General features: G+C 40.0%; 57 protein-coding genes, 3 tRNA genes and 1 other RNA gene. 37 read left to right on the top strand and 24 right to left on the bottom strand.

The window, feature by feature from the left end; all coding sequences use genetic code 11:
* From ABNR88_RS01985 to ABNR88_RS01975, 3 genes are all read left to right on the top strand, one after another.
* Positions 1-617 (top strand): MBL fold metallo-hydrolase (locus ABNR88_RS01985; protein ID WP_348669893.1); only part of this gene is annotated, 617 nt, incomplete at its 5' end.
* 9 nt (positions 618-626) lie between these two features.
* Positions 627-2,756 (top strand): PhnD/SsuA/transferrin family substrate-binding protein, encoded by a 2,130-nt coding sequence (locus ABNR88_RS01980; RefSeq protein ID WP_291928402.1) that lies wholly within the window; start codon positions 627-629, stop codon positions 2,754-2,756.
* On the top strand, positions 2,749-3,363 hold the full coding sequence (locus ABNR88_RS01975) for a response regulator (protein WP_291928407.1): 615 nt from the start codon (positions 2,749-2,751) through the stop codon (positions 3,361-3,363). Before ABNR88_RS01980 ends, ABNR88_RS01975 begins: the two co-directional genes overlap by 8 nt.
* Before the next feature lie 22 nt (positions 3,364-3,385).
* Here the strand turns inward: ABNR88_RS01975 and ABNR88_RS01970 are convergent, their stop codons facing one another.
* From ABNR88_RS01970 to priA, 5 genes are all read right to left on the bottom strand, one after another.
* Positions 3,386-4,093 carry a DUF4395 domain-containing protein gene (locus ABNR88_RS01970; protein WP_291928410.1) on the bottom strand — a complete coding sequence of 236 codons (708 nt, stop codon included), beginning with the start codon at positions 4,091-4,093 and terminating at the stop codon, positions 3,386-3,388.
* Positions 4,094-4,180: 87 nt separating this feature from the next.
* Positions 4,181-4,486, bottom strand: coding sequence for a thiosulfate oxidation carrier complex protein SoxZ (gene soxZ / locus ABNR88_RS01965; RefSeq protein WP_291928414.1), 306 nt, complete (start codon positions 4,484-4,486; stop codon positions 4,181-4,183).
* Positions 4,487-4,507: 21 nt separating this feature from the next.
* A complete protein-coding gene (soxY, locus tag ABNR88_RS01960) occupies positions 4,508-4,951 on the bottom strand; it encodes a thiosulfate oxidation carrier protein SoxY (RefSeq protein WP_291928417.1) in 444 nt (147 codons plus the stop codon).
* A gap of 55 nt (positions 4,952-5,006) precedes the next feature.
* A complete protein-coding gene (locus tag ABNR88_RS01955) occupies positions 5,007-5,489 on the bottom strand; it encodes a DsrE family protein (protein ID WP_291928420.1) in 483 nt (160 codons plus the stop codon).
* A gap of 137 nt (positions 5,490-5,626) precedes the next feature.
* The gene (priA, locus tag ABNR88_RS01950) at positions 5,627-7,588 is read right to left on the bottom strand and encodes a primosomal protein N' (protein WP_291928422.1); all 1,962 of its coding nucleotides are present in this window, start codon (positions 7,586-7,588) and stop codon (positions 5,627-5,629) included.
* A gap of 56 nt (positions 7,589-7,644) precedes the next feature.
* Between priA and ybeY the strand changes: the two genes are divergently transcribed.
* Positions 7,645-8,085 (top strand): rRNA maturation RNase YbeY, encoded by a 441-nt coding sequence (ybeY, locus tag ABNR88_RS01945; protein WP_291928425.1) that lies wholly within the window; start codon positions 7,645-7,647, stop codon positions 8,083-8,085.
* Between the two features lie 7 nt (positions 8,086-8,092).
* Here ybeY and tilS read toward each other — a convergent pair whose 3' ends face one another.
* Both tilS and ABNR88_RS01935 read right to left on the bottom strand, forming a co-directional pair.
* Complete coding sequence (gene tilS / locus ABNR88_RS01940) at positions 8,093-9,268, bottom strand: tRNA lysidine(34) synthetase TilS (RefSeq protein ID WP_348669889.1); 1,176 nt, start codon at positions 9,266-9,268, stop codon at positions 8,093-8,095.
* On the bottom strand, positions 9,249-10,199 hold the full coding sequence (locus tag ABNR88_RS01935) for an acetyl-CoA carboxylase carboxyltransferase subunit alpha (protein WP_291929306.1): 951 nt from the start codon (positions 10,197-10,199) through the stop codon (positions 9,249-9,251). The genes tilS and ABNR88_RS01935 overlap by 20 nt, the downstream gene beginning before the upstream one ends.
* A 44-nt stretch (positions 10,200-10,243) precedes the next feature.
* On the opposite strand from ABNR88_RS01935, the gene ABNR88_RS01930 reads away from it, so the two are divergent.
* The 7 genes from ABNR88_RS01930 (at position 10,244) to ABNR88_RS01900 (ending at position 14,974) form a co-directional block, all read left to right on the top strand.
* Entirely contained in the window at positions 10,244-10,852 is a 609-nt protein-coding gene (locus ABNR88_RS01930; protein ID WP_348669887.1) for a LysE family translocator, read from the top strand.
* Between the two features lie 3 nt (positions 10,853-10,855).
* Complete coding sequence (locus ABNR88_RS01925; RefSeq protein WP_291929177.1) at positions 10,856-11,464, top strand: LysE family translocator; 609 nt, start codon at positions 10,856-10,858, stop codon at positions 11,462-11,464.
* On the top strand, positions 11,461-12,351 hold the full coding sequence (locus ABNR88_RS01920; RefSeq protein ID WP_291929173.1) for a DMT family transporter: 891 nt from the start codon (positions 11,461-11,463) through the stop codon (positions 12,349-12,351). Before ABNR88_RS01925 ends, ABNR88_RS01920 begins: the two co-directional genes overlap by 4 nt.
* Before the next feature lie 180 nt (positions 12,352-12,531).
* Positions 12,532-12,705 (top strand): cbb3-type cytochrome oxidase assembly protein CcoS, encoded by a 174-nt coding sequence (gene ccoS, locus ABNR88_RS01915; RefSeq protein ID WP_291929170.1) that lies wholly within the window; start codon positions 12,532-12,534, stop codon positions 12,703-12,705.
* Positions 12,706-12,776: 71 nt separating this feature from the next.
* A complete protein-coding gene (locus ABNR88_RS01910) occupies positions 12,777-13,454 on the top strand; it encodes a TIGR00153 family protein (protein WP_291929167.1) in 678 nt (225 codons plus the stop codon).
* Positions 13,455-13,472: 18 nt separating this feature from the next.
* Positions 13,473-14,741: an inorganic phosphate transporter gene (locus tag ABNR88_RS01905; RefSeq protein WP_291929165.1), complete on the top strand. Its 1,269-nt coding sequence runs from the start codon at positions 13,473-13,475 to the stop codon at positions 14,739-14,741.
* Between the two features lie 2 nt (positions 14,742-14,743).
* Positions 14,744-14,974: a BolA/IbaG family iron-sulfur metabolism protein gene (locus tag ABNR88_RS01900; RefSeq protein ID WP_291929162.1), complete on the top strand. Its 231-nt coding sequence runs from the start codon at positions 14,744-14,746 to the stop codon at positions 14,972-14,974.
* Positions 14,975-14,977: 3 nt separating this feature from the next.
* Here the strand turns inward: ABNR88_RS01900 and ABNR88_RS01895 are convergent, their stop codons facing one another.
* Both ABNR88_RS01895 and ABNR88_RS01890 read right to left on the bottom strand, forming a co-directional pair.
* On the bottom strand, positions 14,978-15,169 hold the full coding sequence (locus ABNR88_RS01895; protein WP_291929186.1) for a CPXCG motif-containing cysteine-rich protein: 192 nt from the start codon (positions 15,167-15,169) through the stop codon (positions 14,978-14,980).
* Complete coding sequence (locus ABNR88_RS01890) at positions 15,162-15,338, bottom strand: DUF1289 domain-containing protein (RefSeq protein ID WP_291929159.1); 177 nt, start codon at positions 15,336-15,338, stop codon at positions 15,162-15,164. Before ABNR88_RS01890 ends, ABNR88_RS01895 begins: the two co-directional genes overlap by 8 nt.
* Positions 15,339-15,408: 70 nt before the next feature.
* Between ABNR88_RS01890 and ABNR88_RS01885 the strand changes: the two genes are divergently transcribed.
* The 4 genes from ABNR88_RS01885 to ABNR88_RS01870 all read left to right on the top strand — a co-directional run bounded on the left by ABNR88_RS01885 (position 15,409) and on the right by ABNR88_RS01870 (position 18,368).
* A complete protein-coding gene (locus ABNR88_RS01885; RefSeq protein WP_291929156.1) occupies positions 15,409-16,737 on the top strand; it encodes a DEAD/DEAH box helicase in 1,329 nt (442 codons plus the stop codon).
* Between the two features lie 105 nt (positions 16,738-16,842).
* Complete coding sequence (gene djlA, locus ABNR88_RS01880) at positions 16,843-17,622, top strand: co-chaperone DjlA (protein ID WP_291929153.1); 780 nt, start codon at positions 16,843-16,845, stop codon at positions 17,620-17,622.
* A gap of 26 nt (positions 17,623-17,648) precedes the next feature.
* A complete protein-coding gene (locus ABNR88_RS01875) occupies positions 17,649-17,897 on the top strand; it encodes a hypothetical protein (protein WP_291929150.1) in 249 nt (82 codons plus the stop codon).
* 81 nt (positions 17,898-17,978) lie between these two features.
* The gene (locus ABNR88_RS01870; protein ID WP_291929147.1) at positions 17,979-18,368 is read left to right on the top strand and encodes a hypothetical protein; all 390 of its coding nucleotides are present in this window, start codon (positions 17,979-17,981) and stop codon (positions 18,366-18,368) included.
* A 34-nt stretch (positions 18,369-18,402) separates the two neighbouring features.
* On the opposite strand, the gene ssrA is transcribed toward ABNR88_RS01870, so the two are convergent.
* The 5 genes from ssrA to lptE all read right to left on the bottom strand — a co-directional run bounded on the left by ssrA (position 18,403) and on the right by lptE (position 22,680).
* Positions 18,403-18,748, bottom strand: a transfer-messenger RNA (tmRNA) gene (gene ssrA, locus ABNR88_RS01865).
* Between the two features lie 24 nt (positions 18,749-18,772).
* Positions 18,773-19,957, bottom strand: coding sequence for a tyrosine--tRNA ligase (gene tyrS / locus ABNR88_RS01860; protein WP_291928750.1), 1,185 nt, complete (start codon positions 19,955-19,957; stop codon positions 18,773-18,775).
* Between the two features lie 14 nt (positions 19,958-19,971).
* Positions 19,972-21,231: a glutamate-5-semialdehyde dehydrogenase gene (locus ABNR88_RS01855; protein ID WP_291928754.1), complete on the bottom strand. Its 1,260-nt coding sequence runs from the start codon at positions 21,229-21,231 to the stop codon at positions 19,972-19,974.
* The gene (gene holA, locus ABNR88_RS01850) at positions 21,219-22,238 is read right to left on the bottom strand and encodes a DNA polymerase III subunit delta (RefSeq protein ID WP_291928757.1); all 1,020 of its coding nucleotides are present in this window, start codon (positions 22,236-22,238) and stop codon (positions 21,219-21,221) included. The genes ABNR88_RS01855 and holA overlap by 13 nt, the downstream gene beginning before the upstream one ends.
* Positions 22,228-22,680 (bottom strand): LPS assembly lipoprotein LptE, encoded by a 453-nt coding sequence (gene lptE, locus ABNR88_RS01845; protein ID WP_291928760.1) that lies wholly within the window; start codon positions 22,678-22,680, stop codon positions 22,228-22,230. Before lptE ends, holA begins: the two co-directional genes overlap by 11 nt.
* Before the next feature lie 152 nt (positions 22,681-22,832).
* Between lptE and ftsH the strand changes: the two genes are divergently transcribed.
* From ftsH to ABNR88_RS01825, 4 genes are read left to right on the top strand one after another with little or no spacing between them, the layout of a single operon-like run.
* Complete coding sequence (gene ftsH / locus ABNR88_RS01840; protein WP_291928762.1) at positions 22,833-24,746, top strand: ATP-dependent zinc metalloprotease FtsH; 1,914 nt, start codon at positions 22,833-22,835, stop codon at positions 24,744-24,746.
* A gap of 18 nt (positions 24,747-24,764) precedes the next feature.
* Entirely contained in the window at positions 24,765-25,574 is an 810-nt protein-coding gene (gene folP, locus ABNR88_RS01835; protein WP_291928765.1) for a dihydropteroate synthase, read from the top strand.
* Position 25,575: 1 nt separating this feature from the next.
* Positions 25,576-26,901: a phosphoglucosamine mutase gene (glmM, locus tag ABNR88_RS01830; protein ID WP_291928768.1), complete on the top strand. Its 1,326-nt coding sequence runs from the start codon at positions 25,576-25,578 to the stop codon at positions 26,899-26,901.
* Entirely contained in the window at positions 26,901-27,635 is a 735-nt protein-coding gene (locus ABNR88_RS01825) for a sulfite exporter TauE/SafE family protein (RefSeq protein WP_291928771.1), read from the top strand. The genes glmM and ABNR88_RS01825 overlap by 1 nt, the downstream gene beginning before the upstream one ends.
* Here the strand turns inward: ABNR88_RS01825 and ABNR88_RS01820 are convergent.
* Positions 27,628-28,098 carry an Lrp/AsnC family transcriptional regulator gene (locus ABNR88_RS01820; protein ID WP_291928773.1) on the bottom strand — a complete coding sequence of 157 codons (471 nt, stop codon included), beginning with the start codon at positions 28,096-28,098 and terminating at the stop codon, positions 27,628-27,630. The two genes, ABNR88_RS01825 and ABNR88_RS01820, sit on opposite strands and share 8 nt — an antisense overlap.
* A 154-nt stretch (positions 28,099-28,252) precedes the next feature.
* Between ABNR88_RS01820 and ABNR88_RS01815 the strand changes: the two genes are divergently transcribed.
* The 9 genes from ABNR88_RS01815 (at position 28,253) to ABNR88_RS01775 (ending at position 34,686) form a co-directional block, all read left to right on the top strand.
* The gene (locus tag ABNR88_RS01815; RefSeq protein WP_291928776.1) at positions 28,253-28,690 is read left to right on the top strand and encodes a DUF934 domain-containing protein; all 438 of its coding nucleotides are present in this window, start codon (positions 28,253-28,255) and stop codon (positions 28,688-28,690) included.
* 95 nt (positions 28,691-28,785) lie between these two features.
* The gene (gene rsxA / locus ABNR88_RS01810; protein WP_291928779.1) at positions 28,786-29,361 is read left to right on the top strand and encodes an electron transport complex subunit RsxA; all 576 of its coding nucleotides are present in this window, start codon (positions 28,786-28,788) and stop codon (positions 29,359-29,361) included.
* Entirely contained in the window at positions 29,361-29,903 is a 543-nt protein-coding gene (rsxB, locus tag ABNR88_RS01805) for an electron transport complex subunit RsxB (RefSeq protein ID WP_291928782.1), read from the top strand. The genes rsxA and rsxB overlap by 1 nt, the downstream gene beginning before the upstream one ends.
* The gene (rsxC, locus tag ABNR88_RS01800; RefSeq protein ID WP_291928784.1) at positions 29,896-31,404 is read left to right on the top strand and encodes an electron transport complex subunit RsxC; all 1,509 of its coding nucleotides are present in this window, start codon (positions 29,896-29,898) and stop codon (positions 31,402-31,404) included. The genes rsxB and rsxC overlap by 8 nt, the downstream gene beginning before the upstream one ends.
* Positions 31,397-32,344, top strand: a complete 948-nt coding sequence (locus ABNR88_RS01795; protein WP_291928787.1) for an RnfABCDGE type electron transport complex subunit D — start codon at positions 31,397-31,399, stop codon at positions 32,342-32,344. The genes rsxC and ABNR88_RS01795 overlap by 8 nt, the downstream gene beginning before the upstream one ends.
* Positions 32,341-32,946, top strand: a complete 606-nt coding sequence (rsxG, locus tag ABNR88_RS01790; RefSeq protein WP_291928790.1) for an electron transport complex subunit RsxG — start codon at positions 32,341-32,343, stop codon at positions 32,944-32,946. The genes ABNR88_RS01795 and rsxG overlap by 4 nt, the downstream gene beginning before the upstream one ends.
* Before the next feature lie 3 nt (positions 32,947-32,949).
* Positions 32,950-33,981 (top strand): tRNA preQ1(34) S-adenosylmethionine ribosyltransferase-isomerase QueA, encoded by a 1,032-nt coding sequence (gene queA, locus ABNR88_RS01785; RefSeq protein WP_291928792.1) that lies wholly within the window; start codon positions 32,950-32,952, stop codon positions 33,979-33,981.
* 22 nt (positions 33,982-34,003) lie between these two features.
* A complete protein-coding gene (locus tag ABNR88_RS01780) occupies positions 34,004-34,360 on the top strand; it encodes an HIT family protein (protein ID WP_291928795.1) in 357 nt (118 codons plus the stop codon).
* The gene (locus ABNR88_RS01775) at positions 34,357-34,686 is read left to right on the top strand and encodes a thioredoxin family protein (RefSeq protein ID WP_291928798.1); all 330 of its coding nucleotides are present in this window, start codon (positions 34,357-34,359) and stop codon (positions 34,684-34,686) included. Before ABNR88_RS01780 ends, ABNR88_RS01775 begins: the two co-directional genes overlap by 4 nt.
* Here ABNR88_RS01775 and ABNR88_RS01770 read toward each other — a convergent pair.
* From ABNR88_RS01770 to sucC, 3 genes are read right to left on the bottom strand one after another with little or no spacing between them, the layout of a single operon-like run.
* Positions 34,683-35,450 carry a hypothetical protein gene (locus ABNR88_RS01770; protein WP_291928801.1) on the bottom strand — a complete coding sequence of 256 codons (768 nt, stop codon included), beginning with the start codon at positions 35,448-35,450 and terminating at the stop codon, positions 34,683-34,685. The two genes, ABNR88_RS01775 and ABNR88_RS01770, sit on opposite strands and share 4 nt — an antisense overlap.
* Positions 35,451-35,490: 40 nt before the next feature.
* A complete protein-coding gene (gene sucD / locus ABNR88_RS01765; RefSeq protein ID WP_291928803.1) occupies positions 35,491-36,360 on the bottom strand; it encodes a succinate--CoA ligase subunit alpha in 870 nt (289 codons plus the stop codon).
* Positions 36,357-37,529, bottom strand: coding sequence for an ADP-forming succinate--CoA ligase subunit beta (sucC, locus tag ABNR88_RS01760; RefSeq protein ID WP_348669878.1), 1,173 nt, complete (start codon positions 37,527-37,529; stop codon positions 36,357-36,359). Before sucC ends, sucD begins: the two co-directional genes overlap by 4 nt.
* A 52-nt stretch (positions 37,530-37,581) precedes the next feature.
* On the opposite strand from sucC, the gene efp reads away from it, so the two are divergent.
* The 8 genes from efp (at position 37,582) to rbr (ending at position 44,118) form a co-directional block, all read left to right on the top strand.
* On the top strand, positions 37,582-38,145 hold the full coding sequence (gene efp / locus ABNR88_RS01755) for an elongation factor P (RefSeq protein WP_291928808.1): 564 nt from the start codon (positions 37,582-37,584) through the stop codon (positions 38,143-38,145).
* A gap of 53 nt (positions 38,146-38,198) precedes the next feature.
* The gene (epmA, locus tag ABNR88_RS01750; RefSeq protein WP_291928811.1) at positions 38,199-39,077 is read left to right on the top strand and encodes an EF-P lysine aminoacylase EpmA; all 879 of its coding nucleotides are present in this window, start codon (positions 38,199-38,201) and stop codon (positions 39,075-39,077) included.
* 15 nt (positions 39,078-39,092) lie between these two features.
* Positions 39,093-40,562, top strand: a complete 1,470-nt coding sequence (locus ABNR88_RS01745; protein ID WP_348669875.1) for an SEL1-like repeat protein — start codon at positions 39,093-39,095, stop codon at positions 40,560-40,562.
* A gap of 4 nt (positions 40,563-40,566) precedes the next feature.
* On the top strand, positions 40,567-41,016 hold the full coding sequence (locus ABNR88_RS01740; protein ID WP_291928816.1) for a YcgN family cysteine cluster protein: 450 nt from the start codon (positions 40,567-40,569) through the stop codon (positions 41,014-41,016).
* Complete coding sequence (locus ABNR88_RS01735; RefSeq protein ID WP_291928818.1) at positions 41,016-41,435, top strand: DUF2914 domain-containing protein; 420 nt, start codon at positions 41,016-41,018, stop codon at positions 41,433-41,435. The genes ABNR88_RS01740 and ABNR88_RS01735 overlap by 1 nt, the downstream gene beginning before the upstream one ends.
* Complete coding sequence (locus ABNR88_RS01730) at positions 41,428-42,624, top strand: argininosuccinate synthase (RefSeq protein WP_291928820.1); 1,197 nt, start codon at positions 41,428-41,430, stop codon at positions 42,622-42,624. The genes ABNR88_RS01735 and ABNR88_RS01730 overlap by 8 nt, the downstream gene beginning before the upstream one ends.
* A gap of 235 nt (positions 42,625-42,859) precedes the next feature.
* Complete coding sequence (locus ABNR88_RS01725) at positions 42,860-43,471, top strand: fumarylacetoacetate hydrolase family protein (RefSeq protein ID WP_348669872.1); 612 nt, start codon at positions 42,860-42,862, stop codon at positions 43,469-43,471.
* A gap of 68 nt (positions 43,472-43,539) precedes the next feature.
* Positions 43,540-44,118, top strand: coding sequence for a rubrerythrin (gene rbr, locus ABNR88_RS01720; RefSeq protein WP_348669870.1), 579 nt, complete (start codon positions 43,540-43,542; stop codon positions 44,116-44,118).
* Between the two features lie 58 nt (positions 44,119-44,176).
* Here rbr and ABNR88_RS01715 read toward each other — a convergent pair.
* The 6 genes from ABNR88_RS01715 to ABNR88_RS01690 all read right to left on the bottom strand — a co-directional run bounded on the left by ABNR88_RS01715 (position 44,177) and on the right by ABNR88_RS01690 (position 47,952).
* Positions 44,177-44,250 (bottom strand) — tRNA-Cys (locus tag ABNR88_RS01715).
* 59 nt (positions 44,251-44,309) lie between these two features.
* A tRNA-Gly gene (locus ABNR88_RS01710) sits at positions 44,310-44,385 on the bottom strand.
* A 54-nt stretch (positions 44,386-44,439) separates the two neighbouring features.
* Positions 44,440-45,024, bottom strand: coding sequence for a CDP-diacylglycerol--glycerol-3-phosphate 3-phosphatidyltransferase (gene pgsA, locus ABNR88_RS01705; protein ID WP_291929117.1), 585 nt, complete (start codon positions 45,022-45,024; stop codon positions 44,440-44,442).
* A gap of 52 nt (positions 45,025-45,076) precedes the next feature.
* Positions 45,077-45,153, bottom strand: a tRNA-Arg gene (locus tag ABNR88_RS01700).
* A 53-nt stretch (positions 45,154-45,206) separates the two neighbouring features.
* Positions 45,207-46,460 (bottom strand): UDP-N-acetylmuramoyl-tripeptide--D-alanyl-D-alanine ligase, encoded by a 1,254-nt coding sequence (murF, locus tag ABNR88_RS01695; RefSeq protein WP_348669868.1) that lies wholly within the window; start codon positions 46,458-46,460, stop codon positions 45,207-45,209.
* A 64-nt stretch (positions 46,461-46,524) separates the two neighbouring features.
* Positions 46,525-47,952 (bottom strand): UDP-N-acetylmuramoyl-L-alanyl-D-glutamate--2,6-diaminopimelate ligase, encoded by a 1,428-nt coding sequence (locus tag ABNR88_RS01690; protein WP_348669866.1) that lies wholly within the window; start codon positions 47,950-47,952, stop codon positions 46,525-46,527.
* A 209-nt stretch (positions 47,953-48,161) separates the two neighbouring features.
* On the opposite strand from ABNR88_RS01690, the gene ABNR88_RS01685 reads away from it, so the two are divergent.
* On the top strand, positions 48,162-49,051 hold an 890-nt coding region (locus ABNR88_RS01685), incomplete at its 3' end, for a twin-arginine translocation signal domain-containing protein (RefSeq protein WP_348669865.1).

Raw genomic sequence — 49,051 nt, 5'->3', positions numbered from 1 at the left:
TGCAAGTATTTAAAGAGCAGGGTGCACAGATTTGGGCGCCCAAAGGTACTTGGGACTATCTTGATTCTGAAACCGCTTCCAACTTGCTAGAATCTAGACGTACGTCACTTTACCCATGGGTTAATGACGAAACTTATCTGGTTAAGCCCGATCGAATTATTGATCAAGATACAAAGTTTAATTTAGGTAATCATCAATTTCTACTGACTTATTTTGGCAAAGTGCATTCAGAAGGCGATATGTCTTTATTGAGTTTGAATGATCAAACACTCTATAGTGGCGATATTATTTTTGAAGGGCGCATCCCCTTTGTGGGCGACGCCGATATTATAAAATGGTCAAAAACGCTCGATCGAGTGCGTAATATTGAGATGGAATATTTTGTTCCTGGACATGGCTCTGCTTCAGATCAGCCACAAGAAACTATGGATCTCACCTACCGATACCTAAATTTCCTGCTTAAGCAATTAACCACTGTTGTTGATGAGATGACACCTTTTGATGAAGCTTATCAAGCCATTGATTGGTCAGAATTTGAAGACGAGCCAGCTTTTGATGCAGCTAATCGTAAAAATGCCTATGCCGTTTATTTGTATTTAGAACGCGTCATGGAATAGCTATTGTTTGTGTGTAGATTTAAGTTTTTATTAGCCGCTCTATTTTTTGGATTATCTTTATCCGCTGTTGCTAAAAATATTTCAATTGCTGTTTTAGCCTTTTCAGGTGAGGAATATGCACGCACTTCCTGGCAACCGACAGTTGACTATTTGAATGCTCATATATTAAAGCATCGATTTAGACTTATCCCTATAGAGCCAAGCAACATAGAATATTTAGATCAATTGGTGCAGCAGCAGAAAGTTGATTTTATTATTACCCAGCCCGTTACTTTTGTTGAGCTACAAGTAAAATATGGTGCCACCAGCATCCTCACCTTGGTAGATGCATCCAAATCATCTGAATTTGGTTCGGTTATTTTTTCCAGGTCTGATAGCGATATTGTTAATTTTCCTCATATAAGAGGCAAGTCTATTGCTGGCGCCAACCCAAAAGGATTGGGAGGCTGGCTTATCGGGTACAACGAATTAAAGCAGCATAATGTTGACGTCATTAATCAATCCAAAGTATCTTTTTTAGGCGTGCAAGAGAATATCGTTCGTCGTGTTTTGGATGGTTCGGTTGATGTTGGCATTGTGCGTACTGGTGTACTTGAAAGACTCGCTAATAGCAAAAACTTAGATTTGGCAAAGCTAAGAGTACTTAATCAGAAAAAAGTCAAAGATTTTCCTTATTTGTTGAGTACGTCGTTATATCCAGAATGGGCCTTTGTTAAAGCAAGCCATACCTCTAAGCTTATTGCTAAGCAGGTGGCTTCTACGCTTTTATTGATGACACCTGGCTCCAAAGAGGCGACCGCTAGAGGCTATTGGGAGTGGGTAACACCGATTAATTATCAGCCTATTCACGATCTCATGAAAAGCCTACGTGTAGGTGTTTATCAGGATTTTGGCAAGGTTAGTTTTGTTCAATATATTAAAGATAATCTCGTTTTATCATCCATGTTTTTTATCGTATTGATTGTATTGGTAATGACAGGGTTATGGGTATTAAGACTAAACAATCGACTAAAAATCATTAATTATTTTATAGAGCAGCAAAATAATATGATTCTTGACTCAGTATCTGAGGGGATTTATGGTGTTGATTTAGCTGGAAAATGCACCTTTATTAATCAGGCGTTAACCGACATATTGGGCTGGGACAAGCAAGATATGTTAGGAAAATTGCAGCATGAAATTCTTCATCATACGCATGCAGATGGCACGCCCCACCCTAGTAATGAATGTCCAGTTTATGAGACATTTATGGATGGAGAAGCCCGGTTTATTGATAAAGATACTTTTTGGAAAAAGAATGGGCAGAGTATTTCTGTTGAATATAGTGCCACCCCTATTAAAGATAAATTGGGAAATATTGTTGGTAGTGTTGTTGTTTTTAAAGATATCACCCAACAAATTGAACATCAAAAATTACAAAAAAAATATGAGCAGGATCTCGAGCATGTAAGCAGACTCAATACCATGGGTGAAATTGTAACGGGCATAGCGCATGAGTTAAATCAGCCGTTAACAGTTATATCAACCATGGCTTTTACAGGAGCGGGGCTCATTAAATCCAAGCAGTATGATGCGGATAAGTTTCTAGATATTTTTAGCATGTTATCAAAGCAGGCTGAACATGCGGCCAATGTGATTAAACACATGCGCAAAATGAGCAATAAGGATCAGTCTGATTATGCATTGATCGATATTAACGCAAGAATTAAAGGTGTGATTACATTGTTGCAAGCGCTTATTAAAGATAATAACATTCAGCTTAGGCTCGATTTAAGTCAAACACTACCTTTGGTATTTGCGCAAGCAGTGCAAATTGATCAAGTAGTCTTAAATCTATGTAAAAATGCAATTGATGCCATGGATGGCAGCGACAAACATAAAGTCCTGGGTATCAAGACAAGATGTCTAGATAAAACGATAGAAGTTGCTATTATGGATACTGGTAACGGTATTGATGCTGATATTGTTGAGCATTTATTCGACCCCTTCTCAACGCTCAAGAAAAATGGCATGGGCATGGGTTTATCGATTAGCAGAAGTATTATTGAGCGACATTATGGCAATCTATATGTGGCAAAATCGACACACAATATGACTACTTTTAAATTTACACTACCCATTAAAGCGCCCCATGAATAAAGCTACTGTTTTTATTATTGACGATGATCAACAAGTTAGAGCGGCCTTGTCTTTATTAATGGAGTCTGTGGGCTGGAAAGTGAAATTGTTTGCAACAGCTGTCAGTTTTTTAGAGCAGTTTGATAGCGACATTCCTGGCTGTATTATTACCGATATTAGAATGCCTATGATGAGCGGCTTGGATTTGCAAATAAAGCTAAAAGAGTACCGTATTTCACCTCCGGTTTTAATGATTACAGGCCATGGAGATATAACTATGGCGGTGCGTGCGATTAAAGAAGGCGCATTAGATTTTATTGAAAAGCCATTTAATAATCAGTATCTTTTAGATCGAGTACACCAAGCTATTGAAGTTGACAGTGATAATAGGAAGGCAGTATTGCGCGTCCTAAAAGTTAACGAAAAATATAATCAGTTGACCGATAAGGAAAAGCAAGTATTTGGGTGGATTATCAAAGGCGCTCTAAGTAAACAAATTGCTGAAGAAGTGTTTGTTACTCAATCGGCAGTTGAGGCTAGACGGTCAAAAATTATGGAAAAAATGAATGCCGATAATATTTCTGATTTAATGAAAATGGCCATGGTTATGGGCATGGTAAATACTTAGTCAAAAACTAGCTTTATCGAATTTATTTTTTATCCCAGTTTAGATTGTTGCATGCATGGCATGTTTCTTTAAGCAGGCCAATCTTCACCAGTAAGGCATGAATTTTACAACCTACACAGTATCCCAATATCGCCTCTAACCACATAAATAGCAAGCAAACTGAAACGAGAATAATGCCTAATCCTGCAGGCATATATCGTTCTGTAGTCGGCAGTAGATTCAGTTGAAAAACTGAGTTCAATCCATGTGCAAACACCACGGGATTAAAAAATATAATACAGGTGATTACTATACCAATGCCAACACTCCAGGCAAATCGCTTGGGAGCTATGGGCACCCAAACAGGCGGCTGGTTTTTAGCAAGATAACTACTAATAAGAATACTGGGCGAAAATCTGGAGGTAGATACAAATAGACTAACGATCATCTCAAATAAGACATAAAACAAAATTAAAGTTTGTGTTGAGTACTCATAAGTCCTCTTGACCGCCTCGACTGCGTAGATAATTTGATCATCCCAATTGGTGTCATAGGTGTCAGTAGCGGTATTAACATCAACCACCCACTTTGAAGTGTAAGCCGCATCATATAACATCAAACCCATATACACAGGTACAAGTAAAAGTATTCCTGCACGAATACGAACAGCAACTTCATTAATATAAATAACAGAAGCATCTAGATCTTGAAACCAGAGATTTTTCACTATTTTAGATAATTGACTTTTCATGATTTTTTAATAAGTTTGTGCAATCATCTCTTGTCTTGAGAAGAAAGTTAAAGGCATTGAAGTAAATTGACGCTAATGCCGGATTGTTTATTTTGATACTTTGGATATTTGCAGTGTCTTTCCCAGATTATCAATAGATTCGAAACGAATCTCATCGCCTTTTACACCTGGAATCTTAAACTGAAAAAATGGATTTTCAGAAATACTTCCACCAATCGCTGCTTTGGCGGCCAAACGATTATTCTTCTTTAAGATTAGGTTAGTGATGTGATTCTCTGGAACGATTTTCCCACTCTTATCTTTTCGATTGCCACTTTCCATTGGATGCTTAATTAGCACCCTAACAGTAATAAATCCCGCTCTTGACTTAGCTTTTAGTTTGATTTTTGCCATAATTCTTTCTGGAGTATTGTCCTAACCTCCGCATCCTCCTAAGGTGACCTTGACAGTCTTGTTTCTAATAAAGCTTCCTGATGCTGTGCCCACAACAGCTGTTACAACTGATGTTTCTGCCATTTTGATGCGCGTTGTAATAAAAGCAGACGCCTCTAAGATTTCAAAATATGCAGATAATGGCACTTTGTTGTTATGCACATAAATCGCAATATTTTTAACGGCGGGCATATGGCTAGCATCGATTGTAATAGGTACCATGGCGCCATTTTCGGCAATCTCTGGTGCCTTTAATACAAACTCACCCTCTTGAGCGTTAGACAATTGTCGTTGAGTTTTTTTGGACAGTTCTTTAAACTCTGATGTATTGGCAAAGGCTTTAATAGGTGTCAGCAATCCAAAACTAACCGCAGTCGCGACTGAAGTAATGGCGATAGATTGCTTTAGAAATAATCTTCTATTCATTGTGCACTCTCTTTAAGTGTCAACACACAGGTAAAACCCCTGTGTGTTGATGTTATTAAGGTCTTAAGTAGGCAAAACCTTTGGCTTGAAGATGTGCAATCTCTGCAACACCACTGGGAACGATATCGGTTTTTTCAGCATCGTAAAGTTGGTCTGTATCAATCTTCTTGCCTTTTAGCGTATTTGCACACACTTTAAAGGTAACACCTTGTTTTTTTAGATTGGCAATAGAAGCTTGCTGCTTGTTTGTGGCATTTCCAACTGGAAGCTTAGTGCTACTAGCCTCTTCTGGTAATAGCAACATTGACAAGCCTTTGCCGTGCATAATAACTCGAAGATCTAGGTTTTTTGCGCCGACAGCATTGATATGGTTTTGAATATTTCTAAGTGCGCCTGTTTGTCGCTTAGCACCGTCATAGTTAACATGGTAGGCAATTCTCTGCGTGCCATAATCTCCAGCATTCGCTATCGATGATAAGCCAAATGCCATGCTAAGTGCTATAAGCCCTGTTACCATTTTATTTATTGTTGTTTTCATTTTCTCTCCCTATTTATATTAAATGTCTTTTTTAAGTCAAGCATATGGCTCGACCGATTTCAATTGTATAGAACTGGGAAAATAATAGAATTAGGGCTTATACCAATAATGTTGGTAGTTATTTGAACGGATGTCGTTTAATCAATCGGATCTACATCTAAATACCAGCGAACTTTATTTTTAAGCTTGATGGTATCAATGTGCTGGCTAAAAGTGGCGAGCATTTGATGAAGTGCTTTTCTGTCATTTGATTGCAAGTACAAATTGAAGTAATAATAATCTGCCTTTTTTTCAATTGAATTGGCCACAGGCCCCCAAATTTCTACCGTATCAAGCTTAACACTTTTTAAGAGCCCGGCCACCTCGCGCAAAAAATCCTCAGCATTTTGTTTATTTTTAGCATTCGCACACAATAGTGCTTGATGGGAAAATGGCGGCATCATTGCGCTCATGCGCTGTTTAAGGATGCTACTGGCAAATTGTGTATAGCGATTTGAAAGGACATAATGAAACATTGGGTGATCTGGGTAGCGTGTTTGAATCGCCACCTCGCCTTGATCGCCACTGCGACCAGCACGCCCTGAAACTTGAATCAGAAGCTGCGCTAAGTATTCAGTAGCGCGGAAATTGGTGGATAAAAATCCACCGTCAATATCTAATATACCCACCATGGCTAAATTAGAAAAGTCATGGCCTTTGGCCAACATTTGCGTGCCAACAATAATGCATGGCTCACCAGAATTAATTTTTTCTAAGTGCTCAGCTAGGGCTTTTTTGCGTCGTGTGGTGTCGCGATCGATACGGATAATAGGCGTATCGGCAAAGTGTGAACCTAGGGTTTCTTCGAGTCGTTCTGTGCCGTAACCATAAACCTCTAAGCTTTGTTCGCCACACTCAGGACAGGCTTGTTCTGGCATTTGTTCATCGCCACAGTGGTGACACTTGAGTCGATTGATGTGGCGGTGATAAATCATGGAAGCATGGCAATGATTACACTCAGATTTCCAACTACACTGCGTGCAAAAGTAAACCGGCGCATAGCCACGTCTGTTAATAAACAACATCACTTGTTTGCCTTTAGACAAGTACTGCTGCATTTTTTCAACGAGCAGTTTAGACAAAGCGCCATCAGTATGCGAGCGCATGTCAATTAGGCTGACTTTTGGCATCACCACGCCACCAGCTCGATTGGCCAAAGTTAAGCGCGTGAGCTTATTATCCATAGCATTTTTTAAAGTTTCCAAGCTTGGCGTAGCTGTGCCCAATATCAGCGGAATTCCAACTTGCTTGGCACGAATAAAGCTAAGATCTCGCGCTGAATAACGAAAGCTTGATTGTTGCTTAAATGAGCCGTCATGCTCTTCATCAATAATAATCATGCCAAGATTTGGCATGGGCGCAAAGATGGCGCTTCGTGTGCCTAAAACCACACCAGCGTCTCCACTTTTGGCCATAAGATAAGCATCAAGCTTTTGGGTTTCATTTAGTTGTGAGTGAATGGCTACTACACGGGTTTTTAGGCGCTGTTCAAAGCGCGCTATCATTTGTGGCGTTAGGCCGATTTCCGGTACTAATACTAATACTTGTTGGTCTTGATTAAGCACCTCTTGGGTGATACGCAGGTAAACTTCAGTTTTTCCACTGCCGGTAACACCGTGAAGCAGAAAGCCGTGATACTTATGTTGTTCAGCCAAAATGGCTTCAATAGCTAGTGTTTGCTCCTGGGTAATTTCAAAGTCAGGCTGGCTGGTTTTAAGCGGCAAGCCAATAATTTTTTTGATTTTTGCTTCTTTGCCAAGACGCAAATTTTTGGGCATGGCTGCCAACAACACCTCGCCAATAGGATGGTGATAATATTTAGCTGCCCAAAAAAGAAAATCCAGAATGGGTTTATCCAGAATCGGCATTTCATCCAGAACTTCCACGATAGATTTCAGCTTGTTAAAATCACTTTTATCTTTATTGGCAAGCGCAATTCCAATGACTTTTTTAGCACCAAAAGGCACTTTAACACGCGCGCCAACAGCAACTTCATGATCACTTTGATAATCAAAAGTTTTGTTTAATGGAACGGCAATAGCAACTTCAATGATTGGCATGAATGCTGGAATGTTAACCACGTAAAATAAATCATTTTATCAATTAAATCTTGGGCATGATTGTTATTCAAAATAGTATTGACGTTAATAGTATTAATGAAGCAGAGTTTTCCAATACGCTACAAAGCGTACTAGATGAGCTTAACGTAAGCGATAGTGAACTGCTCGTGCGCTTTGTGGATAGGATAGAAATTCAGCAGTTAAATAAAACCTATCGTCATCAGGATAAAGCCACCAATGTATTGTCTTTTCCCAGCGATTTGCCGATTGAAATTGAGGAGGCGATTTTAGGTGACGTGGTTATATGTGTTGCAGTTGTGACTGAAGAAGCGCAAGCGCAAGGAAAAACTTTTGAGAATCATTTGCTGCATATGGCCATTCACGGAACGCTGCATTTATTGGGATTTGACCATATTGAAGAATCAGATGCTGAAAAAATGGAAACGCTTGAAGTAAAAATTTTGGAAAAAATGCAAATCAGCAATCCGTATCAATAATTAAGACTTATTCAGCGTGTTCCATGCGTCCAAGACGCTCCATAGCGCGTAATTCATCATCAATATAATACATTTTTAGCGTATTTCGCTCCCATGGAGGGATGTTAGCCTCTTGTAATACCTTTTTAAGCGATTGTGAGTGGTTTTTCCCTGGTAATTTAATACGCTGGCCTTCGGTGCGAAAGCGAATGGAAAAATTTGGCAAATTTTCTAATTCAGACTGAATTGGGCATTTTTGCAGATTTTTTTCTGAATTAGTGTTGATAAAATACAATTTTTGTTGGTAGCGTCTAATTTCAAATTCGTCCCACCTTACTAAGGGCTCAGCATCGACTTTGGCGGATAATAGCGCCATAATTTGATCCAAGACTTTATCACTAGGTGCTAAAAAATTTAACTGATTAAGTTGATAGCGCAGTACATTTTTGATGCGATGAGCGTCGAGCCTTACAAGTGTATCAATTGTCAGCCGACCATCAGTATCAATCAAATTGTAAGACTGAATGTCAAGTTCGGCTAATTCGCGCGTGAGTTTGAGCGCTTCTGATTGGTGCCTGGCGCTACGGGCGAGTGATTTAGTGAGGTTTCGATAAATCTTTGATAATAAAGGGATAACTTCTAAACGTAATAAATTTCGCCTAAAGTTGGTGTCTTTGTTGCTATCATCTTCGATCCAGTTGAGTTTGTGCTCAGTGGCATAATCAATAACTTGCTGTTTTTCAATACCCAGCATAGGTCGATAGTGAACACCCAATCCTAAAGTTTTTTGCCGCGGCATTGACGCTAAACCTGCAACTCCAGAGCCTCGAAATAACTGCAGAAGTAGAGTTTCTGCTTGGTCATTTTGATGGTGTGCTGTGCATAGAACCTCATCTTTAGATAAATCACATGATAGTGAAAAATAGCGTTTTTTGCGTGCATTTTCTTCAATATTGGATGTTTTTTCTAGATGAAATCCAATACTCTTGTAGGGAACGTTGAGCTTTTGACACAGTTGCTGGCAAAAAATATGCCAATTATCAGAATGTTTAGATAGGTGGTGATTGCAATGTATAGCTCTTAGTTGATTGGGAAAATGAGTATGTAGATAGTGCAGTAAGACAACCGAGTCCATGCCACCACTCAGGCCTAGGACAATTTTTTTGCCCTGGAGGTGGTTATCTTTAGTCTTTAAATTGTCCAAATCCAAGTAGTTTTTCTTGTCTTGCTGCGAGTAAATCTTTCATTGAGATTTTTTTAATGGTGTTTAGTTCTTTTACTAAAGCCGCTTTTAATAAGGTCTTTGCTTTAGCTGGGTCACGATGAATGCCGCCTAATGGCTCATCAATGATGGTGTCAATCAAGCCTTCTTTTTTCAAATGGCTAGAGGTAAGCTTGAGAGATTCTGCTGCTAAGTTAGCTTTTGAGGCATCACTGTATAAGATAGAAGCACAGCCTTCTGGTGATATTACTGAGTAGATTGAGTATTCAAACATCATTATGGTATCTGCTACACCAATAGCCAGAGCACCACCAGAGCCGCCTTCGCCAATTACGACAGAGATAATTGGTGTGGCCAGGGTTGACATTTCAAACAGGTTTTTAGCAATAGCTTCAGATTGGCCACGCTCTTCTGCACCAATACCTGGATAGGCGCCAGGTGTATCGATAAAGGTAACAACAGGCATGTTGAACTTTTCAGCCATTTTCATTAGGCGTAGCGCTTTTCGGTAGCCTTCAGGGCGCGGCATACCAAAGTTGTATTTTAGTTTTTCTTGGGTTGAGCGACCTTTTTGCTGACCAATAAATATTACCGGTTGGCCGTCTAATTTGGCAATACCGCCTACAATCGCATGATCATCGCCATAGGCACGGTCACCATGCAGCTCGGTAAATTCTTCAAATACTGAGTCGATGTAATCAAGTGTATAAAGGCGCTTTGGGTGACGCGCTAGTTGAGAGATTTGCCAATCAGATAAAGACGAGAATATCTTCTTGGTTAAAGAAATGCTTTTGGCTTTTAAAGCGTCTGTTTCTTGTGCAATATCCGCTTTATCTTTCAGGTTGCAAAGTGCTTCTATTTTGTCTTCAAACTCAGCAATTGGCTGTTCAAAATCAAGATAATCTAAATTCATAAGGCGTTAAAATAAATATTTAAATAATGATTGAATTATAGCAGATGGAACTATTAACACTACTATCTTTGATGTTTGCTACATTTGTGTATGCCGTCTCTCCGGGCCCGGGCATATTTGCAGTATTAGCAACCTCAACACGCTACGGCCCTGTTGCCGCTTTATGGCTTTCTATAGGGCACGTAATTGGCGATATCTTGTATGTTTCAATTGCTATGTTTGCACTGACAATTTTGGCGCAAACTATCGAGCAAGCCATGGTGTATGTTAAATTTTTTGGCGCAGCATATTTGCTTTATATTGGCTTTCAACAGTACCGTTCAATGGGAGTTAGTTTTGAAGAAGATAAACGTCGTAAATCAATCGCTCATTTGCTTTTTTCTGGATTTTTGGTAGGCGGAACCAACCCAAAAACCATTATTTACTATTTATCATTTTTGCCCATTTTTATCGATTTAAACAATCTGACTCTGGCAACTGAAATGCAGGTAATTGTGGTGGTAGGTATTACCGTTCTATTTGTGTTGAGTTTGGCAAATCTGCTTGGTTTGAAGCTGAGAAGGTCTATTGAAAATCCTGGTGTGATTCAAAAGGTCAATAAAATAACCGGCATAACCATGATGTTGGTTGGTGTTTTTGTGGCATTATATTAACCCATGGATATCTCTGGATTTATTGCCTTATTTCTAATTGCCTTTGTGTTTGTAATTACTCCTGGGCCGGGCACATTAGCGGTTTTTGCCAAAAGCATGGCGCAAGGCTTTATATCGGCTTTTTATTTGTCAATCGGCATGGTTTTGGGAGATTTAGTGTATCTAGCAGCGGTACTTTTCTCACTAGATTTATTTGCTGAAACGATTACCCCATTAATGGATTACGTCAGAGTTCTAGGCGGACTTTACTTAATTTATCTGGGCGTTGGCGCTTGGAATGCGCACAAAGTAAAGCTCAGTTCAAAGGCGAGTCATAAGACTAACACCAAAGAGTTTTTAACAGGGCTGTTGATCAGCTTAACCAACCCAAAAGTCATGATCTTTTATATCGCCATTCTGCCTGCGTTTGTCGATCTTTCTCAAATGAGTGTATTTTATGCGCTAGAGGTATTGCTCACGGTCGGCATTGGGCTTATTGTTGGCATTAGTGCACTTAATATTGCCGTTGGAAAAATTAAGCAAATATTTGCCAAGCCAGGCATGGATGAACACATTAATAAAATTAGCGGTATTATCATGGTGTCCGTTGGTGTATTGCTAGGGTTGTCATGAGTGCTGATCGTCAATTATCACTTTGGATTGTGTTGGCTATGTTGTTCTGGGGTGCCTCTTGGCCGATTGCCAATGTGCTGTCAAATTATATTAATGTGCATGAGTTTATTAGTTATCGTTATATTATTACCACGATCACCATGGTGCCAGTTCTATGGTGGATGAAGCTGAGTTTTAAAATTAGTCTACAGCACTTTTTAGTGGCCAGTATAGCGGCAGTGCTACTGATTTATTATTCTAAGTATTATTTTTTAAGCACCAAACATGGCGCTCCAGGCTTGGCAGGTGCTGTGGTAACAACCTTGATGCCAGTATTGGTGTATTTGCTAATGATGTTTAGCAAGCAAAAGAAAACCCAAAGAAAAGATTGGCTAGCTCTATTGCTTGGAATGTTGGGAGTGTTGGTTACCATGAATATCTGGCAGTTCCAATTGAGTGAAATCATGAAGGGCACTAGCGTGTATTTATTAGCTGCAGCAACTTGTTGGGCTTTGATGTCTATTGTCACCACTTATGCAAAAACAGTGTCACCAGCAACATTGAGTTTTTATATTTATTTAATGACAGCGTTTTTTGATCTAATTTTCTTTTTTGAGCCAACACATGGCTCGATTTTGGCGATGGACCGTGACTTCTGGATTAGCTTTTTAATTGTTACCGTTGGCTCTACAACATTTGCCACTACCGTTTATTTTTTGGGTATTCAGCGTCTAGGATCTAAACAGGCCAGTGTATTTACCTTTTTAGTACCATTTTTCGCTGTTGGTCTTAGTGTTTTATTTTTGAACGAGAGCTGGCATTGGAGTACGGTGCTGGGCGCGGTGATGACCATCATTGCACTGATTATTTTGAATAATATTAAAATTGGTCCTTATAATAAGGGTTGATAAGTTTGGGTGGTCTATTGACTCTGGAAAATGGCACTATAGGTGTTTATTTTTACAAGCAAAAAATAGTTGGAAATTTGCCGTATTTTGGAAAAATACGAGTTAATTCTTTAAAAAGCCAATTTTTAAATGAAAAATAAATGTGGTTGACGTTATTATTAGTAAAAAAGAGCGGGAAAAATGGATGTAATTTATTGGCTAATACCCAGCATGATTTTTGTCGGTGTTGTGCTTGTCATCCTTTTAATGATGGGCGTTAAGAGCGGGCAGTTTGATGATCTTGAGGGCGAAGGTCAGCGTATTTTATTTGATGAGGATCAGGAAAAACCACCCTCAAATAATAATACTAAATAAGGGGTTGACACTTGTGTATTTTTATAGAAAATTCGCATTTAACTAAACAACAAAAAATATAGGTAGCAAATATGGCCAAAAGTATCATCGATGGGCTATTTGGAAAATCTCCAATCAGTCCACTACAGCATCATATGACTAGTGTGCATTCATGCATTGCCGAATTAAGAGGATTTATGGTTGCCATTCATATGCAGGACTGGGATCAGGCAGAGAAAATTCGCGCAAAAATCGGTGATAAAGAGGGCGAGGCTGATGTGCTCAAGAAAAAACTACGCTTAAGCTTGCCATCAACTTTTATGATGCCGTTTTCTCGTAGGGACTTGCTTGATTTGTTGCTAATTCAAGATTCTATTGCCAACCGAACTAAAGATGTATCTGGTTTGATGATTAATCGAAAAATGACACTTCCTGATGAGATATTTGAAGATGTTATAGAGCTTACCAATGTTTGTATTAAAACTTCAGAAACTGCCCTAAAGGCGGTTAATGAATTGGATGAGTTACTAGAAACAGCCTTTGGTAGTCGTGAACGCAAGGTAGTTAGCTCGATTATTAGTGATATTAACGAGTTGGAAAGCAAATCCGACAAAATGCAGCACGAGATTCGCACCAAGTTGTTCCCATTAGAGGCTGACTTGCCCCCAGTTGATGTTATGTTTTATTACCGTGCTGTTGAGTGGCTAGGCGAGCTGGCAGATGCTGCACAAAAGGTCGGATCTCGACTAGAAGTATTACTGGCTAAGTAACTCTTAAAGGATTATATTATGGAAATTATTGCAAATTACGGTGATATTTTATTAGTTCTTGCTGTTGTATTTGGTCTATTTATGGCTTGGGGTGTGGGCGCTAACGATGTAGCTAATGCTATGGGAACGTCAGTAGGTTCGGGCGCAATCACTATTAAACAAGCGATTATTATTGCGGTTATATTTGAATTTGCCGGTGCTATTTTGGCTGGTGGTGAGGTGACAGCTACTATTCGCAAGGGAATTTTAGATGCTAATATTTTTACCGACAGTCCGCATTTATTAGTCTACGGCATGCTGGCTTCATTACTAGCGGCAGGCGCTTGGCTGATGATCGCCTCTAACCTTGGCTGGCCGGTATCAACGACACACTCCATTGTCGGCGCCATTGTTGGATTTGGCGCTGTAGGTGTGGGTGTTGACGCCGTTGCCTGGGGTAAGGTTGGTAATATTGCCATGAGTTGGATTGTATCGCCAATTTTGGCGGGCTCAATCGCCTTTATGCTTTTCAGAAGTTTGCAGGATCTTATTATTGATACCAAACATCCTTTTGATAATGCTAAAAAGTATGTGCCGTTTTATATGTTTTTGGTTGGCTTTGTAATTTCTCTTGTGACTATTTTCAAGGGCCTTAAGCATGTTGGTTTGGATTATGATTTAGGAACAAGCTATATGCTAGCCATTGGTTTTGGCTTGGTTGTTACCCTGGTCGGCACCATTATCATTAGGCGTATTGAGGTTGATCCAAATGAAAATGAAGATTTCCACTTTACCTCAATGGAAAGAATTTTCAGCGTACTGATGATTATCACCGCAGCGGCAATGGCTTTTGCTCACGGCTCAAATGATGTTGCAAACGCCATTGGCCCGTTGGCAGCTGTTTATGGTGTGATTGAAAGTGGCGGTCTAATTGGTGCAAAAAGTTCTTTGCCAGTTTGGGTCTTGCTGGTTGGTGGTGGCGGTATTGTCTTTGGATTAGTAACTTATGGTCATAAAGTGATCGCTACAGTAGGTACAGGTATTACTCAGCTTACCCCATCGCGTGGTTTTGCTGCAACTTTAGCTGCCGCTGCAACAGTGGTGATTGCATCTGGTACAGGCTTGCCAGTGTCTACCACGCAAGTGTTAGTGGGTGCGGTTTTGGGTGTTGGCTTGGCACGAGGTATGGCGGCATTGGATACACGAATGATTAACAAGATTTTCCTTTCATGGTTAGTGACATTGCCTGCAGGTGCGTTAATGTCAATCATATTTTTCTTTATGCTTAAGGGCATGTTCGGAGCGTAGTAATGACTTTAGATGAAATTCAAACAAAACTAGAAGCGGGAGTTGAGCAATCAACTGTTACCATGCAAGGCGATGGCTGCAATTGTTCAACCGTAGTTGTGTCGCCTATTTTTGAGGGTATGTCGTTATTGGCCAGGCAAAAGATGGTGCTTGCTGCTGTACGTGAAAATATTGATTCTGGTGAATTGCACGCGCTAACCATTAAAGCTAGAACGCCCGAGGAAATGGCCTAGTTGCTATTCATTTTCATGAGTCACTGATACGTGAACTTGTTGATCGAAGTCTATTGTTGTATGGATATTAATAGGTCGACAACAGACTGAGCAGTCCTCAATATAGTGTTGATTGGGCTCAGAACAATCAACCTCTATCGCAACAAATTCCCCACAATAAGGACATATGATTGAGTGTTGTTGCAATTCAAGCATCAATATTGCGCTCGTTTAGGTCTTTTATGATGGCTTTTCTGACATCTTCTGAGTAGTTAATCCAGCCCGTGATTTCATCACTATGACGCTTACAGCCTACACAATGGTTGTTTTTGTTGTATTTGCAAATCCCAATGCAAGGGCTCTTAATAGCTTGATAATTATTCATGCATAGTATTATAGGTTGCACTTGTCAGGTAAAGGTAAAATAGACGGCTTTATTTTGATAGCAAGCAATTATGGGTTTTACAAAATTAGGCTTATCGGATTCCATCTTAGAAGCAGTTAAAAAGAAGGGTTACGATACACCATCACCTATTCAAGAGAAATCTATTCCTTTAATTTTAGAAGGTAAGGATGTGATGGCAGCAGCGCAAACAGGCACCGGTAAAACGGCTGGATTTACACTACCGATTTTGCAGCTTTTATCAAAAGGTCAGCTTACAAAGTCAAACCAGGTTCGTACACTAATACTTACGCCAACACGAGAGCTTGCCGCCCAAGTGCAAGACAGCGTTAGCACTTATGGCAAGCATTTGCCACTTAAATCAGCCGTGGTATTTGGCGGAGTTAAGATTAATCCACAAATGCAAAAACTGCGGGGTGGCGTGGATATCTTGGTAGCAACGCCAGGGCGATTATTAGACCTTCATTCTCAAAATGCAGTCAAGTTTGACGAGCTTGAAATTATCGTATTTGACGAAGCTGATAGAATGCTAGATATGGGATTTTTACCAGACATTAAGAGAATTTTAAAGACATTGCCTGATAAAAGACAGACGTTAATGTTTTCAGCAACATTCTCAGATGATATTAGAAAACTGGCAAAGTCCCTTGTTCATAACCCAGTTGAAATTTCAACTGCAGTGCGTAACACAACGGTTAAGTCTGTTAAGCAGTGGATTCATCCTGTTGACAAATCTAAAAAACAAGCCCTATTAACCAAGCTTATTGATGATCATGGTTGGTATCAAGTATTGGTATTTAGTCGCACCAAGCATGGGGCGAATCGTATCGCCACACAGCTTGGCAAAAAAGGCATTACAGCGGCCGCTATTCACGGAAACAAGTCTCAAGGTGCACGTACCCGAGCTTTGGCAGATTTTAAAAATGGCAAGGTGAATGTTTTGGTAGCAACAGATATTGCTGCACGTGGTATTGATATCACCGATCTCCCGCATGTAGTTAATTTTGATCTACCACACGTACCTGAGGATTACGTGCACCGTATTGGTCGAACGGGTAGAGCGGGTTCTAAAGGTGAGGCAATTTCACTGGTGAGTGCTGATGAAGCTAAGCAACTATTTGATATTGAGCGTTTGATTCAAAATAAGTTAGATCGTATTATGGTGGATGATTTTGTCCCAGATCATAATTTACCAGAGTCGCTTAAAAATCAACCATCACCCAAGAAGAAAAAACCAAAAAAGGACAAAAGCCGTAATAAACCACGATACGGAAAAAACAGCAATTCTAAAGATAAAAAGGACAATAAGAAAAAAAGCTTTTGGGATTCTAAGCCTAGGAAAAAACCTAAAAATAACAAGCAAAAATCAACAGATAAGTAAAAGACGCTCTATTTAATATGCAAATTTTCTTGTTTTTTACTTGCAATTATCTAAAATCAGCCTTAAATATAGCTTAGTTTTTAACAATTAAATAGAGCGGTTATTATGAGTTGGTGGACAACAGTATTAGGTGGAGCGTTTGGTTTTATGTTGGGTGGGCCATTAGGTGCCATGCTTGGTGCAGCATTTGCCGGTAATTTTTCTAAAAATAAAGCCAGTTTTGGTGGCTTTGATAAAGGCTATCATCTAGGCGATCAGCAGCGCGTCCAAGCGGCATTTTTTAGTAGTTTATTTTCAGTAATGGGCTATCTTGCTAAAGTTGATGGCAAAGTATCAAAATCCGAAATACTCTTAGCACAGCAAGTCATGCAGCATATGCAGTTAGCAGAGGATATGCAAAAAGTCGCAAAAGAGCTGTTTAATCAAGGCAAACAAGCAAGCTTTAATTTAGACGAAGTGCTTGAGCAGTTTCGCCTTGAGAGTCATAGGCGTACGCATTTGGTGCGTATGTTTTTAGAAATTCAAATTCAAGCTACTTATGCCGATGGTGTGCTGGATGATAAAGAGCGCGATGCGCTTAAATATATCGCGCAAAAACTACACTTCTCACTCCAAGAGCTAGAAAACTTAATCCAGCAGTTTGCCGCTACCACTGGCCATACGAGTCAACTATCGGTTGATGATGCGTATGTAATATTGGGTGTGGACAAAAGCCTAACTGATAAAGAACTAAAGCGTGCTTATCGCCGATTATTGGCTCAGCATCACCCGGATAAGCTAGTTGCCAAAGGCTTGCCAGAAGAGATGATGATTATAGCTAAAGAAAAAACTCAAGAAATTATTAGTGCTTACGAGCTAATTAAAAAGCAACGCGGTATGCGTTAATCTAGAAAATATCAGAGGAAAATAATATGAAAATTAAACTAATCACACTCTTAATTACATTGCTATTATCGGTATCTGCGCAAGCAGGGCTTTGGGAGAAGATGACTACTATGGGTACTCAAACCGTTAAGCCAAGCGCCGAGTATTTAATCGAAACAGCAGGCTGGAATATTCGCGTCTATGAGTGGATTCCTGCTGATAATCCAAACACACGCTGCATGTTTGCAGCCGGCTCGCAAAAGGGCGGTGTAGCGTGTTATTCAATCAATAATTAAGCCGATGTTTGAATTATTTATCCTTGGTTTTATTATTGCGATTGTTGTTTACCTGATTAGAGGAAAGGTTTAACTCTTAGCATGGCACCTGGCCTGGTTGTTCTTTCAATTGTAGAGTCGCCATTATTTCCAGATTTTGGCGATTTGTATCAACACAAAGGGTTTTCTGAGCTGCGTGTTAATAGTGTTCGTAAGGCAATTGCCCTGATTAAAAAACAGCCTGTGGCACTTATTGTGGCTGAGTTTTTCTATGCCTATAGCACTAATTATAGTGGTATCTATAAATCCAACCTAGAAGTTTTGCTGGTCAGCCTTATTAAGTATTCCCCCAATACCAAGGTAATCGTATTGTCGAAAAAGAAGGAAATAAAGTTTGTTCACGTGCTTGATGCAGTGGATTATCCAGTGCATGGTATATTGCAACTGCCAACATTACCATCGAGGATGGAAGAGTTGCTCGATATTAAGTGAAAAAACCAACTCAAAAGAGTTGGTTTTGTTAATTTGGTGGAGATGGCGGGGATCGAACCCGCGTCCGAAAACCTTCAAACAAAGAGTCTACATGCTTAGCTTGGTCTATTTGAGTTAGCCGCCTACCACCCGACCATCAGGGATGTAAGTAGCGATTTCCTAAAGTTTTAACCGAATTATCTGGAACAAATAATCCTAGCGAGTCTGTAAGCGACCGCTATCCAAGAAATACAGACAATCTCAAGGGAGCGGCTAGCTATGCAGCTAGAGCGTAGTTGTTTTCGTTTGCAACTATCTTTTTAAAGCATATTTTACGAGTTATCTTTATCCTCGGCATGCGTCCTTGAGATCCAACTCCTCGTCGAAGCCATGTCATCCCCAGGGGTTAGTATTATAACATTTTTTTACTGAACTGTCACCCTCGCAAATTTACGCTTGCCGACCTGATAAACAGCTGTGCCTATTTCTGGAATAAGATTTCGATCGGATATTTTTACACCTTCGATCTTAGCGGCACCTTCTTTGATCATTCTAAAGGCATCTGAGGTTGAGTTGACCAGCCCAGCATCTTTTAATAAGTTGGCGATTTTAATGCCTGAGGCAAAGCTAAATTCTGGCATTTCATCCGGTATTTTGTTTTTGGCAAATCGATTAGTGAAATTTTGTTGTGCTTGTTTAGCGGCGTCACTACTATGAAAACGAGTAATGATTTCTTCTGCTAGGCGAAATTTGATATTTCTAGGATTTTCACCATTTTCAACTTCAGCTTTCCAAGAGGCGATTGTGTCGAGCGACTCAAAACTTAAAAGCTCTAAATAGCGCCACATTAGCTCATCAGAAATTGACATAATTTTGCCAAACATATCATCTGGTTTGTCGTCAATACCGATGTAATTATCTAAAGACTTAGACATTTTTTGCACACCGTCTAAGCCTTCAAGGATTGGCATAGTGAGAATAACTTGCTGCTCCATGCCCGCTTGTTTTTGTAATTCACGCCCCATCAATAGGTTGAATTTTTGGTCAGTACCACCAAGCTCAATGTCTGATTTAAGCGCAACAGAGTCGTAACCTTGGATGAGTGGATATAAGAACTCATGGATGGAGATACTTTTGCCTGATTTGTAACGCTTGGAGAAGTCGTCACGTTCGAGCATTCTAGCAACTGTTTGCTGTGAGGCAAGCTGAATCATCTCGGCAGAGCTCATTTTGTTCATCCATTCTGAATTATAAACAACCGTGGTTTTATCCTTGTCTAGAATTTTAAAAACTTGATCTTGATAAGACTGAGCATTTATAACAACTTGCTCTTGGGTGAGCGGTGGTCGTGTGGTGCTTTTCCCGGTAGGGTCGCCAATCATGCCGGTGAAATCGCCAATTAGGAATAGAATTTCATGACCCAAATCTTGCAACTGTTTAAGTTTGTTGATTAGAACTGTGTGACCTAAATGTAGATCGGGTGCGGTTGGGTCAAAGCCAGCTTTGACGCGCAAAGGCTGATTTTTGGCGAGTTTTTTCTTAAGCTCTTCAAGTGGCAATATTTCATCTGTACCGCGTTGGAAAACGGCTAATGTGTCTTCTGTATTCATTTTTTGAGTAGGGTTTATTGTCTAATGTGGCCGTCACCAAGGACGATGTATTTTTGTGAAGTAAGACCTTCAAGGCCAACTGGTCCACGAACGTGAAACTTATCTGTGCTAATGCCAATTTCAGCGCCAAAGCCATATTCAAAGCCATCTGCGAAGCCCGTGGAGGCGTTAATCATTACCGATGCAGAATCAACTTCGGTAATAAATCTACGGCCTGAAGTGTAGTTTTCGGTAACGATTGATTCAGTATGTCCCGAGCCATGTTGCTCGATGTGCTCGATCGCATCGGACATGGAATTAACAATGCGGATAGAAAGGATGGCATCTAAATATTCTGTGTCCCAGTCTTCATCTGTTGCCTTGATAACTTGCTTGGAAAGTTGCATGGTTTGTTCACAACCTCTTAGTTCAACACCTTTAAGTGTGTATTCTGCAATCAATTCAGGTAGCACCTTGCCAGCAGCTGATGCGTGCACCAGTAAAGTTTCCATGGCATTACACACCCCGTAACGGCGAGTTTTGGCATTAAAAGCAATTTTAATAGCTTTGTCGGTATCGGCATCTTTATCAATATAAGTATGACAAACGCCATGAAGATGCTTGATAACTGGCACGGTAGCGCTTTGGCTGATCGCTTCAACCAAACCTTTGCCGCCACGTGGAATAATAGCATCAACATATTCAGATGCCTGAACCAGCGCATTAACTGCAGCGCGATCGGTGGTGTCAATGAGTTGCACACAGTGCGTATCTAAATTGGCATCATCTAGCCCTTGTTTAATGCATTGATATAAGGCTAGATTTGAGTGTATGGCTTCTGAACCGCCGCGCAAAATAACCCCGTTGCCCGATTTTAAACAAAGGGCAGCGGCATCAATAGTGACGTTTGGACGAGATTCATAAATAATGCCCATCACTCCTAAAGGCACACGCATCTTGCCGACTTGAATGCCACTTGGACGGAATTTTAAATCGGTAATTTCGCCGATTGGATCAGGCAAAGCGGTAATTTGATGAAGGCTTTCAATGATGCCATCAATTCGAACATCGTCAAGGATGAGCCTGTCAATTAGGGAGTTGTCTAGTTGGTTGTTTTTACCCTGCTCCACATCTTGTTGATTGGCTGCAAGAATGGCCTCTCTGTTTTGATTGATTTGCATAGCGATATTAACAAGTGCACTATTCTTTGTCTTGGTTGTTGCGCTACGCAAGCTCTTAGCGGCAATGCGTGCGTTTTTACCCAGTGTGGTAATTAAGTTGTCTATTGAGCCCATTGGTTTTTCCCAGCCAAATTTAATAAAAGTGTGTGTAATTCATCCACTACATTGAGATTATCCATGCCTTTGATGGAGCGGTCAATACGTCCTAGTGATAATAGTAATTTTTGTAGGCGTTGATAAGGATAGCGTTTGAGAATATTAGTCATAACAGGCTTTCTCTTATTCCAAATTCGGTGAGTTTGCAAGATAGTATTGATATCGTTATTTTGATGCATTTCAATTGACATGCCGATAATAGATTTTATCTCTCGATACAATGAACTGCTAAGTTGAATGGGCATAGCAGTGTCATTGAGTAGTGTTTTATAAATTTTGTTTACTTGTGTGGCGTCCCCCAGTAGAGCAGCATCAATAAGGCCGTAAATAGTGTATTGAGACTGTTCTTGCGCTTGTGAAAGAAACTCCTGAGTATTTATTTTGCCATCAGGATAAGTCATCTTTAGCTTTTGAATTTCCTGCATAGATGCCAATAGATTGCCCTCAGTATAAAACGCAATACTTTGCGCAACTTCGCTGTTGGCTTCAAGCCCAACACCGGCCATATGGTTACTAATCCAGCCGACCAAATGATCTCGGGTTATTTCCCAATGTTGAATGACGCCACCGTACTGCTCAAGAGTTTTAAACCATTTACTTTTTTGCTGCGACATGTCAAGCTTGCCAGTGGTAACGATCAGCAGAATGTCGTTGGGAATATTGCTTGCTAATGTGGTTAAAGCTTTGGAGCCTTTAACGCCAATTTTTCCTGTTTTGAGCTTACACTCAATAATGCGCTTGGGCGAGAACAGAGAGATGTTGGCGATTTCAGCAGTGATCAGCCCCCAATCAAAATTTCCATCAATTTCAAAACGGATTTTTTCATCAAAACCTGCTTGCTTGGCAGCAGAGTTTATTTCACCAAGACTTTGTTCGATTAATAAAAATTCTGCACCAAAAACAAAATAGAGTGATTCGAGCTTGTTGGTTAATTGAGCGTTAAGCGATTCAGGCTTAATTCTCATTGAGTTTTGACAATCTTCTGATGAGTTTTTTAATCAGTGTATTTCTTAGCTGGGTGTAAGACTCTTCAATTTGCAATCTATCTGCTTGTGATGAATCGATCTTATTAAGATGTAGTTTGCTAGTTAAGGATTGAGATAGGAGTAACTTTTGATCAGCATCAAAGACCTTGACGGGCACACTTAAACTTAAGGTATAGCTGTTTACTGTATTGCCAGATTTGTATGAGGCGGTTTGTTGCTTTTGCACCTCTGCACCAATTTGAATGGTTAGATTTTGTATTGCTTCTTGGTTAAATCTAGTCTTTAACTCATTGGCAAATGCATTAGAGCTTTCACTGACGATAGTGGCATTCAGAGATGTATTTTTAACAGGGGTGTGGAAGCCACAAGAGCTCAGTAAGGCAGTTGTAAGAATAAGGACTGATAATTTGATTTTTGACATAGTAGTAAGTGTTTGACTTTATAAGTGAATAATTATGACAGAATTTAGTTTTTTTTGTTGAAAAACCTTGAAAAAACGCCATCAGCTCATATGTAAGTACGCAATAGGGTATAGTTACCCGTCTTATTTTTTTATAATTTTAGTATTGCACCATGTTTAAAAATTTATTGTTATGGTTGGTTTTGGGTAGTGTTCTTACCTCAATTTTTAGTCAATTTGAAGTGAATGAGCAGAAGAGTGAGATTACTTATTCTCAGTTTATTCAAAGCGTTAAACAAGGGGATGTTTCTGAGGTAACCATTGCCGGAAGTAGTATTTCTGGTGTGGGCGCTGGTGGTCAGCAGTTTTCTACTTATTCGCCTGGTGATTTAGGTTTAATGGGTGACCTTCTCGACAATGGTGTAAATGTAGTTGCTAAGCCACCTGAAAAAGATGGATTTTTTAAGCAACTGGTTATTTCTCTAGCGCCAATCTTATTGTTAATTGCAGTGATTCTCTACACCATGAAGGGTGCTGGTGGCGCCATGGGTGGCAAAAATCCAATGAGCTTTGGCAAGTCTAAGGCACGCCTAATTCCTAAAGATGAGTCAAATGTAACTTTTGCAGATGTGGCTGGTGTGGATGAAGCGAAAGAGGACGTTGCTGAGTTAGTTGATTTCTTATCTGATCCAGGTAAGTTTACCAAGGTAGGCGGAAAGATCCCTAAAGGTGTTTTGTTAGTCGGACCCCCTGGAACAGGTAAAACTCTCTTGGCCAAAGCTATTGCGGGCGAAGCTTCTGTGCCATTTTTCTTTATTTCTGGTTCTGATTTTGTAGAAATGTTTGTTGGTGTAGGTGCATCGCGCGTGAGAGACATGTTTGAACAAGCTAAGAAAAATGCGCCTTGTATTATTTTTATTGACGAAATTGACGCAGTCGGTCGTCAGCGTGGCGCTGGCATGGGTGGTGGTCATGATGAGCGTGAGCAAACCTTGAATCAGATGCTGGTTGAGATGGATGGCTTTGAAGGCTCGGAAGGCATTATTGTTATTGCAGCGACTAACCGTCCTGACGTGCTTGATCCAGCATTGCTACGCCCTGGACGTTTTGACCGCCAAGTGATGGTTGGTTTGCCTGACATTAATGGCCGTGATGCAATTTTAAAGGTGCATATGCGCAACCTTCCGATTGCAAAAAACGTGAAGTCTGTCAATATCGCCAAAGGTACGCCAGGGTTTTCTGGTGCAGATCTGGCTAACTTGTGTAATGAGGCAGCACTGATTACAGCAGGTAAAAACAAGCTTTTGGTTGGTATGCAAGAGTTTGAAAAAGCTAAAGATAAAATTATGATGGGTGCTGAGCGTAAATCTATGGCAATGGATGAGGCTGAAAAAGAAATGACAGCTTATCACGAAGCCGGCCACGCCATTGTTGGGCGTATGGTGCCAGAGCATGATCCAGTTTATAAAGTGAGTATTATTCCTAGAGGTAGAGCGCTTGGTGTAACTATGTTCTTGCCAGAAAAAGACAGCTATAGTATTTCTAGGCGTAAGCTGAATTCTCAGGTTGCCTCTTTGTTTGGTGGGCGTATTGCAGAAGAGCTAATCTATGGCAAAGATTCTGTCACTACCGGTGCGAGTAATGATATTGAGCGTGCAACAGAGATTGCGCACAAAATGGTTAAGCACTGGGGTATGTCAGACAAGCTTGGGCCACTGGCTTACGGTGAAGATGATGGCGAAGTATTTTTGGGTAAACAGGTAACTAAGCATAAGCATATTTCTGAGGACACCTTCAAGGTGATTGATGAGGAAATACGCATTATTATTGATACAAATTATGCGATTGCAACTAAAATTCTTGAAGAGAATAAAGATATTTTGATCGAAATGACCAAGGCGCTCATGGAATTTGAAACCATTGACAAGGAGCAAATTGATGATCTTATGGAGCGCAAGCCAATTCGAGAAGCGGCAGTGGTTACCGATTCAGAGGTTGCCTCAACTGAACTAGGATCAGGAATTAAGGCAGATGATGCCAATGATTCTGATGAAAAGCCACTTGATGGCGATCTTAAGATCGTATAAACACCACTTGTAGTCGTTATGACTATTCAACGCACTCAAGCATTGGTAATGGGCATTCTTAACGTTACGCCTGATTCTTTTTCTGATGGCGGACAATACATTAACCCTAAAGATGCCATTGCCAGCGCTCTGCGTTTGATTGAGCAAGGTGCAGATATCATTGACATCGGTGGCGAGTCAACTCGTCCTGGGGCGAAGCTTGTGAGTACAGCTGATGAAATTGAGCGCGTCATACCGGTGATTAAAGCATTATCAACTGCAACTAATATCCCTATTTCAATCGACACTTCAAAACCTCAAGTTATGGAGCAGGCAGTGGCGTCAGGCGCTAGTTTAATTAATGATGTGAATGCATTGCAGGCTGATGGCGCTTTGCAAATAGCTGCCTCTTTGGATGTAGATGTGTGTCTTATGCATCGACAAGGATCTTCTCAAACCATGCAACAAAATCCAATATATGGCGATGTTGTTGATGATATTAGGCAATTTTTCCAACAAAGAATTGAAGCTTGCGAACAGGTGGGCATTGCTAAAGAAAGGATTATTCTAGACCCTGGATTCGGCTTTGGAAAGACGCTGGAACATAACCTGGAGATTCTACGTCGGTTCGATGAATTTAAGAGTTTAGGGTGTCGACTCTTAGCAGGGCTCTCTAGGAAATCCATGATTGGTGCTATACTAAACAACAGAGATGTAAAAGGTCGAGTAGTTGGCAGTGTAACAAGCGCTATAATAGCAGTTCAAAATGGGGCAGATATTGTGCGTGTTCATGATGTTATAGAAACCAAAGATGCATTATTAGTATTACAAGCGACAAAGGGAGAATAAATTGGCTAGTTATTTTGGAACAGACGGTATTCGAGGCGAAGTAGGCATAGAGCCGATTACAGCGGACTTCTTTTTAAAACTTGGTTGGGCAGTAGGCTCGGTTTTGTCAGAAAAAGGCAAGGCGAGCGTAGTTATTGGTAAAGACACTAGAGTATCGGGCTATTTATTTGAATCTGCACTCGAGGCAGGATTTTTATCAGCTGGTGTAGATGTGGGGCTATTGGGTCCGATGCCAACTCCAGCTATCGCCTACTTGACACAAACCTATAACGCTTCAGCGGGTGTAGTAATTAGCGCTTCCCATAACCATTTCCAAGATAACGGAGTTAAATTTTTCTCCAGTCAAGGTCTAAAATTAAGCAGCAAAGATCAAGCTAAAATTGAAAAAAAATTAACCGAACCTATGCAAAGTGTCAGCTCCGATAAAATCGGCAAGGCACGTAGACACGAACAGCCACTAGGCCGATATATTGAATTTTGTAAATCAACTTTTGATCGTGGTATCAATTTGAGCGGGCTCAATATTGTCATTGATTGTGCCAATGGCGCTACCTATCATATTGCTAATAATGTATTTTCAGAATTAGGCGCTAGTACTGCGGTGATTAACAATACGCCAGATGGTGTTAATATCAATAAAAATTGTGGTGCAACTGATACTCAACATCTGCAGGATGTTGTGCTTGAAACGAAAGCCGATCTGGGTATTGCCTTTGACGGGGATGGTGATCGTTTAATGATGGTCGATCATCAAGGTGAGTTGGTTGATGGCGATGAGTTGGTGTTTATTGTGGCTAAGGCTTGGCAGGCACAACAATGTTTGAGTAATAATGTTGTGGTGGGCACCAAAATGACCAATCTAGGTATGCGTCATGCTTTAAGAGATTTGAATATCGATTTTGTTGAAGCCGATGTAGGTGATCGCTACGTTATGGAAAAAATGAAGGAACATGGCTCAGTAATAGGCGGCGAGGGCTCTGGTCATATGATTTGTTTAGACAAGACCACCTCGGGCGACGGCATCATCTCCGCACTACAAGTATTGGAAGTTCTTGCTAAGAGTGGCACTAGTCTTCATCAATTGAAAAATCAAATGGTTAAATACCCGCAAGTGTTAATTAATGTCAAAACCAAAGAGAAAGTCGATCTTGATAATCACCAGCAGTTAAACACAACTATTAAAGAAGTTGAGGAAAATCTGGGTGACGAGGGAAGGGTGCTAATCCGTGCCTCAGGCACTGAGCCACTCATTCGTGTCATGGTTGAGGCGAAAGATGCACAACTCACTCAGCAGAGTGCAGAAAAGTTGGCGAATACTCTGCGCTAATGGTTTTTGATACTACCAGTCTTGTGCTGGTTAGTCTGATTTTTCTATGGACAGGGTTTGTCCGCACAGGACTGGGTTTTGGTGGTGCAGCAATTGGACTACCACTAATGCTATTGATTGGCGGTAGCCCTGTATATTGGTTGCCCGTAATCGGTATTCACCTACTGTTTTTTTCGTCGTTAACACTGGTTAAGTCCATAAAAAAAGTGGACTGGGATTATCTAAAGCGCTCATTAGTATGGATTATTCCACCCACACTCGTTGGTGTTGCCGGGTTATTAAGCTTGCCTGATCGGGTGGTGATTATCTTTATTTATTCCATCACTATTTTTTATGCCATTACCTGGATTTTTAATCAAAAAATTACATCAGATAAGCCCTGGATAGATAAATTATTACTGATTTTGGGCGGTTATGTGGCAGGCACTTCGCTTACAGGTGCGCCACTAATTGTAGCGGTGTATATGCGCCATATTGCCAAAGAGTATTTGCGCAATACTTTATTTGTACTTTGGTTTGTATTGGTGAGCATTAAGATGGTCACCTTTATGCTGATGGGGGTCACTATTGATTGGGAATTCGCCCTTGTTTTAATCCCTATTGCGGCCATTGGCCATGTGGTTGGCATTAGGGTGCATCAAAAAATAATTGAAAATGACCAGGTTTTTAAAAAATGGGTAGGCAGTGCGTTGTTACTGGTTAGCTCATTTGGCATGATAAAGATTATTATGTAATATCGATGCTACCCATAATTGGAATTTCGCTAGTTTGTTTTATTTTTTCAAGTACAAAATTAGATGTAACCTTAAGAAATGACACTTTGTTAATTAGTTTTTTATAGAATAAATCATAGCTCTCAATATCCTTAATAATTACTTTTAGTAAATAATCAATCGTGCCACTCATGCGATGACACTCTACAATTTCTGGCATTCTTTCAACAACCCTGGAGAATAGGGCTAGTTTTTCTTGGTCATGGCTCTCAATGGTAACAAATACAAAAGCTATAGTATTTAGGTTTGTTTTTTTTGGATCAAGTATTGCTACGGTTTTTTGAATAAAACCCATCGACTTTAATTTATTAATTCTCTTCCAGCAGGGAGTGGTCGATAAATAAACCGATTTGGAAATGTCTTGAATAGTTAAATCTGCATTTTTTTGTAACAAATTTAGAATTTGTATGTCCGTCTTGTCCATAATAATTTCTATAGTTTTTATTAATAAGAGAATAATATACTATTAATTGCATATTTTTAAATAATAAAGTTATTTTTTTACTATTTATTTCTATTTTTTTAGAAAAATATGTATATCTTAGTTTCTATGTTAACTTTAATTATCGAGGGATAAAATGACTACAAAAAATAATATCATTCTTAGCAAGGAATTATTGCACGTATCTGATTTTGAATCACAGTTGGTAGAAAATTGCACCATCTCGCTGGATAGGTGGCTTTTTGAAGATAAGCAATTATTAGAAAATTTACAAATTTCTCTTCGATTGGAAGTCACAGATCAGATTGAGCGGATTGCCAATGATTTGCAGAGTATTCCATTGATTGCTGTTGACTTTAGAAATGCTGATGATTGTAGAGTTTGTACTCAAGTTAGAATATTAAGAAGCGTATGGCGTTATACAGGTGAAATTTTTGCATTTAATGCTAACCGTAATAGGATTCAACTAATGTTGCGTTGTGGTGTTGACTCATTTGATCTTGATTATCAGTATGGTGAGTTCGGCGTGCAGAATTATGCGGATACTTTGACTTTCTATGAGACGGCAATGTAAATTAGATCTATACTGGCAAATGCTTGATAAACTAAAGGATAAGACGAGTCAAAATTAGCTATATGAATTTATAATTGTTGGTTAAAATCAGCAGTATGAATGAATATGTTTTAATTTTAGTGAGCACAATCTTGGTGAATAATTTCGTCTTGGTGAAGTTCCTAGGATTATGTCCATTCATGGGAGTCTCTAAAAAAGTCGAGACTGCTATTGGCATGGGTTTTGCGACAACTTTTGTTTTAACTTTAGCCAGTGTTTCTAGCTACTTAATTAATACTTACATTCTCATACCATTTGAAATGGAATATTTGAGAACCATCGCTTTTATTGTTACCATTGCAGGTGTGGTGGGTTTTACAGAGCTGGTAGTTAATAAAACCTCTCCTGTTCTGCATCAATCTCTCGGTGTTTTTCTACCACTTATTACCACCAATTGCGCAGTACTGGGCGTGGCACTTTTAAATGTTAACCAGGATAATGGGTTTTTAGCGTCAGTCGTGTATGGCTTTGGCGCAGCGATTGGTTTTTCTTTTGTACTGGTGTTATTTTCAGCTATTCGTGAACGTATTGATACAGCTGATGTACCTGTTGCCTTTAGGGGTGCGCCTATTGCCTTGATTACCGCAGGCTTAATGTCTATGGCATTTATGGGCTTTATTGGACTGGCCTAGTGATAGAATCGGTTGTTATTTTTTCAAGCTTAACCCTAATTCTTGGACTGATCCTGGGTTATGCTGCGATTCGTTTTAAAATTAAAGGCAACCCTTTGGTTGATCAAATTGATGCTATTTTGCCGCAAACCCAATGTGGACAGTGTGACTTTCCGGGCTGTCGTCCGTATGCTGAAGCTTTAGCTAAAGGCGAGGCGCAAATAAATCAGTGTCCGCCCGGTGGTCAAGAGGGTGTGGATGCATTGGCAGAGCTGTTGGACTTGGAGGTCTTAACACTAAATGAAGAACACGGAGAAACCAAACCTGACCATGTTGTTTATGTTGATGAGAAATTATGCATTGGCTGTACTTTGTGCATTCAGGCTTGCCCTGTAGATGCGTTTGTAGGTGCCTCAAAAGTAATGACAACGGTTATCCAGGATGAATGCACGGGTTGTGATTTATGCATTCCAGTTTGTCCAGTTGACTGTATCTATGTAAGAGAAATCACCCCAACCTTATCAACCTTTGTACCAAATATTCCTGGAGAAGTTCGTGTCTAATAATACTTTCTCAGGTGGCGTTGTAATTGCCAATCCTTATCCGGTTAATCAAGTAGAAATTGTTCAAGCACCCTTGCCTAGTAAGGTGGTTTTACCACTTCAACAACGTATTGGTGCAGAAGCCAAGCCTTGTGTTAGTGTTGGTGATAGGGTGCTGACAGGACAAATTATTGCAAAAACAGAAGATCAATTCTGTGTACCTATTCACGCTTCTATATCTGGCACTGTCACGGCAATTGACAAGCAAATTATTCCACATAAGTCAGGCTTAAAATCTAACTGTATTAGTATTGAGTCTGATGGCCAAGATGAGTGGATTGAGACACAAGGTTGTGGACATGATTTCCTACATTGTGACCGACAAACAATGATTGACTATGTTCAGCGTTCAGGTATTGTAGGCTTAGGTGGCGCCGGGTTTCCATCGCATACAAAGCTGAGTAAGGCAACTGACTGCCATACCCTGATTATTAATGGCACAGAGTGCGAACCTGGGGTGATGTGCGATGATGCGCTAATGCAACACCATCCTCGAGAAGTTGTACGTGGCGTAGAAATTTTATTACACATCACTGGTGCCAAAAAAGCCATTATTGCCATTGAAGATGACAAGCAAGAGGCGTATCAGTCTCTGTTGATGTTTAGTCATAATGATCGAATCAGTCTTGTCCAGCTGCCCACAAAATACACTTCTGGCGCTGAAAAACTTTTAATTAAAGCTTTGCTAAATATTGAAATTCCATCAGGTGGATTTGCAGCAGATAAAGGTGTTTTATGTCAAAATGTTTCAAGTACCAAAGCTATTTATGATGCGGTTATCGATCAACGTCCTTTGGTCTCACGCATTGTAACAATTACAGGGGATGCGCTAACACCCATCAACGCAGAAGTGCGGCTAGGAACCTCCTTTGAGCAAGTGATCGGCCTTACCAAGGTTAACAGTCAAGCGCATGATTACCGCATGGGTGGTATGATGATGGGGGTTGATGTAGAAACCACTCAAGTGCCAATTTGTAAAATTACGAATTGTATTTTTGTCAATAATAAAAAGCCCGTACAAGCCACTAAAGAATGTATTCGTTGCAATAGTTGCAATACGGTTTGCCCAATTGGATTGTTACCACAGCAGCTTTATTGGCATGCCAAAGGTAAAAATATTGACAAGTGCATGGATTACCATCTACTAGACTGCATTGAATGTGCATGTTGCTCGTATGTTTGTCCTAGTCATATTGACTTGGTAAGTTATTTCTCTTTTGCTAAGGCGTTATCCAAAAAACAAGAAACTGATCAACATAAAACTGATATTGCTAGAGAGCGCTTTGAGTTTAGAGAGTATCGATTAGAGCGCAATAAACAAGAGCGTGCAAAAATGATGGCTGAGAAAAAGCAAGCGCTAAAAGAGAAAATGGCTAAAGATAAACAGGCAGATTCAGCACAAAAGGATAAAATCGCCCAGGCAATGGCGCGCGTTAAAAAAACCAAGGAAGACAATGCATAGTACTGGACTTAATACTAATCAAATTATGAGACAGGTTATTTATGCCCTGGTGCTAGGTGTTAGTGCATCTTATGTATTCTTTGGCTGGGGTATTATTGTTCAAATATTGCTAGGCGTTGTTTCAGCATTGATTGTTGAGTCCGCTTTTGTGGCGATGCGAGGTCGTTCGGTTCTGGCGTCTCTCAGTGATGGTTCGGCAGTTTTAACGGCCATTTTGCTGGCTATTTCTATTCCTTCTATTGCGCCGTGGTGGCTGGTGGTTGTGGGCGTTGCATTTGCAATTATCTTTGGTAAGCAGTTGTATGGTGGCCTGGGCAATAACCCGTTTAATCCTGCTATGCTGGGCTATGCTTTTTTATTGATTTCATACCCTTTGCAAATGACCACCTGGCCAGTTGATTTTTTAAGCTTGAGTCAGGTGGTTGATGAGGTGTTTAATTTATTAAATTTTGATGGAATAAGTGGTGCAACAAGATTAGATGACGTTAAAACTAGTCTATCTTTAGGGAGTGATATCGCAACACTGCAAGTGCGTTCCATCTCTCAATCGTGGATTAATATAGGATTTTTAGTTGGCGGTATTTATTTATTGGCGCGCAAAATTATATTTTGGCATATTCCTGTTGCAGTTTTAGCTGGAATTTTGACTGTGGCATCGCTTATTTCGATGCTTGATGCACAGCAGCATCTGCCAGTTCAAAACCACTTGATATTGGGTGGTACAATGTTGGGCGCATTTTTTATTGCTACCGATCCAGTTTCAGCTAGTACAACACCTAGAGGGCGATTAATTTATGGATTTTTGATTGGCATGTTGATTGTTGTTATTCGCACCTATGGCGGTTATCCTGATGGTGTTGCGTTTGCTGTATTGTTAATGAATATGGTGGTGCCGTTAATTGATCATTACACACAGCCAAAGGTGTTTGGAAGATCATGATTAAGGAAATTTTAAAGCCAGGTCTGTTGTTGTTGATCTTCACGATAATCAGTATTTTCTTTGTGAGCTGGACGCAAAACACTACCCAAGAGCAAATTCAACACAATGAAGAGCAGCTATTGATTAAGCGCTTAGCTGAGCTTGTGTCTAATTATGATAATGATATATTGAAAGATAAATATACGCAGTTGTTAACATTGCATGGCGTGCATCAAAGTATTAATATTTACCCTGCAAAACGCAATGGACAGGTTTTTGCTCATTTAATAGAGCACACTTACCCTAATGGATACAATGGCAATATTCTCCTACTAACAGGGATTTCATCTGATCAAACGCTGCTTGGTGTGCGCGTTATTGCTCATAAAGAAACCCCTGGCCTGGGTGATAAAATTGAAACAAGAAAGTCAGATTGGATTAAGAAATTTACTGGATTGTCATTATCAAATCCTGGTCCAGATAATTGGAAAGTAAAGCGTGATGGTGGTGTTTTTGAGGCATTTACTGGCGCCACGATCACGCCTAGAGCAATTGTGACAGCCAGCCACCAAGTATTAGAATTGTTTAGTAAGCAAGCTCTGTTGGACAAGAGTGCTAAGTAAGTTATGTTATTAAGTGAATTTGATTTTGATTTACCCAAGTCTTTGATTGCACAAAATCCGCCAGAAAACAGAACGGATTCAAGACTTTTAGTGCCTCAAAATACAATAATTGATGCACACTTTTATCAAATAACTGAGTTTATTAAGCCTGGCGATTTGCTAGTGATGAATAACACGCGTGTTATTCCTGCAAGATTATTTGGCCATAAAGCTTCAGGTGGTAAAGTTGAAATTATGATTGAGCGCCTGCTAAATGATAAGCAAGTGCTAGCCATGGTGAAAGCTTCTAGAGCGCCAAAAATGGACAGTTTTATCACTTTGGAAAATGGTGATAAAGCCCAAGTTATCAACAAAGAGAATGGCTTTTATACATTAAATTTTGAAACAGACTCATTACTGGGATTGTTAAATGATGTGGGTCATATCCCGCTTCCGCCTTATATTGAGCGTAGTGATGAAAAATCTGACTTAGAGCGCTACCAGACAGTTTTTGCTGAGCAAGAAGGTGCGGTAGCAGCGCCGACGGCAGGGCTGCATTTTGATGATGCCTTGTTAAAAAAATTAAAAAACCAGGGTGTTGACCATACTTTTGTAACACTACATGTGGGGGCGGGTACGTTTCAACCAGTTAAGGCTGATAATATTACTGATCATCAGATGCATAGTGAATATTTTGAAATTGATCAAAAAACAGTGGACAAAATCCAGCAAACCAAAGCTAATGGTGGGCGCATTATTGCCGTGGGAACTACGGCAGTTAGATCCCTGGAGTCTGCCGCTAAGAGTGGCACACTTCATGCTACAAAAGAAGAGACTGATATTTTTATCTATCCTGGCTATGAGTTTAAGATAGTGGATATGATGATTACTAATTTTCACTTGCCAAAGTCATCCTTGCTGATGCTGGTTAGTGCTTTTATTGGTCGAGAAAGAATGATGGAGATTTATCAACATGCTATTGAAAATGAATATCGATTTTTCTCTTATGGTGATGCGATGTTGTTGACTATAGACGCATCGTCGCAAGACCTATGACGATTTTATTAAAGAGACAGATATGATTTTTGAAAATGAATTGGTTAAAGTAGAGATTGAGACAAGTGAAGTACCCTGGGTTAAGATTTTTACCCAAAGGAAAATTAAAGAATTTAGCGAATGTAGTGTTGATGAAAAACTGGAAATTTTTAGAATAATTGATGTGACTGAAAAATATATGTTGGACTATTTTAAAGCTGATAAGATCAACATCGCATCATTTGGCAACCTGTTGCCGCACGTTCATTGGCATGTTATGGCGCGTTTTGAGGCTGATAGCTACTTTCCAGAGCCAATGTGGGGTGAAAAACAAAGACAGGCAGAATTAAATCTGCCCAGTTTTGAGGTATTCTTTACCCAACTAGGAGAGCAATTATGAATCAACTAGAAAGTCAAGATCAATTAGAGAGTCTTAAGCGTGAAAAGGATGCAGTGTTAATTTTATTTGGCGGCGCTCATTGTGGTGTTTGTCAGACTATTAAGCCACAAATATTTAATAATTATTCAGCTAAGTTTCCAGATCTGGAAATGGTTTATATTGATTGCGAACAGTTGCAAGAAGTCTGTGCACAGCACGGTGTTTTCTCATTACCTGTGGTACAAGTATTTTTTATGGGGCAAAAATTTATTGAAGAGGTAAGAGGTTTTTCATTATTGGCGTTAGAACAAGAAATTGAAAAAGTCTACGCCAAGATGAATGGTTAAGCATTCTTCCTAATTTTTTCTAAGGTTGGCATGGTCAAGTCTAGCTCTCTAGCTAACTGTAGTGCTCGCTCAAGTCGTGCAGGAGCTGATCTACCCATGCAACCATGCTTCAAATCCCCTTCAAAAGCCTTAATCATTCCCTGTTCTAAATCGGTTTGATCAAATACCCGCCCAGTAAGTGTGCTTTGTAATATCAAAACATCACTTGAAACATCACGCATTAATTGAAGATGATTGCGACGTAGGCTGTCAACATTGGCACCTGGCTCAATAGCCATGCCAGCAATATTGGTTGTTAGAATGTATAGATTTTTTAAGACCAATTCAAATAACAGAGCATCTTCACTGTTAAGTACATGGGCTGGAATATCGATTAGAGCAAGAGATTCGGCCAATATGTGGGATTTTTTACCAAATACAGGAGAGGATATTAACACCTTAGAATCCATGCCTTTTTTCTTTTCAAACCATACAGAAATAACCGTTGGATTAATAAATCCATGATCTTCCCAATCTCTGGGCAAAAGTTCATTTTGCATCATTGCCACACGATTTTTCCATTTATCTGGAATGTCTTTTAGCGCGTTTTGTAAGTCAGCTTCCCCGGTGCAGATTAAGATTAACTCTGGATCAATATTATGTGCAAGCTCATTAATATCTGTCTCTTTAGTGATGGGATATACCGGGTAATTATTTTTTAGAAAAGCACGAGCAAAAACACTGCCAAGCTCACCGATTCCCAAAACAACAATAGGTTTTTTCATGATTTATCTGAGTGATAGAATTTGCCTATCACCTTATGGATTATTTTAAAATTTCTAAAAGAGTTGACCCCATCATTGCAGGCGTAGGTGCAATGGCAACACCTACCGCTTCGAGCGCTTTGATTTTATCCTCTGCTTTTCCACTTCCACCGCTAATAACTGCACCCGCATGCCCCATACGCTTACCTTTTGGTGCAGTTAGTCCGGCAATATAAGAGACAACAGGCTTTGATATGTTGCTTTTGATAAATTCTGCTGCTTCTTCTTCAGCAGATCCACCGATTTCACCCACCATGATAATGGATTGGGTTTGCTCATCTTGTTCAAACAGCGCCAAACAATCAATGAAATTCATCCCCTGAATAGGGTCGCCACCAATACCAATACAAGTACTTTGACCAAGCCCTGTTAGGGTGGTTTGATGAACGGCTTCGTAAGTAAGTGTGCCTGATCTAGATACCACACCAACACTACCAGCTTGATGAATATTGCCTGGCATAATGCCCAACTTGCATTCGTCAGGGGTGATAACGCCTGGGCAATTGGGACCAATCAAGGTTGAATTAGAATCTTTTAAGATTGCTTTGATTTTCAGCATGTCTTGCACAGGAATGCCTTCTGTAATACAAGCGATAACCGGTATTTCAGCTTCAATTGCTTCAACAATAGAGGCATAGGCAAAGCGCGGCGGTACGTAAATCATGGTGGCGGTAGCGCCAGTTGCTGCCATTGATTCTTTAACAGAATTAAATACGGGTAAATCTAGGTGTGTTTGCCCACCTTTTCCAGGAGTAACACCACCAACAAACTGTGTTCCATAGTCGATAGCTTGTTGCGAATGAAAAGTGCCTTGCTTGCCGGTAAAGCCTTGAGTGATGACTCGAGTGCTAGAATTGATTAATACGCTCATTTTGCCACTCCTTTTGCTAGCGATACAATTTTAATCGCTGCCTGAGTAAGGTCCGCTTCGGTGTAAATTTCTGCTGTTGATTCATCAAGGAGTTTTAAGCCTTCAGTGGCATTAGTTCCTTCTAAACGCACCACGATTGGTAGGTTTAGACCTACTTTTTCAATCGCTTGTAAAATACCTTGAGCAATTAAGTCACAACGAACAATGCCGCCAAAAATATTGACTAAAACACCTTTAACATTTGCCTCTGTTTGAATGAGTTCAAATGCTTTTGCAACACGATCAGCGGTTGTGCCACCGCCAACATCCAAAAAATTTGCAGGTGAGCCACCATGGTGCTCAATCAAATCCATGGTCGCCATGGCTAGTCCTGCGCCATTCACCATGCAGCCAATGGTGCCATCCAAAGAGATGTAGTTAAGCTGATATTTACTTGCCTCATTTTCCTTTTCATCTTCTTGTGAAGTGTCACGCATGGCAGTTATGTCTTCGTGTCGATATAGGGCATTATCATCGAAATCAATTTTTCCATCTAGCGCCAACAACGTGTTTTCTGTTGTTGTAATTAGCGGATTGATTTCGATAAGGCTAACATCTTTGCTGATAAAAATTTCGTACAAGCCCATTAAGGTTGTTATAAATTGATCGGCCAGTGTATCTTTAAGATTAAGCTGTGAGGCAATTGAAGCGCAATCATTCGCACTTAAAGCGCCCAGTGGGTCAACTCCAAACTTAATGATCATTGAGGGTGTGTCGCTAGCTACTTTTTCAATATCCATGCCACCTTCAGTCGAAGCAAGAACTGTAATTTTCTGAGTTTGTCGATCAACCAATAGCCCTAGATACAGTTCACGCTCAATATTTTGACCACTTTCAATCAGTAGTTGGTTAATGGGCAGGCCCTTGTCATCTGTTTGTGGCGTAATTAAGTTTGATCCAAGTAGTTGTTCGCAGGCATTCTCAACATCATTAATTGAGCGACATAAAACCACACCACCGCCTTTGCCACGACCACCAGCGTGCACTTGAGCCTTAACCACCCAGATGCTGCCGCCTAATTCGGCACAAGCTTTGGCAGCTTCACCGGAAGTGGTAACCAAAATGGCTTTGGGCGTTTGAATGTTGAATTGTCTAAATAAGCCTTTCGCCTGGTATTCGTGTATGTGCATGAAAAAGTGCGTAAAATAAGATGCTTGAATTTTACACTTAATAGGTTAAAAAATGGCAAATTACTCCACCAGTCAGTTTAAAAATGGCATGAAACTTATGCTGGACGGCAATCCTTGCTCTATTGTTAATAATGAAATTGTAAAGCCAGGCAAAGGTCAGGCGTTTAATCGTGTCAAGTTTAAGGATTTAATTACTGGAAAAAGCCTGATTAAAACCTTTAAATCAGGTGAGTCTTTAGAGGGTGCTGACGTTATGGAGCTTGATATGCAGTATCTTTATAATGATGGTAGTGCATGGAATTTTATGGATCCTGAGACTTTTGAGCAATACGCCATTGATGATAGTGCTATGGATGACGCACGCGGATATCTAGTTGAACAGGATATGTGTACTGTAGTGCTTTGGAATGACAACCCTATTTCTGTTACACCACCAAATCATGTTATGTTGGAGGTTGTTGATACCGATCCCGGTCTTAAGGGTGATACTGCTGGAACAGGCGGAAAGCCGGCAACTATGAATACAGGTGTTGTTGTTCAAGTGCCACTTTTTATTAGCATTGGTGAAATTGTTAAAGTGGATACGCGTACTAATGAATATGCTGGACGCTCATAGTTACTGTTTAAAAATAAATGTTGGCTTAACATTCTTTACTCCAATCTGGCAGCATGACAGAACTTGAGAAAAAAGCAGTCTTATTTAAAAAAATCCGTGCATTTTTTGATGCTCAGGATTTGCTCGAAGTGCAAACACCATCTTTATTAAATACCCCGACAACTGACGTTTATATTGACAGTATTGTTGTGGCTACTAATCAAGCGATTGGCCTAAAAAAACAACAGTATCTACACACTTCTCCCGAGTTAGAAATGAAAAAATTACTGGCACAGGGAAGTGGTGATATTTATCAAATCTGCCCAGTCTTTAGAGACAATGAAGTGGGTGAGCGTAATTTTAATGAGTTCACTTTATTAGAATACTACCGAATCAATTTCGATATTCACCGGCTAATGGCCGACCTATCTGCATTGCTTCATCACTTAGGCTTTGAAGATAAGACAGTTAAGATGTCTTATGCTCAGGCATTTTCTCAGTTTACTAATATCGACATACTAAATACAGATTTTGAATCATTAAAGCGCATCGCTTTAACACACGGCCTGAGTATTGAGTTTGAATGGATTGAAGATCTGCAAATGTTTTTGTTCGTGCATTTAGTTGAGCCTTGTTTAAAGGATATACCCATCTGTTTTATCTATGATTATCCGTCCGAGCAGTCGGCTCTGGCTAGGATTGAAGGCAGAATTGCGCATAGATTTGAGTTGTATTTGTCAGGTGTTGAAGTAGGTAATGGCTACGATGAGTTGCAAGATTCATCGTCATATCAACAGGTGTTTGCGCATGAAAATGCCAAGCGTCAACAGCTGAATAAGCCTTTTTTTGATCTAGATGTTGAATTTTTAGCTTGTCTGGAAACCCCCTTGCCGCCTTGTTCTGGTGTGGCTATTGGCATTGAAAGATTAGCTTCTCAACTCATAACAACCTGATTAAAATATAAAGCAATGATTAAATTTTTCTATCTTATTGGTATTCTTTGTGCACCGGCTCAGGCTTTGCAGATTTTGCAGTCTGAGCAGGGTAATGAGGTCATCAATCAACAGCCTAAAACACTTGATGATTCAAGCCAAATGTCACAAGATCTTTTACTAACCAAGTTAGAAAAATCTGCAAAAAGTGGTGATGCTAGGTCGCAATTCAGCTTGGCGAATATGTACCATAATGGTATTGGCATCAAGACTGATGAAAAATTAGCATTTTATTGGTATACGCAAGTTGCAAATCAAGGTTATGCAAGTGCTCAATTTAACATTGCCAATGGTTATTATCACGGCATTGGTACCGCTCAAGATTTAACACAAGCTAAAGATTGGTATGAGAAAGCAGCTGAGCAAGATTTTGTTGCTGCGCAATATAACTTAGCAGTGATGTATCGACTTGGTGAAGGAGTTGAGGCGAATGATAAAAAAGCCTTTCATTGGTATGAGCGAGCAGCACAGCTGGGCTACGGTGTTGCACAGCTGACCTTAGCCAAGTTGTATGAAGAGGGTGTAGGTGTTGATCAGGACGATAACTCAGCACAAATTTGGTATTTAAAGGCTGCCAACCAATACGATCCTGAAGCGCAATTTCATTTGGCCGACTTTTACCAGAGTCGAAATCAATACGCTCAGGCGGTTTATTATTATCGAAAATCCTCAGACCAAGGGCATATCAATGCGCAATATGCTTTAGCCATAAACCTACTTTCAGGTATGGGTGTAATTAAAGATGAAGTCAAAGCGCAGCAGTTATTTTTAGAAGCGTCTCAAGCAGGACATGCAAAAGCACAGTTGCAGCTTGGTCAATTGTTACTAGCTAACGACCAAACTACTAAGGCTAAAAAATGGCTGACTAAGGCGAGCGAGCAACAGCAAGAGACAGCCACTATTTTGCTCCAAGATCTAGAGACTTTGGCGCAATCAAAAGAGGAAGAGTTAGCACTTGAGATTGCAACACTTGAGGTGCAAACGGTTGAAAGTGTTCAAACTGAATCCGGTCTAGTACCTATCAGCATAACAAACGACATACTCGAGGGTTTAAATATTCAGCCAGAGATTAATTTATCCAATATGATTCCTGATCAGCAGCAGATATTAGACTCGTTAAATAGTAATTTGGATATCATGACCAATGTTGAAAAATTGCTAATTAGTGCACAACAAGGCAACCCGATTGCACAATATAATTTAAGCATACTTTATAGTATTGGCGAGCTGGTCGCCAAGGATGAGCGCAAAGCATTTGTACTCATGCAACAATCTGCTAATCAAGATATTACCCGTTCGCAAAATTCTCTAGCCATGATGTATATTAACGGCACCGGTGTAGCGCCTAACTATCAAAAAGCCTACTATTGGGCCAGTGCATCAGCACGAAAAGGGGATGCTGAAGGTAGAAAAATTTTAGCTCGCCTTGTTGGCGGATTGTTGTAAGGTTATGTCAGACACAGAGTTAAATTTTTGGCAAACAACCAGTCTGAGTGACATGAGTCGCGAGCAGTGGGAATCGCTTTGTGATAGTTGCGGACGTTGTTGTTTACATAAGCTTGAAGACGAAGACACGGGTGATATTTACTTTACTGATGTGGTGTGTCATTACATGAACGAGGAAACTTGCCAATGTCCACATTATGACAATCGCCAAGATTACGTACCTGATTGTTTAACCATTTACCCAGATTGGGGTGAAAAATTTAACTGGTTACCGCCAACATGCGCCTATCGGTTATTGCACGAAAAAAAGTCGTTGTTTGATTGGCATCCATTAATTAGTGGTAATATGGAGTCTGTGCATTTAGCTGGAATTTCAGTACGTGGACGTACTTTTTCAGATGCTAAAATTAATGAAGATGAAATTGAATTACATATGGTTGATTGGGTGAAATAATGAAAAAAATAATCCCACTATTATGGGTATTTATTGCACAATCTGCATTAGCTGCATGGCCACACCAGAATATTTCCCAGGCAGTTTTTGCCACTTCTGTGGTTGATAGACAGCCAGTTGAGATAATTACTGAAGCACAGGATTCTTTAGGTAAAATCTATTTCTTTACCAATGTTCGACAGTTAAGCGGTGATAGAATCACACACCGCTGGATTTACCAGAATAAAACCAAGGCTGAAATTAGCTTTGATATTAAAGGAGATCGTTGGCGTGTTTGGTCAAGTAAAAATATTTGGCACACATGGACAGGCAAATGGACGGTTGAAGTGGTTGATCAACTTGGCAAGGTTTTGCTAGTAAAAACAATTAATTTTGGAAAAAGTACGGCTCAAGAGAGCGCAAGGAATAAAGATGAATAAAGTAGTATTAGCCTATTCAGGTGGATTGGATACAAGTATTATCGTTAAATGGCTGCAAGACACTTACCAGTGTGAAGTGGTTACTTTTACCGCTGACATTGGTCAAGGTGAAGAGGTAGAGCCGGCACGTGCCAAAGCAATAGCTTCAGGCGTTAAAGAAATCTATATTGAAGATTTGCGTGAAGAGTTTGCTAGAGATTTTGTCTTTCCAATGTTTCGTGCCAATGCAATTTATGAGGGTGAATACCTACTAGGTACCTCGATTGCTCGTCCACTTATTTCTAAGCGTTTGGTTGAAATTGCTCGTGAAGTAGGTGCAGATGCTATTTCACACGGTGCAACCGGTAAAGGTAATGATCAAGTGCGTTTCGAGCTTAATGCTTATGCCCTCGACGCAGATATTCAAGTGATTGCGCCGTGGCGTGAGTGGGAGTTGTCTTCGCGTGAATCGTTAATGAACTTTGCTGAGAGTCATGGTATTGAGATTGACTACCAAAAGCAAAATAAAAAATCCCCCTATTCAATGGATGCTAATTTATTGCATATTTCTTATGAGGGTGATATCTTGGAAGATCCTTGGGCAGAGCCAGAAGACGATATGTGGCGTTGGACCGTTTCTCCTGAGAACGCACCTGACCAAGCTGAATACATTGAACTTACTTATTCAAAGGGCGATATCATGGCCATTGATGGCGAAGCCATGAGCCCGGCAACGGTAATGGAAGTGCTTAATCAGCGCGCAGGTGCTCACGGTATTGGTCGTGATGATATTGTTGAGAATCGTTTTGTCGGCATGAAATCACGCGGTTGTTACGAAACCCCAGCTGGCACAGTTATGCTTAAAGCTCACCGCGCCATGGAAAGTCTCACACTTGATCGTGAAGCAGCGCATCTTAAAGACGAGCTAATGCCAAAATATGCTGAGATGGTTTATAACGGCTTTTGGTTTGCGCCAGAGCGTGAAATGCTTCAAGCGGCAATCGACCAAACACAAGCAGTCGTTAATGGTGTTGTGCGTCTTAAGCTTTACAAAGGCGGCATTACAGTTGTTGGGCGTAAATCTGATGATTCACTGTTTAGTGAGAAAATTGCCACCTTTGAAGATGATGAAGGCGCTTATGATCAAAAAGATGCAGCAGGTTTTATCAAGCTGAACGCACTTCGCTTACGCCTCAAGGCTTTAAAGTAAAAAATAAGCCATTCTTGAAATTTGCTAAATTTCTGAAAATACCCACTAAATATATTGTTTAGTGGGTATTTTTGTTTATAAAATACGATTTTAAGGCTTAAAAGTGGTATTTTTTTATATAAATAGTCGGTTTTTGCATAAATTCAGAGCCAAATACTGACAATTTTAATTATTTACTAAATTTTTGGTCGGTTTTTAGGGTGTAGAATTATTTTAGATAAAAAATAGAGGGGTTATGAATACTATTTGTATTAATAAAAAGATGATTACTCCTTCAAAGGTTGTTTGCGTGGGTAGAAATTATTATGCGCATATTAGCGAACTCAACAATGAAATTCCAGATCAAATGGTGTTGTTTTCTAAACCCAACTCAGCCATTAGCCATGAGCTTAATTCATACCACCAAGAGCCTATTCATTACGAAGGAGAGTTAGCCTTTGTTTTTGAAAATGGTCGGTTTTCAGCAGTTGGTTTTGGCTTTGACCTAACTAAAAGAGGGCTTCAATCCCAACTTAAGAAAAAATCACTCCCCTGGGAGCGTGCCAAGTCTTTTGACGGATCAGCGGTATTTAGCATGTTTATTCCGATAGAAAGTATCGATCCCTCTTTGTCGTTCACATTGTCTATTAATGGCGTTGTTGCGCAGCAAGGAAATCTAGAGCTAATGATTCACTCTCCTGAAAAAATATTAAAAGAAATTCAATCTTTTATGCATTTAGAGGATGGAGATATTGTGATGACAGGCACACCAAAAGGCGTGGGTGTTTTAGAGTCTGGAGATATGTATCAAGTCTTAATAAAAAATGATCAAGAGATTTTATTAGAGCAGCAATGGACAGCCCTATAGAGAATAACCAGCCGTAAGTTTGTGTATGGCGTTATAATTTTGTCATTATTTCGTTAACAATAAGTCTTATGTCAAACAGTATCAAAGGATCGCAAACTGAGAAAAACTTGTTGATTGCCTTTGCGGGAGAATCACAAGCACGAAATCGCTATACTTTTTTTTCCAGTAAGGCGAAAAAAGAAGGTTTAATGCAAATTGCTGATATTTTTTTAGAAACAGCTAGCCAAGAAAAAGAACATGCAGAGCGATTTTTCAAATATTTAGAAGGTGGCGAGTTAGAGATTACCTGCTCATTTCCTGCTGGCGTTATTGGCAATACCTTTGATAATTTAATGGCAGCTGCAGAAGGAGAGGAATACGAATGGTCAGTGATGTATCCTGCGTTTACAAAAACAGCTAGAGAAGAAGGGTTTGACGATATCGCTCAAACTTTTGAGTCAATTATTATTGCTGAAAAACAGCATGATCGTCGCTATAAGGCACTTGCCAAGAATATCAAAGAAGGGCGTGTATTTAAGCGTAATGGTGTCGTAACCTGGCGTTGTCGAAATTGTGGTTATTTACACGAAGCTAAAGAGGCGCCAGAGCTGTGTCCAGCGTGCCAGCACCCGCAAGCTTATTTTGAACTCCTGGGCGAGAATTGGTAGCTTAGCTTAAGTGATTGCATAAAAAAAGCCCGATAATAAATCGGGCTTTTTTTATATATGGAGGCCGGAACCAGAATCGAACTGGTCTAGATGGATTTGCAATCCACTGCATAACCGATTTGCTATCCGGCCAAGGTGCGTGCAAAAAGGCTATATAAAAAAAGACCTGATAAACAGGCCTTTTAAAAATCTGGAGCGGGAAACGAGATTCGAACTCGCGACATTCACGTTGGCAACGTGATGCTCTACCAGCTGAGCTATTCCCGCAGTAGAAGGTGAAATTATAGTGTTTTTTTCAAAATAGTCAAGACCGATTTGGGATTAATTATCAAAAGTTTTAACCCCTTCTCTTAAATAAATAAAACCAGACCATAAAGTTAGGAGTGTTGCTGCTATTAGCAGGGTAACGCCAATCTCAAAACTAGGTAGGCCAAAGAAGGGCTGCTGATAGAGTAAGAATAAAATGGCAAAAATTTGCACAAAGGTTTTAACCTTGCCAATGTAAGAAACATTCACATTCGATCGTTGACCAATAGTGCCCATCCATTCTCTTAAAGCCGAGACTAAAATTTCACGAGAAATGATAATAAGCGCAGCAATGGTGATATACCAATGCGTATCTGATGGGTAAAAATCTACCAGCATAATCAGTGCAACCGAAACCATAAGCTTATCTGCCACAGGATCTAGAAAAGCACCCAATTGCGAAGTCATGTTAAGCTTTCTGGCGAGATAGCCATCTAAGTAATCAGTTGTGCTGATAAAGGCATAAGCGCCCGTTAGACAAAAATTAATCCAGGTAAAAACTGGCGTTTGTGTATAGGCCGGCTGGAAATAATAGAGGGCGACAAAAACTGGAATTAAGAAAATTCTAGAAAGTGTAATTATGTTGGGGATTGTCATCATGCGTGTATTCTATCAGAAGTACTTTGGGCGAATAAACTTGATGTGAATTTGATGGTGGGCCCGACTGGAGTCGAACCAGTAACCGCTCGGTTCGTAGCCGAGTACTCTATCCAATTGAGCCACGGGCCCATCAAGCGCGTAATTATCGCTAGGTTTTGACAAAAGGTCAAGTGAAAAACGAGTTATTTTTGTAAAAGAGTGATAAGTTTATCCAGTTGGGCGATTCTAGAGCCTTTAACAAGAACGGTTGAGTCTAAGTGATTCTTTATAATGTGGTCAGATAGTTGCTGCTGTGAATCAAAATGTTGGGCTTGGTAGTGTTTGGAGAGTGTACCAAAGCTGTAAAAATTAGCTGTGATCTGTTTAGCGAGCTTGCCCACTTGCTGATGCAGTGATATTGCTTCATCGCCGAGCTCTGCCATATCGCCTAATATCACAACTAATTCGCCCCGATATTGCGATAAAGTTTCAAGTGCTGCTTTGACTGAAGTGGGGCTGGCGTTGTAAGTATCGTCAATGAGTGTAAATTTTTCAGTACGGATGGTATTTAGGCGTCCAGACTCTGCCTTGGTATTTTCAAGGCCCAATTTAATTTGATCAATATCAATGCCCAAGGCATGTGCACAAGCGCTCGCTGCCAAGGCGTTGTCTATATTGTGTTTGCCAATTAGTTGTAGCGACACATCGATATTTTCCTCTTTAATGTTAAGTGTAAAGTTTGATTCATGAATATTGCTAGCAAACACATCGCCATCATTTCCAAAGCTAAGATCGGCTGTATAGTTGGTATTGGTGTTAGTGATATTTTGAGAATCTACCGAGTAAATTTCACCCTTGGCGCTAATTAAATTTTCTTTACTGCCAAATTCACCGATATGCGCATCTCCGGTATTAGTTACTACAGCCACATCAGGTTGTACCAGCTCACGCAGGTGTTTGATTTCACCCAAATGATTAGCCCCCATTTCAATCACCGCGTATTGGTGCGTGGGCTCAAGCTTTAGGAGTGTCATTGGCACACCGAGATGATTATTTAAATTGCCTGCAGTTTTAAGCGTTGGTGCAGACAGTTTGAGAATGTTGGCCAGTAAATTTTTAGTGGTGGTTTTTCCGTTGCTACCGGTAATGGCTACGGCCATTGGTTTGATATTGTTTAAGTGGTGTTTGGCAATTTTACTGAGCGCATCTTGCGTATTTTTAACCAACAAAACGGGGAGCCTGCTTGATACTTGACGACTGGCAATAATGGCAACAGCGCCCATTTCTTCAGCTTTTTGTATGTAGTTGTGAGCATCAAAATTATCACCAATTAGAGCAAGAAACACACCGCCATCCATACGCTGCCTTGTATCGGTATAAATGCCTGAAAATTCAACATTAGTGCCACAATTAATATTGAACAGTTTGGCTAAAGTTTTTGTATTAGTTTGTAGCATTATTTTTTTTTGCTTTAGCGGTAAATTTCCATTTACCTTTTTTTCAAAACTAGGTCTTAATAGCTTAACGCTGCTTGTTTTTTATTTTTTTCAACCTTGCTGCTTCGATAATAGCGGCTAACACCATGTCATTGTCGTTTGATTCTATAGTTTCATGGTTAAAAATTTGTGTAGTTTCATGCCCTTTTCCAGCAATTAACAGGCATTCATCTTCACCCAGAGTAATCACAGCATTTTCAATCGCAGTCTGGCGATTTTCAGTGATGATAACTTCATAACTATCGTCAATACCACTTAGGATGTCATCAATAATAGCTTGAGGATTTTCATCTCTTGGATTGTCGTTAGTAAGAATAATTGTGTCGGCCAACTTAGAGGTGATTTTGCCCATCTTGGCGCGTTTATCCTTATCACGATTTCCACCACAGCCAAAAATGACACGAATTTTATGCTCTGGATAGTGATCTTGAAGTGTGATAATGGCTTTTTCAATCGCATCAGGTGTATGAGCGTAATCTATCCATATTAATTGTTGTGCATTTTTTTGCATTCTGCCAGGTGGTGGGCTGAGCTGGTGCAGTAAAGGGATAACTTGCTCATCCTTAAAGCCAAGTGCTTTAAGGGTATTGTAAGCAGTCAAAACATTCATTAGATTAAATTCACCTAAAAATGGAACTTCAAAAACAAAGCCATTAAGGTGAGTGATAAAGCCATACTCGCTGATTTTAATATCGTCAAAATCATCAATTGAGTAATTGAACTTTTCCACATCCTTGCTGGCAATGTCAAAGTCTTTAAAGCTGGCATCATCCACATTTAAAACGACACTTTTGAGAGAGTCTAATTGGAACAGCTTGATCTTTTCACTCTTGTACATCTCAAGTGAATGATGATAATCCAGATGATCTTGGGAAAAATTAGTGAATACTGCCTGGGTAATATTTAAGCCTTCGATGCGATTTTGCGCCAAAGCATGCGACGAGACTTCTAAAACTGCTGTTTTTATATCATGTTGATAATACTCATTCAGTGCTCGGTAGAGTGTCAATATATCAGGCGTAGTATTGGATGATTGTTGTGAGTTTTTGTCAATACCTAGGGTGCCAATAAGGCCGGTATTAGTTCCTAGTTTGTTTAGCAGTTGCGAGATAAAGTGCGCAACTGAAGTCTTGCCGTTGGTGCCGGTCACACCGATTAACTCCACTTTTGTAGCATCAGAGTAATAGGTTTTGGCCAGTGTTGGCAGGTGATCAGATAAATTATCAATGCGAATTGTTGGTACATTGCACTCAAGATTTTTGGCGTCTACTAGTATTGCAACACAGCCTCGATCAATGGCTTGGTCAGCGTAATCTGCACCATGGGATTTGCTGCCTTGAAGAGCAACGAAAATATCACCCGGCTGGATTTTGCTAGCGTTTAGACTGAGACCGGTAAATTGAATGTCAAATTTAGTATTGACAATGTTTGTTAGTAGTTGAGCGATTTCCATAGCCGATATTATAGAATTTTTTATTAGTTGTGCTAAGATGAATGTTGTAAATACTAAAAAATATTAGAAACATTTTTTTTAATCCTTGACCTGCGTTATACTTTCCCTAGTTAGAATGATGACGTTTGTAAAGGGCACTTACCTTGTTCTTGATACAAAATTCCATTGTTCGAAAAATTAAAATAATATGAATTTTCTGAGGAGAAAGTATGTCGTTAACACGTAGAGATTTTATTAAGGTACTGAGCGCTGGATCAGCAGCAGGCTTGATTAGTGGTTGTGGTAGCGATGCATCGGCTAAGCTTGCTTCGCAAGATAATATGTACGAGGTACCTAAAACCGGCAATGCGCGTATTTTGCATATTACCGATACTCACGGAAATTTATTACCTAACTATTTTCGTGAGCCTAATGTAAATCTTGGCTTTGGCTCGACGTATGGAAAGCTGCCACATGTTGTTGGTAACAATTTACTTAAGCAAATTGGTGTTAAGCCTGGCTCACCTGAGGCTTATGCATTTACTTATAACAATTTTGAAGATTTAGCTGCTAAATATGGCAAAACTGGTGGTTTTGGCCAGATTAAAACAGTACTAGAGTCTTTACGCGAAAGTGCCGGTGGCGTGCAAAACACATTAACAGTTGATGGTGGCGATACTTGGCAGGGTTCAGGTACTTCATTATGGACGCGTGGTGCCGACATGGTGGAAGCCTGCAATATGTTGGGTGTTGATGTGATGGTTGGTCACTGGGAGTTTACTTACAAAGAGGCAGAAACGCTTAAAAATATTGGATTTTTCAAGGGTGATTTCTTAGGTCAAAATGTACGTATTATGGAAGATGCATTAATGGGTGATGAATACATGACCATGACCGAAAAGTATGACGGTAATGGCCTGTATAGTGAAGATGATGCACTACCTTTTAAACCGTATGTGATTAAAAATGTTGGCGGTCATCGTATTGCAGTTATTGGTCAGGCGTTCCCTAGAACTTCTAATGCTAATCCACAAAAATATTTCTTCCCGGATTGGTCATTTGGCTTGCGTGAAGATGAGCTGAGTGAACTGGTTGCAGATATTCGTGAAAATGAAAAGCC

The sequence above is a fragment of the uncultured Candidatus Thioglobus sp. genome (genome assembly GCF_963981275.1).
Classification (GTDB): domain Bacteria; phylum Pseudomonadota; class Gammaproteobacteria; order PS1; family Pseudothioglobaceae; genus Thioglobus_A.
The sequence above is the reverse complement of the archived record's forward strand: the minus strand, read 5'-3'. Positions and strand labels throughout refer to the sequence as shown.

Excerpts from the sequence above, each read along its gene's own strand:
- ABNR88_RS01900 (WP_291929162.1), top strand. The coding sequence starts at position 14,744 with ATGACTTTAGATGAAATTCAAACAAAACTAGAAGCGGGAGTTGAGCAA.
- sucD (WP_291928803.1), bottom strand. The coding sequence starts at position 36,360 with ATGAGCGTATTAATCAATTCTAGCACTCGAGTCATCACTCAAGGCTTT.
- rbr (WP_348669870.1), top strand. The coding sequence starts at position 43,540 with ATGTCAAACAGTATCAAAGGATCGCAAACTGAGAAAAACTTGTTGATT.
- holA (WP_291928757.1), bottom strand. The coding sequence starts at position 22,238 with ATGAGAATTAAGCCTGAATCGCTTAACGCTCAATTAACCAACAAGCTC.
- ybeY (WP_291928425.1), top strand. The coding sequence starts at position 7,645 with ATGATTGTTATTCAAAATAGTATTGACGTTAATAGTATTAATGAAGCA.
- ccoS (WP_291929170.1), top strand. The coding sequence starts at position 12,532 with ATGGATGTAATTTATTGGCTAATACCCAGCATGATTTTTGTCGGTGTT.
- ABNR88_RS01925 (WP_291929177.1), top strand. The coding sequence starts at position 10,856 with ATGGATATCTCTGGATTTATTGCCTTATTTCTAATTGCCTTTGTGTTT.
- lptE (WP_291928760.1), bottom strand. The coding sequence starts at position 22,680 with ATGTCAAAAATCAAATTATCAGTCCTTATTCTTACAACTGCCTTACTG.
- ABNR88_RS01955 (WP_291928420.1), bottom strand. The coding sequence starts at position 5,489 with ATGAAAACAACAATAAATAAAATGGTAACAGGGCTTATAGCACTTAGC.
- rsxA (WP_291928779.1), top strand. The coding sequence starts at position 28,786 with ATGAATGAATATGTTTTAATTTTAGTGAGCACAATCTTGGTGAATAAT.
- ABNR88_RS01870 (WP_291929147.1), top strand. The coding sequence starts at position 17,979 with ATGGCACCTGGCCTGGTTGTTCTTTCAATTGTAGAGTCGCCATTATTT.
- murF (WP_348669868.1), bottom strand. The coding sequence starts at position 46,460 with ATGCTACAAACTAATACAAAAACTTTAGCCAAACTGTTCAATATTAAT.
- ABNR88_RS01895 (WP_291929186.1), bottom strand. The coding sequence starts at position 15,169 with ATGCTTGAATTGCAACAACACTCAATCATATGTCCTTATTGTGGGGAA.
- ABNR88_RS01815 (WP_291928776.1), top strand. The coding sequence starts at position 28,253 with ATGACTACAAAAAATAATATCATTCTTAGCAAGGAATTATTGCACGTA.
- ABNR88_RS01775 (WP_291928798.1), top strand. The coding sequence starts at position 34,357 with ATGAATCAACTAGAAAGTCAAGATCAATTAGAGAGTCTTAAGCGTGAA.
- folP (WP_291928765.1), top strand. The coding sequence starts at position 24,765 with ATGACTATTCAACGCACTCAAGCATTGGTAATGGGCATTCTTAACGTT.
- soxZ (WP_291928414.1), bottom strand. The coding sequence starts at position 4,486 with ATGGCAAAAATCAAACTAAAAGCTAAGTCAAGAGCGGGATTTATTACT.
- ABNR88_RS01910 (WP_291929167.1), top strand. The coding sequence starts at position 12,777 with ATGGCCAAAAGTATCATCGATGGGCTATTTGGAAAATCTCCAATCAGT.
- ABNR88_RS01935 (WP_291929306.1), bottom strand. The coding sequence starts at position 10,199 with ATGAATTTAGATTATCTTGATTTTGAACAGCCAATTGCTGAGTTTGAA.
- ABNR88_RS01770 (WP_291928801.1), bottom strand. The coding sequence starts at position 35,450 with ATGAAAAAACCTATTGTTGTTTTGGGAATCGGTGAGCTTGGCAGTGTT.
- pgsA (WP_291929117.1), bottom strand. The coding sequence starts at position 45,024 with ATGATGACAATCCCCAACATAATTACACTTTCTAGAATTTTCTTAATT.
- djlA (WP_291929153.1), top strand. The coding sequence starts at position 16,843 with ATGAGTTGGTGGACAACAGTATTAGGTGGAGCGTTTGGTTTTATGTTG.
- ABNR88_RS01975 (WP_291928407.1), top strand. The coding sequence starts at position 2,749 with ATGAATAAAGCTACTGTTTTTATTATTGACGATGATCAACAAGTTAGA.
- ABNR88_RS01920 (WP_291929173.1), top strand. The coding sequence starts at position 11,461 with ATGAGTGCTGATCGTCAATTATCACTTTGGATTGTGTTGGCTATGTTG.
- epmA (WP_291928811.1), top strand. The coding sequence starts at position 38,199 with ATGACAGAACTTGAGAAAAAAGCAGTCTTATTTAAAAAAATCCGTGCA.
- ABNR88_RS01735 (WP_291928818.1), top strand. The coding sequence starts at position 41,016 with ATGAAAAAAATAATCCCACTATTATGGGTATTTATTGCACAATCTGCA.
- sucC (WP_348669878.1), bottom strand. The coding sequence starts at position 37,529 with ATGCACATACACGAATACCAGGCGAAAGGCTTATTTAGACAATTCAAC.
- efp (WP_291928808.1), top strand. The coding sequence starts at position 37,582 with ATGGCAAATTACTCCACCAGTCAGTTTAAAAATGGCATGAAACTTATG.
- ABNR88_RS01690 (WP_348669866.1), bottom strand. The coding sequence starts at position 47,952 with ATGGAAATCGCTCAACTACTAACAAACATTGTCAATACTAAATTTGAC.
- ABNR88_RS01820 (WP_291928773.1), bottom strand. The coding sequence starts at position 28,098 with ATGGACAAGACGGACATACAAATTCTAAATTTGTTACAAAAAAATGCA.
- ABNR88_RS01740 (WP_291928816.1), top strand. The coding sequence starts at position 40,567 with ATGTCAGACACAGAGTTAAATTTTTGGCAAACAACCAGTCTGAGTGAC.
- queA (WP_291928792.1), top strand. The coding sequence starts at position 32,950 with ATGTTATTAAGTGAATTTGATTTTGATTTACCCAAGTCTTTGATTGCA.
- ABNR88_RS01825 (WP_291928771.1), top strand. The coding sequence starts at position 26,901 with ATGGTTTTTGATACTACCAGTCTTGTGCTGGTTAGTCTGATTTTTCTA.
- ABNR88_RS01745 (WP_348669875.1), top strand. The coding sequence starts at position 39,093 with ATGATTAAATTTTTCTATCTTATTGGTATTCTTTGTGCACCGGCTCAG.
- ABNR88_RS01795 (WP_291928787.1), top strand. The coding sequence starts at position 31,397 with ATGCATAGTACTGGACTTAATACTAATCAAATTATGAGACAGGTTATT.
- soxY (WP_291928417.1), bottom strand. The coding sequence starts at position 4,951 with ATGAATAGAAGATTATTTCTAAAGCAATCTATCGCCATTACTTCAGTC.
- ABNR88_RS01885 (WP_291929156.1), top strand. The coding sequence starts at position 15,409 with ATGGGTTTTACAAAATTAGGCTTATCGGATTCCATCTTAGAAGCAGTT.
- ABNR88_RS01930 (WP_348669887.1), top strand. The coding sequence starts at position 10,244 with ATGGAACTATTAACACTACTATCTTTGATGTTTGCTACATTTGTGTAT.
- ABNR88_RS01875 (WP_291929150.1), top strand. The coding sequence starts at position 17,649 with ATGAAAATTAAACTAATCACACTCTTAATTACATTGCTATTATCGGTA.
- ABNR88_RS01725 (WP_348669872.1), top strand. The coding sequence starts at position 42,860 with ATGAATACTATTTGTATTAATAAAAAGATGATTACTCCTTCAAAGGTT.
- ABNR88_RS01970 (WP_291928410.1), bottom strand. The coding sequence starts at position 4,093 with ATGAAAAGTCAATTATCTAAAATAGTGAAAAATCTCTGGTTTCAAGAT.
- tyrS (WP_291928750.1), bottom strand. The coding sequence starts at position 19,957 with ATGAATACAGAAGACACATTAGCCGTTTTCCAACGCGGTACAGATGAA.
- ABNR88_RS01905 (WP_291929165.1), top strand. The coding sequence starts at position 13,473 with ATGGAAATTATTGCAAATTACGGTGATATTTTATTAGTTCTTGCTGTT.
- priA (WP_291928422.1), bottom strand. The coding sequence starts at position 7,588 with ATGCCAATCATTGAAGTTGCTATTGCCGTTCCATTAAACAAAACTTTT.
- ftsH (WP_291928762.1), top strand. The coding sequence starts at position 22,833 with ATGTTTAAAAATTTATTGTTATGGTTGGTTTTGGGTAGTGTTCTTACC.
- ABNR88_RS01780 (WP_291928795.1), top strand. The coding sequence starts at position 34,004 with ATGATTTTTGAAAATGAATTGGTTAAAGTAGAGATTGAGACAAGTGAA.
- ABNR88_RS01890 (WP_291929159.1), bottom strand. The coding sequence starts at position 15,338 with ATGAATAATTATCAAGCTATTAAGAGCCCTTGCATTGGGATTTGCAAA.
- ABNR88_RS01730 (WP_291928820.1), top strand. The coding sequence starts at position 41,428 with ATGAATAAAGTAGTATTAGCCTATTCAGGTGGATTGGATACAAGTATT.
- ABNR88_RS01855 (WP_291928754.1), bottom strand. The coding sequence starts at position 21,231 with ATGGGCTCAATAGACAACTTAATTACCACACTGGGTAAAAACGCACGC.
- rsxG (WP_291928790.1), top strand. The coding sequence starts at position 32,341 with ATGATTAAGGAAATTTTAAAGCCAGGTCTGTTGTTGTTGATCTTCACG.